This is a genomic window from Psychromonas marina, assembly GCF_030161115.1.
GTDB classification, from domain to species: domain Bacteria; phylum Pseudomonadota; class Gammaproteobacteria; order Enterobacterales; family Psychromonadaceae; genus Psychromonas; species Psychromonas marina.
In genome coordinates, this window is record NZ_BSPQ01000005.1 from 173015 (window position 1) to 230685 (window position 57671).

The 57671-nt window shown below is 41.6% G+C and carries 50 protein-coding genes (2 of these 50 running past the window's edge); 32 read left to right on the forward strand and 18 right to left on the reverse strand.

Annotation, left to right across the window (positions count from 1 at the left end; genetic code table 11):
• Positions 1–2599 carry the 3' portion of a DNA polymerase I gene (gene polA / locus QQK09_RS09315; protein ID WP_284203859.1) on the forward strand. The gene continues 230 nt to the left of window position 1, outside the view, so only the last 2599 of its 2829 coding nucleotides appear in the window; the start codon falls outside the window, past its left edge; its stop codon occupies positions 2597–2599.
• A gap of 79 nt (positions 2600–2678) precedes the next feature.
• Here the strand turns inward: polA and QQK09_RS09320 are convergent, their stop codons facing one another.
• The gene (locus QQK09_RS09320; RefSeq protein WP_284203860.1) at positions 2679–3155 is read right to left on the reverse strand and encodes an Lrp/AsnC family transcriptional regulator; all 477 of its coding nucleotides are present in this window, start codon (positions 3153–3155) and stop codon (positions 2679–2681) included.
• A 671-nt stretch (positions 3156–3826) separates the two neighbouring features.
• Between QQK09_RS09320 and pdxY the strand changes: the two genes are divergently transcribed.
• From pdxY to QQK09_RS09395, 15 genes are all read left to right on the forward strand, one after another.
• Complete coding sequence (gene pdxY, locus QQK09_RS09325) at positions 3827–4684, forward strand: pyridoxal kinase PdxY (protein ID WP_284203861.1); 858 nt, start codon at positions 3827–3829, stop codon at positions 4682–4684.
• 216 nt (positions 4685–4900) lie between these two features.
• Positions 4901–5668: an SDR family NAD(P)-dependent oxidoreductase gene (locus QQK09_RS09330; protein ID WP_284203862.1), complete on the forward strand. Its 768-nt coding sequence runs from the start codon at positions 4901–4903 to the stop codon at positions 5666–5668.
• A gap of 165 nt (positions 5669–5833) precedes the next feature.
• On the forward strand, positions 5834–6823 hold the full coding sequence (locus QQK09_RS09335; RefSeq protein WP_284203863.1) for a bile acid:sodium symporter family protein: 990 nt from the start codon (positions 5834–5836) through the stop codon (positions 6821–6823).
• A 141-nt stretch (positions 6824–6964) separates the two neighbouring features.
• Entirely contained in the window at positions 6965–7411 is a 447-nt protein-coding gene (locus QQK09_RS09340) for a YgjV family protein (RefSeq protein ID WP_431312589.1), read from the forward strand.
• A gap of 233 nt (positions 7412–7644) precedes the next feature.
• Positions 7645–8436, forward strand: a complete 792-nt coding sequence (locus QQK09_RS09345; RefSeq protein WP_284203864.1) for a transporter substrate-binding domain-containing protein — start codon at positions 7645–7647, stop codon at positions 8434–8436.
• A 15-nt stretch (positions 8437–8451) separates the two neighbouring features.
• A complete protein-coding gene (locus QQK09_RS09350) occupies positions 8452–9120 on the forward strand; it encodes an amino acid ABC transporter permease (protein WP_284203865.1) in 669 nt (222 codons plus the stop codon).
• A gap of 12 nt (positions 9121–9132) precedes the next feature.
• Positions 9133–9783, forward strand: a complete 651-nt coding sequence (locus tag QQK09_RS09355; RefSeq protein WP_284203866.1) for an amino acid ABC transporter permease — start codon at positions 9133–9135, stop codon at positions 9781–9783.
• A complete protein-coding gene (locus tag QQK09_RS09360) occupies positions 9770–10498 on the forward strand; it encodes an amino acid ABC transporter ATP-binding protein (RefSeq protein ID WP_284203867.1) in 729 nt (242 codons plus the stop codon). Before QQK09_RS09355 ends, QQK09_RS09360 begins: the two co-directional genes overlap by 14 nt.
• Positions 10499–10527: 29 nt before the next feature.
• A complete protein-coding gene (locus QQK09_RS09365; RefSeq protein WP_284203868.1) occupies positions 10528–11343 on the forward strand; it encodes a MurR/RpiR family transcriptional regulator in 816 nt (271 codons plus the stop codon).
• 37 nt (positions 11344–11380) lie between these two features.
• Entirely contained in the window at positions 11381–12382 is a 1002-nt protein-coding gene (locus QQK09_RS09370; protein WP_284203869.1) for a bile acid:sodium symporter family protein, read from the forward strand.
• Between the two features lie 19 nt (positions 12383–12401).
• On the forward strand, positions 12402–13598 hold the full coding sequence (locus QQK09_RS09375) for an amidase (RefSeq protein WP_284203870.1): 1197 nt from the start codon (positions 12402–12404) through the stop codon (positions 13596–13598).
• On the forward strand, positions 13598–15220 hold the full coding sequence (locus QQK09_RS09380) for a gamma-glutamyltransferase family protein (RefSeq protein ID WP_284203871.1): 1623 nt from the start codon (positions 13598–13600) through the stop codon (positions 15218–15220). Before QQK09_RS09375 ends, QQK09_RS09380 begins: the two co-directional genes overlap by 1 nt.
• Positions 15210–16442 (forward strand): pyridoxal-phosphate-dependent aminotransferase family protein, encoded by a 1233-nt coding sequence (locus tag QQK09_RS09385; protein WP_284203872.1) that lies wholly within the window; start codon positions 15210–15212, stop codon positions 16440–16442. The genes QQK09_RS09380 and QQK09_RS09385 overlap by 11 nt, the downstream gene beginning before the upstream one ends.
• A 52-nt stretch (positions 16443–16494) precedes the next feature.
• A complete protein-coding gene (locus tag QQK09_RS09390; RefSeq protein ID WP_284203873.1) occupies positions 16495–17736 on the forward strand; it encodes an allantoate amidohydrolase in 1242 nt (413 codons plus the stop codon).
• 12 nt (positions 17737–17748) lie between these two features.
• On the forward strand, positions 17749–18594 hold the full coding sequence (locus tag QQK09_RS09395) for a DUF5718 family protein (protein ID WP_284203874.1): 846 nt from the start codon (positions 17749–17751) through the stop codon (positions 18592–18594).
• A gap of 64 nt (positions 18595–18658) precedes the next feature.
• Here QQK09_RS09395 and QQK09_RS09400 read toward each other — a convergent pair whose 3' ends face one another.
• The 7 genes from QQK09_RS09400 to QQK09_RS09430 form a co-directional block, all read right to left on the reverse strand.
• Entirely contained in the window at positions 18659–20359 is a 1701-nt protein-coding gene (locus QQK09_RS09400; RefSeq protein WP_284203875.1) for a methyl-accepting chemotaxis protein, read from the reverse strand.
• A 187-nt stretch (positions 20360–20546) separates the two neighbouring features.
• Positions 20547–21383: an ABC transporter ATP-binding protein gene (locus tag QQK09_RS09405; RefSeq protein ID WP_284203876.1), complete on the reverse strand. Its 837-nt coding sequence runs from the start codon at positions 21381–21383 to the stop codon at positions 20547–20549.
• Between the two features lie 33 nt (positions 21384–21416).
• Positions 21417–22406 carry an ABC transporter permease gene (locus tag QQK09_RS09410; protein WP_284203877.1) on the reverse strand — a complete coding sequence of 330 codons (990 nt, stop codon included), beginning with the start codon at positions 22404–22406 and terminating at the stop codon, positions 21417–21419.
• Between the two features lie 96 nt (positions 22407–22502).
• A complete protein-coding gene (locus tag QQK09_RS09415) occupies positions 22503–23888 on the reverse strand; it encodes a CmpA/NrtA family ABC transporter substrate-binding protein (RefSeq protein ID WP_284203878.1) in 1386 nt (461 codons plus the stop codon).
• 185 nt (positions 23889–24073) lie between these two features.
• Positions 24074–24691, reverse strand: a complete 618-nt coding sequence (locus tag QQK09_RS09420; protein WP_284203879.1) for an ANTAR domain-containing response regulator — start codon at positions 24689–24691, stop codon at positions 24074–24076.
• Between the two features lie 292 nt (positions 24692–24983).
• Positions 24984–25874, reverse strand: a complete 891-nt coding sequence (locus tag QQK09_RS09425; RefSeq protein WP_284203880.1) for a response regulator — start codon at positions 25872–25874, stop codon at positions 24984–24986.
• Positions 25867–29256 carry an ATP-binding protein gene (locus QQK09_RS09430; RefSeq protein WP_284203881.1) on the reverse strand — a complete coding sequence of 1130 codons (3390 nt, stop codon included), beginning with the start codon at positions 29254–29256 and terminating at the stop codon, positions 25867–25869. The genes QQK09_RS09425 and QQK09_RS09430 overlap by 8 nt, the downstream gene beginning before the upstream one ends.
• A gap of 257 nt (positions 29257–29513) precedes the next feature.
• Between QQK09_RS09430 and urtA the strand changes: the two genes are divergently transcribed.
• From urtA to QQK09_RS09495, 13 genes are all read left to right on the forward strand, one after another.
• Positions 29514–30797, forward strand: coding sequence for an urea ABC transporter substrate-binding protein (gene urtA, locus QQK09_RS09435; RefSeq protein WP_284204119.1), 1284 nt, complete (start codon positions 29514–29516; stop codon positions 30795–30797).
• An 89-nt stretch (positions 30798–30886) separates the two neighbouring features.
• Complete coding sequence (urtB, locus tag QQK09_RS09440) at positions 30887–32509, forward strand: urea ABC transporter permease subunit UrtB (protein WP_284203882.1); 1623 nt, start codon at positions 30887–30889, stop codon at positions 32507–32509.
• Positions 32509–33672, forward strand: a complete 1164-nt coding sequence (urtC, locus tag QQK09_RS09445; protein ID WP_284203883.1) for an urea ABC transporter permease subunit UrtC — start codon at positions 32509–32511, stop codon at positions 33670–33672. The genes urtB and urtC overlap by 1 nt, the downstream gene beginning before the upstream one ends.
• Complete coding sequence (gene urtD, locus QQK09_RS09450; protein WP_284203884.1) at positions 33672–34481, forward strand: urea ABC transporter ATP-binding protein UrtD; 810 nt, start codon at positions 33672–33674, stop codon at positions 34479–34481. The genes urtC and urtD overlap by 1 nt, the downstream gene beginning before the upstream one ends.
• A 2-nt stretch (positions 34482–34483) precedes the next feature.
• Positions 34484–35179, forward strand: a complete 696-nt coding sequence (gene urtE, locus QQK09_RS09455; protein ID WP_284203885.1) for an urea ABC transporter ATP-binding subunit UrtE — start codon at positions 34484–34486, stop codon at positions 35177–35179.
• A 79-nt stretch (positions 35180–35258) separates the two neighbouring features.
• A complete protein-coding gene (locus QQK09_RS09460; protein ID WP_284203886.1) occupies positions 35259–36167 on the forward strand; it encodes an urease accessory protein UreD in 909 nt (302 codons plus the stop codon).
• A 12-nt stretch (positions 36168–36179) separates the two neighbouring features.
• Positions 36180–36482, forward strand: coding sequence for an urease subunit gamma (locus QQK09_RS09465; protein WP_284203887.1), 303 nt, complete (start codon positions 36180–36182; stop codon positions 36480–36482).
• Between the two features lie 11 nt (positions 36483–36493).
• Entirely contained in the window at positions 36494–36823 is a 330-nt protein-coding gene (locus tag QQK09_RS09470) for an urease subunit beta (RefSeq protein WP_284203888.1), read from the forward strand.
• A 2-nt stretch (positions 36824–36825) separates the two neighbouring features.
• The gene (gene ureC, locus QQK09_RS09475) at positions 36826–38529 is read left to right on the forward strand and encodes an urease subunit alpha (protein ID WP_284203889.1); all 1704 of its coding nucleotides are present in this window, start codon (positions 36826–36828) and stop codon (positions 38527–38529) included.
• 202 nt (positions 38530–38731) lie between these two features.
• Complete coding sequence (ureE, locus tag QQK09_RS09480) at positions 38732–39232, forward strand: urease accessory protein UreE (RefSeq protein WP_284203890.1); 501 nt, start codon at positions 38732–38734, stop codon at positions 39230–39232.
• Positions 39222–39917, forward strand: coding sequence for an urease accessory protein UreF (locus tag QQK09_RS09485; RefSeq protein WP_284203891.1), 696 nt, complete (start codon positions 39222–39224; stop codon positions 39915–39917). The genes ureE and QQK09_RS09485 overlap by 11 nt, the downstream gene beginning before the upstream one ends.
• A 40-nt stretch (positions 39918–39957) precedes the next feature.
• Positions 39958–40569, forward strand: a complete 612-nt coding sequence (gene ureG, locus QQK09_RS09490) for an urease accessory protein UreG (RefSeq protein ID WP_284203892.1) — start codon at positions 39958–39960, stop codon at positions 40567–40569.
• 55 nt (positions 40570–40624) lie between these two features.
• Positions 40625–40804, forward strand: coding sequence for a hypothetical protein (locus QQK09_RS09495; RefSeq protein WP_284203893.1), 180 nt, complete (start codon positions 40625–40627; stop codon positions 40802–40804).
• A 146-nt stretch (positions 40805–40950) separates the two neighbouring features.
• Here the strand turns inward: QQK09_RS09495 and QQK09_RS09500 are convergent, their stop codons facing one another.
• The 5 genes from QQK09_RS09500 to QQK09_RS09520 all read right to left on the reverse strand — a co-directional run bounded on the left by QQK09_RS09500 (position 40951) and on the right by QQK09_RS09520 (position 47196).
• The gene (locus tag QQK09_RS09500) at positions 40951–42819 is read right to left on the reverse strand and encodes a monovalent cation:proton antiporter-2 (CPA2) family protein (protein ID WP_284203894.1); all 1869 of its coding nucleotides are present in this window, start codon (positions 42817–42819) and stop codon (positions 40951–40953) included.
• A 284-nt stretch (positions 42820–43103) separates the two neighbouring features.
• Positions 43104–43595, reverse strand: a complete 492-nt coding sequence (locus QQK09_RS09505; RefSeq protein WP_284203895.1) for a phosphatase domain-containing protein — start codon at positions 43593–43595, stop codon at positions 43104–43106.
• 44 nt (positions 43596–43639) lie between these two features.
• Positions 43640–44653 (reverse strand): ACR3 family arsenite efflux transporter, encoded by a 1014-nt coding sequence (gene arsB / locus QQK09_RS09510; protein ID WP_284203896.1) that lies wholly within the window; start codon positions 44651–44653, stop codon positions 43640–43642.
• A gap of 297 nt (positions 44654–44950) precedes the next feature.
• Entirely contained in the window at positions 44951–45982 is a 1032-nt protein-coding gene (gene tdh / locus QQK09_RS09515; protein ID WP_284203897.1) for an L-threonine 3-dehydrogenase, read from the reverse strand.
• Entirely contained in the window at positions 45982–47196 is a 1215-nt protein-coding gene (locus QQK09_RS09520; RefSeq protein WP_284204120.1) for a glycine C-acetyltransferase, read from the reverse strand. Before QQK09_RS09520 ends, tdh begins: the two co-directional genes overlap by 1 nt.
• A gap of 222 nt (positions 47197–47418) precedes the next feature.
• On the opposite strand from QQK09_RS09520, the gene QQK09_RS09525 reads away from it, so the two are divergent.
• The 3 genes from QQK09_RS09525 to QQK09_RS09535 all read left to right on the forward strand — a co-directional run bounded on the left by QQK09_RS09525 (position 47419) and on the right by QQK09_RS09535 (position 51161).
• On the forward strand, positions 47419–48348 hold the full coding sequence (locus QQK09_RS09525; RefSeq protein WP_284203898.1) for a LysR family transcriptional regulator: 930 nt from the start codon (positions 47419–47421) through the stop codon (positions 48346–48348).
• Positions 48349–48702: 354 nt separating this feature from the next.
• Complete coding sequence (locus tag QQK09_RS09530) at positions 48703–50073, forward strand: L-serine ammonia-lyase (RefSeq protein WP_284203899.1); 1371 nt, start codon at positions 48703–48705, stop codon at positions 50071–50073.
• 254 nt (positions 50074–50327) lie between these two features.
• On the forward strand, positions 50328–51161 hold the full coding sequence (locus QQK09_RS09535; protein WP_284203900.1) for a mechanosensitive ion channel family protein: 834 nt from the start codon (positions 50328–50330) through the stop codon (positions 51159–51161).
• 91 nt (positions 51162–51252) lie between these two features.
• On the opposite strand, the gene QQK09_RS09540 is transcribed toward QQK09_RS09535, so the two are convergent.
• The 5 genes from QQK09_RS09540 to aspT form a co-directional block, all read right to left on the reverse strand.
• The gene (locus QQK09_RS09540; RefSeq protein ID WP_284203901.1) at positions 51253–51975 is read right to left on the reverse strand and encodes a dienelactone hydrolase family protein; all 723 of its coding nucleotides are present in this window, start codon (positions 51973–51975) and stop codon (positions 51253–51255) included.
• Positions 51976–52270: 295 nt separating this feature from the next.
• Complete coding sequence (locus tag QQK09_RS09545; RefSeq protein ID WP_284203902.1) at positions 52271–53449, reverse strand: BamA/TamA family outer membrane protein; 1179 nt, start codon at positions 53447–53449, stop codon at positions 52271–52273.
• 366 nt (positions 53450–53815) lie between these two features.
• On the reverse strand, positions 53816–54733 hold the full coding sequence (locus QQK09_RS09550) for a LysR family transcriptional regulator (RefSeq protein ID WP_284203903.1): 918 nt from the start codon (positions 54731–54733) through the stop codon (positions 53816–53818).
• Positions 54734–54846: 113 nt separating this feature from the next.
• Positions 54847–56019 (reverse strand): patatin-like phospholipase family protein, encoded by a 1173-nt coding sequence (locus tag QQK09_RS09555; RefSeq protein ID WP_284203904.1) that lies wholly within the window; start codon positions 56017–56019, stop codon positions 54847–54849.
• 409 nt (positions 56020–56428) lie between these two features.
• Positions 56429–57671 carry the 3' portion of an aspartate-alanine antiporter gene (gene aspT / locus QQK09_RS09560; protein ID WP_284203905.1) on the reverse strand. 473 nt of this gene lie beyond the right edge of the window, so only the last 1243 of its 1716 coding nucleotides appear in the window; its start codon lies beyond the right edge, outside the window — the gene reads right to left on this strand; the stop codon is at positions 56429–56431.

Genomic DNA, 57671 nt, shown 5'->3' on the forward strand with positions numbered 1-57671 from the left:
CAAAGCTAACCGCCCGAGTATGCCCGATGATCTACGTATTCAAATAGAGCCGCTTCACGCTGTGATTAAAGCGATGGGCTTACCGATATTAATTGTTGATGGTGTTGAAGCAGATGATGTTATCGGTACGTTATCTAAAAAAGCGAGCGAAAAGGGCATTAAAACCCTGATTAGTACTGGCGATAAAGATATGGCGCAACTGGTTGATGAGCATACTCTGCTAATTAACACCATGACTGATACCGTGATGGATGTGCAGGGCGTGAACGATAAGTTTGGTATTCCACCAGAGCTGATTATCGATTACCTTGCGCTAATGGGCGATAAAGTAGATAACATACCTGGTGTACCTGGTGTCGGTGAAAAAACCGCACTCGCTATGTTACAGGGCATCGGTTCAATGGATGCTATCTATGAAAATCTCGATAAATTAGCACCGCTTGGCTTCCGTGGTAGTAAAACCATGGCGAAGAAGATGGCTGATAATGAAGAGATGGCACGCCTTTCTTATCTGTTAGCAACCATTAAGCTAGATGTTGAACTAGATGTTGCTTATGAAGACTTTAAACATGGCGAGCAAGACAGCGATGAGCTAGTTAAACTGTTTGGCAAGTTAGAGTTTAGACGTTGGTTATCTGCATTGCTTGATGGCGGCACAGTTGTTGACTCACCATCAGATAGCGCAGCTAATAGTGCTGTGAATGGCGCAACAAATAACAACTCGTCTGCGAATATAGCACCTGCTAATAAAGCGTTAGTAGATAGAAACAGCTATAAAACAATTTATACTCTAGGGCAGTTAAAACAGCTTATTAAAAAGCTTGAAGCAAGTGAGCTATTTGCCTTTGATACAGAAACAACCAGTCTCGATTACATGCAGGCAGAGGTTGTCGGGCTTTCATTTGCAATTCAGACCAATGTTGGCAGTAATGATGCACCTGAAATCGAAGCTGTTTACCTACCACTTGCACATGATTATATCGATGCACCAACGCAGTTAGATTTTGCTGAAACAATGGCGACACTAAAACCATTGCTTGAAGATGATGCCCATAAAAAAGTGGGGCAAAACCTTAAATACGATCGCAGTGTATTACTCAATCATGGCATCGAATTAAAAGGTATTCAGTTTGATACGATGCTGGAATCTTACATTGTAGATAGTACGGGTAAGCACGATATGGATACCCTTGCTGTTAAATACTTAGATCATAAATGCATCTCTTTTGAAGAGATCGCTGGTAAAGGTAAAAAACAGTTAACCTTCAATCAAATAAGCATTAAAGAAGCTGCGCCATATGCCGCTGAAGATGCTGATATTACGTTACGTTTACACCTTGAGTTATATAGTCGCCTGAAAGAATCTGAAGCACTGTTAACGCTGTTTAATGAAATTGAATTGCCGCTATTAACCGTGCTGTCTGATGTTGAGCGTGGTGGTGTCGCGATCGATAGTGAACTATTAGCGGTGCAAAGCACTGAAATTGCTAAACGTTTATTAGAGATTGAAGAGTTAGCTTATGAAGAAGCAGGTAAGCCATTCAACTTAAGCTCACCAAAGCAATTACAAACGATTCTTTTTGAAGAGTTAGAGCTGCCTATTTTGAAGAAAACACCAAAGGGTGCTCCTTCAACAGCCGAAGAGGTCTTGGTTGAATTAGCGCAAACTTATCCACTGCCAAAATTGATTATTGAGCATCGTGGTTTGAGTAAGCTAAAATCGACTTATACCGACAAGCTACCAAAAATGGTTAATGAAAAAACTGGCCGTGTGCATACCTCTTATCATCAAGCGGTGACTGTCACCGGGCGTTTATCATCAAGCGATCCAAACTTACAAAATATTCCTATCAGAAGTGCAGAAGGGCGTCGTATTCGCCAAGCCTTTATTGCACCAACGGGGTATAAAATTGTCGCTGCCGATTATAGTCAAATCGAGTTACGTATCATGGCGCATTTGTCACAGGATAAAGGCCTGTTAGATGCGTTCTCAAACGGTGTAGATATTCATAAAGCTACCGCTGCAGAAGTCTTCTCAGTAAGCTTAGAAGAGGTTACCGTTGACCAACGTCGCAGTGCAAAAGCGATTAACTTTGGTCTTATTTACGGTATGAGTGCCTTTGGTTTAGCAAAACAATTAAACATTGGTCGTAATGAAGCACAGCAGTATATGGATAGATATTTCCATCGCTACCCTGGTGTATTAACCTATATGGAAGATACGCGCACCGTTGCTAAAGAGCAGGGTTATGTTGAAACAATTCTAGGTCGTCGTTTACAACTGCCAAATATCAATGCACGGAATGGGATGCTTAAAAAAGCTTCTGAGCGTGCTGCAATCAATGCACCAATGCAAGGTACGGCAGCGGATATCATCAAAAAAGCGATGATCGATGTAGCGAGTTGGGTTGCTGAACAGCCACAGGATACTGTGCAACTGTTAATGCAAGTACACGATGAATTAGTGTTTAGTATTAAAGAGGATTGTGTTGAGGCTTATACGCAACAGATTCAGGATATTATGGCTAATGCAGGGCAATTAGATGTACCACTGATTGCTGATGCTGATATGGGTAATAACTGGGATGAAGCGCATTAATCTTCATTAACCGAATAAAGGCTTTCTTTTAGAAAGCCTTTTTTTTGGATTTTTATTGGTAAGTACGATGCTTATAGCCTTAGTCTAGCGGTAGCTCGGTCTTTTTTATCATCTCTCTTAATACAAAACTAGAATGCACACCGGTTACTCCTTCCAACTTAGTCAGTTGACCCAGTAAAAATTTTTCATAGTGTTCCATATCTCGCACGATCACTTTCAATAAAAAATCGGCTGATTGTCCAGTGACAATTAAACACTCTAATACTTCAGGTAGCTCAGAGATAGCACGCTCAAAGTTATCAAAGCGCTCTGGTGTGTGGCGATCCATCGTGATACCAATCATTGCGGTCAATTTAAGTCCTAGTACTGCTGGTTTCAAAAGGGTGACATGTTTGTCAATAATGCCCGACTCTTCGAGTCGTTTTACGCGACGTGAACAGGGGGTCGGTGATAAGCCAACTTTATCAGCTAACTCCAAATTACTGATACGTGCATTGCTCTGCATTAAGGTAAGAATTTTTTTATCAATACGGTCTAATTTAATGAGTTCTTGCATGTCATCTCTTCCTTTTGATGGTTTTCACTAATAATATCTTATTATAGGGTTAAATGTTGTGCAAATGGTGATAATTTAGAGCTACTTTGCAACCACTCCCTACGCTATCTGTTTTATAGTTAGTTCATGGATAGCGAGCGAAGTTTCTTACCAGAAACGGGTGGTTATACCCTTACAAAGGTGCGCCAACTCGCTAATTCTTCTTCCTATATCGACCTTCCCAACAATATTTCTCTCGTGAACTTGTTATCTAACCATTGCTACAATTGATAAATTATTAGTACTTATTCTGTGTTTTAACAGCAAAATAAACGCAGGTTGACTGATATTATTTATAAAAACTGAGTGTAACTAGATCAAAATGCGTACTAAGCTAACTATCAATCATATTTATATAACGCATTGAGAGTGGGGATAGCATCCTGCATAAGTGATTAAAGTAGTTGTTTATAAGTTGTTAAACTATTTAAAATAGAATCAGAAATAATCATTAATTTACACTGTTTTTGTTGTTAGTCTTATGATTTATAATAAAATTATTTGGCGTTATTCAATGTTCTTAATATTAACCGTTCGCTAACTTAAGTCCGTATTCATCGTTAACAATTCTATATTAGTAGAAAAGGCATAATTGTCTTTTTACTTTTAACTTCTAAAAAATGGTAGGCATCATGAAAGGTATTATCTCTATTCAGTCACACGTTGTATTTGGTCATGCGGGCAATAGCTCTGCAGTATTTCCCTTACAGCGTATGGGTTTTGAAGTTTGGCCGATTCACACAGTTCAATTTTCTAACCATACTCAATATGCACAAGGGTGGACGGGGAAAGCTTTTCCTGCCAGTGAGATTACCGATTTAGTGGCGGGTATTGATGCGATTGGTGAATTAGGTAATTGCGACGCGCTATTATCGGGATATCTAGGTAGTGCTGAGCAGGGTATTGCATTAACCGAAGTGGTTAGCCGAGTAAAAAAAGCCAATCCGAATGCCCTTTACGTCTGTGATCCGGTGATGGGCGATCCGGAAAAGGGCTGTATTTTGGCTGAGGGGGTTAGTGAATATATCGTGGATAGCGTTATGCCTATCGCGGATGTGATTGTGCCTAACCAATTTGAGCTTAGCCGTTTTGTGAAGATGCCAATAAATAATTTAGAGGATGCAATTAAAGCCTGTCAGAAAGCCTTAACGCTTGGGCCTAAAATAGTGCTTGTTAAGCATCTACATAGCTTGTCAGAAGAGAAATTCAGTATGATGCTTGCTGACCAAAGCGGTTGTTACTTGGTAACAAGGCCACATCTTGAGTTTGCTAAAGCACCTGTGGGTGTTGGTGATCTTATTTCTGCGCTATTTACTGCAGGGTTAATGAAAGGTTGGTCTCCTATTGCAGCGTTCGAGCATGCTAATAATGCCAGTTACGATGTATTAGCAGCAACGCAAAAAAGTGGTGAGTGGGAGTTACAAACCATTTTAGCGCAGCAGCAGATTGCACACCCCAATTCAACATTTGGCGCACGCAAAGTCGATTAATTGATTGCGCAGTCAACCTGAAAAATAAACTCGCTTTACGAATATAAGCGAGTTTTATTTTTTAAATAGTCATTCCTCATTTTATTCTCCCTTAATTCAAATTTATTGATTTCCTCCAGCATCTATTTTGTACAGCGCTGTTTATCACTTCTACACTCTATTTTAGCTAAGTTATATTGATAGCATTAACCATGACTCTCTAGAAAGGAATGTAAAATGACAGCGAATAAAAGACCCATAGTATTAATCACCGGTGCTACCTCTGGATTTGGATTGGCGACGGCAAAAAAGTTTGCACAGCAGGGGTATCCGATAATTATTACCGGGCGAAGAGCGGATCGTTTACAAGCGTTAAGCACAGAGTTAAAGCCACTTACCGACGTGTTTTCTGCAGTGTTAGACGTCAGAGATAATGATGCGGTTATAGCGTTTAATAAACAACTGCCAGAAGCGTTTAAGCAGGTCGCGATACTTATCAACAATGCAGGGCTAGCATTAGGCGCAGAACCCGCAGATCAAGCCAGTTTAGCGAATTGGCATACCATGATTGATACCAATGTAACGGGTTTAGTGAATGTTACGCATAGCTTTTTAACAACGCTGCGTGCACAACCGTCAGCAACGATTATTAACCTAGCAAGCATTGCCGCTAACTGGCCTTACCCAGGCAGTAGTGTGTATGGTGCAAGCAAAGCCTTTGTTGCACAATTTTCAAGAAACTTACGCAGTGATTTTGCTGGTACCGGGGTGCGTGTGACGAGTTTAGAGCCGGGATTAGCTGAAAGTGAATTTAGCTTAGTCAGGTTTAAGGGCGATCAAGAAAAATATAAGCAAATTTATGATAATGCAAATGCCTTACAGCCGGAAGATATTGCGAATATTATATTGTGGATTACAGAGCAACCGGCACATATAAATATCAACAGTTTAGAGGTAATGCCAACCTCTCAGGCATGGGATAACTTTAAAATAGTTAAACAGTAAACATCTCATCTTTATGCCTCTATTTAATAACTATATTAAATGGGGGTCTTGGCCTTTCCCGTGTGTTTTTTTAAATGACAGCCAACTATCCTGTATGATGCGGTTCAAAATTATTTTGCGTGTTAATAGATCGTCAATAAACATATCAAAGAGTAAATAGTAACGATGAAGATAATAAACAAACTAAAAAAAGAGTGGTTTTTAGTGGGGATGGTGCTCGCGATTGGGTTAGCGGCACTGAGTGCAGATGTCGGTCGTACTGGTGGTTTGATTCACCTCGATAAGTTGACCGGTATTGGCGTTGCTCTGGTGTTTTTTTTGCACGGGTTAGGGCTTTCACCCTCTGCGATTAAAGCAGGTATTAGTAATTGGCGTTTACATATCTATATCCAGCTAGCGACTTTTTTAGCTTATCCACTGCTGTGGGTAGTTTTTGGAGATCTTCTACTCGCTTATATGCCCTCTGCGTTAGCCTTTGGTTTTTGTTATCTGTTTGTTTTACCAAGTACTATCTCCTCCTCTGTTGCGATGACCAGTGTCGGTAAAGGTAATGTTCCCGGTGCTATCTTTAACGCCTCGTTATCGAGCATCTTGGGTATTTTAATCACGCCACTACTTATTCAGTTGTTTATGGGTTTTGAGGGGGCGAAGTTAGATCTCATGGAGTCTGTTATCTCTATTGGTAAGCTATTGCTGTTACCGATGATAGTGGGGCAATTAGCACGCCCATTGTTATTAAGCTTTGCCGAAAAACATAAAGCAGTGGTTAATAAAGTCGATAAATATGTGATTCTATTAATCGTGTATAACGCTTTTTGTGATTCGGTTGCGAACGGTATTTGGCACTCTTTTTCACTACAATTATTACTCTCCTCAATCGTCATTTGTAGCGTGGTATTATTAGTGATGGTACATTTAGTGCAGTGGGGCGCACGTCGATGCCAGTTTATATTAGCGGATGAAGTCGCTGCTGTTTTCTGTGGTACTAAAAAAACCTTAGCAGCAGGTATTCCAATGGCAACGGTTATCTTTGGCTCAGATCCTAATTTAGGCATGTTATTACTGCCAATCATGCTTTACCACCCGATTCAGATTTTTTACTGCGCGATATTAGCCAGTCGTTATGCTGAGCAAAGTGAGCAGTTAGCAAGATAATGTTGCAGTAGTTAATGCATGAAATAGTGTTGATAAATTAATATTAGGGGATTTATATTGTCGTTTTTTGAAGGTGAATTGGGCTCCTATTTTGCTCAGTTTGTTGGTCTATTAGCTTATGCTATTGGGTGCTAGGAACTCATAGATAGGCAAGGGCAGGGCTTTAGAAATAAGCTAACTCTGTTTAGTATTGTGATGATGGTACATTTTCTATTATTGGGGGCATTGACCTCTGCCAGTGTGGTCGCATTAGGTGCGCTACGTACCTTTATCTCGACCAAAACCAAATCGACACCAGTGATGTTGTTATTTGTGGCCGCTATTATTGGTGTAGGTTTAATGACTTTAACTAGCCAGGCCGAGTTGTTAACTATAATAGGAACTTCAGTCGCGACGATTGCACTGTTTAAGCTAGAGGGCATTGCTATGCGTGCCTGCATATTATTGAACTCATTGTGTTGGTTAATAAATAATTTTTACTTAGGCTCGATTGGCGGCACTGCTGTTGAGTTTACTTTTGTTATTATTAATTTATATAGCATCTACAAGCTCTATTCAGCGTCCCCTAAAAAGTCGACTGCAATTTAATGTGATTCATTACTAATCTTTTGCTCTGTTAAGCTCTTTCCCCCGCTCTTTTTTGGTGCGTATTACGCACCAAAAAAGGCTAAATATCTTATTTCTACCTCTCTGTTTATTTTCACAAATCGATTAACCACTTGCTTTAAAGGGTTTTATAGATTTTTTCTCTGTTGGCACGTTCGTTGCAATAATTAATTTAGTTGTTCCAATTGTTTCGTTGTTTAATATGGAGATACAAGATGAAATTTTTTAAAGTCCTATCTAGTTTACTTTTGTCAGCCTCGTTGCTGTTTTCTGTGCAATCTGTGCATGCTGATAAACTTTCACAAATCAAAGAGCGCTCAGTACTTAAAGTCGCTGTGCCGCAAGATTTTCCTCCTTTTGGTTCAGTGGGTCTCGACCTTAAACCACAAGGTTACGATATCGATATGGCAAAATACCTTGCTGAACAGTTAAATGTGAAGTTGGAACTGGTACCTGTGACTAGTGCTAACCGCATCCCTTATCTACAGACAGGTAAGGTGGATCTAGTGATTTCTAGCATGGGTAAAAATCCAACACGTGAAAAAGCGATCGATTTTAGTGACGCTTACGCTCCTTTCTTCTTGGGTGTATTTGGTACCGAAGATGAGCAAGTCAGTTCTGCAGCTGATCTAAGTGGTAAAACAATCGGGGTAACACGTGGTTCAGTAGAAGATCTTGAGTTAAGTAAAGAAGCGCCTAAAGACACTATTATTAAGCGTTTTGAAGATAATAACAGTACGTTATCAGCCTTTTTATCGGGACAAGTATCGCTGATTGCAACGGGTAATCTAGTGGTTGCAGAGTTAGCGACGCGTTACCCAAATAAGGCGCCAAAAACTAAGTATATGATTGAAAATTCACCTTGTTATGTTGGTGTGATGAAGAGACAGGAAGCATTATTAACTGAAGTGAATCGTCTCATTAAACTTGCGAAGAAAGAGGATGTATTAGAGAAATTTTCTCAGAAGTGGTTAAAAGCACCATTCCCTGCAGACCTTGATTCATAAGCGGAAGCAGACACGATGAGTTATCAACTTGATTTCGCAAGTCTAGTTCCCTACCTGCCGGAGTTTGCGGCAGGTGTGTGGACAACGATTGAGCTTACTATTATATCTACGCTAGGTGGATTAGCACTTGGCACTTTTTGTGCTCAAGGTCGAATCAGTAATGAGGCGTGGTTACGAAGAACTTGCGCCTGTTATATTGAAGCAGTAAGAAATACCCCTTTTATTGTGCAACTATTTTTTATCTTTTTTGGTCTACCTGCATTGGGCCTGAAAATGACGGCTTGGCAGGCGGGCATGATCGCAATGATCATCAACCTCGGTGCTTATAGCGCAGAGATTATCCGAGCTGGTATTGAAGCTGCGCCTAAAGGGCAGTGGGAAGCAGGGAAAACATTAGGATTAACCCGTCGCCAAATTTTTATGCATATTATTCTTCCGCCAGCTTATCAACGCGTTTATCCCGCACTGGTTAGCCAAAGTATTATCGTTATGCTTGGCTCTGCGGTGGTCTCGCAAATTTCCGTTGAGGAACTGACCTTTGCGGCTAACTTTGTGCAGTCACGTAGCTTCTTAAGTTTTGAGTCATATATGTTAGCAGCAGTTATTTATTTAGTGCTGGCTATCTTGATGCGTCAGGCTTTTGGTCTGTTAAAGTGCATTGCATTCAAAAACCCATCTCTGTAGAAGGATTTAAAAATGGTACAGTTTACCGATTGGGATATTCTAAAAAATCTGCTACTGGCAGCACGTTGGACTATCCTACTCTCTTTATTAGCGTTTGCTGGTGGCGGTCTATTTGGTCTGATATTGACCCTGTTACGCAGCATGCGTAATACCTTTATCACTCGTGTTATTCAGTGTTATGTTGAAGTTTTTCAAGGGGTTCCGCTATTAATGCAACTCTTTCTGACCTTTTTCGGCCTGTCATTATTAGGCATCGAAGTTGATGCTTGGACGGCTGCAATATTGTCATTAACTCTATTTAGTAGCGCATTTTTCCACGATATATGGCGTGGTTGTATTGAAGCCTTACCAAAGGGGCAGTGGGAAGCTTGTCGCACCTTAGGTTTCACTTACATGCAGACGATGCGTTATATCATCGTACCGCAAGCGATGCGCATGTCGATTGCACCGACGGTTGGTTTCTCGGTGCAAATTGTGAAAGGTACGGCATTAGCCTCGGTGATTGGATTTGTGGAGCTAACCAAAGCAGGCACCATGATCAATAATGCGGTTTTTGAACCCTTTAAAGTGTTTGCTTTAGTTGCTTTGTTGTATTTTGTTATCTGTTTTCCCCTATCTGTTTTAGCACGCTATCTGGAGAGTAAAAATCATGTCACTCGTTAGTTTAGATGAAGTCCATAAATACTATGGCGAAAATCATGTTTTAAAAGGTGTTGATCTTAGAGTCAATGCTGGTGAAGTTGTATCAATTATTGGTCGTAGTGGTTCAGGTAAAAGTACGCTATTACGTTGTCTGAATGGGCTAGAAGAGTACCAACAAGGCGCGGTGATTGTCGATAATCAATCCGTTGAGAATGATGATTATAAGCTACGTTTACTGAGCCGCAGTGTGGGCATGGTATTTCAAAACTTTAATCTTTTCCCGCATATGACCGTGGGCGAAAACGTGATGTTAGCGACTAAGCTAGTATTGAAAAAATCGGTAACAGAAAGCCGTCAGTTAGCAGAAGAGTTATTAGCAAAAGTGGGTTTAGCGGATAAGTTTGATGCATATCCAGGTAACCTATCGGGTGGTCAGCAACAGCGTGTTGCCATTGCTCGTTCATTAGCGATGTCACCTAAAGTATTGTTATGTGATGAAATTACCTCTGCACTGGATCCTGAATTAGTGGGCGAAGTGCTAAAAGTTCTAGAGCAGCTAAAAGAGGAGGGCATGACCCTGATTCTTGTGACTCACGAAATGAATTTTGCACGTGATGTCGGTGACCGAGTTGTATTTATGAATCAAGGTAAGGTGTGGGAAACAGGCCCGAGTGATGAGGTTTTTGCTAACCCACAAACTGACGAGCTGAAAAGCTTCCTAGCCGCAGTAAGGTAAACATAAAGGCCATTATTAAGGAATAGAAGATGACCAACAATTGTAATCCATTGATTGAACGTATAACTCATCACTATGCAGAGTTGACTGAAGGCAGTCGGCGCCTTGCTGATTACCTGCAGCTCAATCCAGAAAAGATTCTGATCCTTTCAACTAATGAGATTGCCGAAGCCTGCTCGGTTTCTAAAACCAGTGTTAGTCGTTTTATTCGTAAGCTAGGTTATGAGGACTATGCCGCACTACGTAATGAGTTGTTGGAGCTACGCGACAGTGGCGAGCCTATTCAAACCGGTGTCGTTACGGGGGATTTTCAGCAAGATATCGCTGCCTTACAGCAATTACAGGAACAGCTAAGTAATGCCAACCTAGATCCATTAATCATTGCTATGGCTAACGCGCCGCGCATTAAAATTATTGGTTATCGTAATAGTTATCCACTGGCAATTCATTTTCGTCAACAGTTGATGCAGTGTCGTGGTGCTGTGGAACTATTGCCTCTGCCCGGACAAACCATCGGTGAAGACCTCGCGGCGATTGAGCCAGATGACTTTGTGATTGTAATTGGCATTCGTCGTCGAGTCAGTCACTTCCCGCAAATTATTGAGCAGCTTAAAGGGCAGCAGTGTCTATTGATCACGGATCAGTCGGGACAGAAATATGCACAGCATGTTACTCATCTTTTGGTTTCTCATATGAATAATCAAACACCACTCGATAGTTATGCCGTGCCAATGAGTTTGATTGCACATTTGGTAAATAGCACCTATCGATTGTTAAAAGAAAAAGCCACACAAAACAGCAGTAAAATCAGCAGGAATTACACAAAACTTAACGAGTTAGAGTAGTTATCACCATTATTAAATAGAGGTAGGCGATTAAACGATGAATATTATCAGTAAGCTTAAAAAAGAGTGGTTTTTAGTGGGTATGGTGGTCGCCATTGCTTTGGCGATGATCAGTGCCGATGTCGGCCGCAGCGGTGGTTTGATCCATCTCGATAAACTAACTGGTATTGGTGTTGCGATTGTTTTTTTCTTACATGGCTTAGGTTTATCGCCTGCTGCGATTAAAGCGGGCATTACTAACTGGCGTCTACATATTTATATACAGCTTGCGACGTTCCTTGCTTACCCACTGCTTTGGGTTCTATTTGGGGATCTCTTTTTAGCTTACATGCCTGCCGCGTTAGCCTTTGGTTTTTGTTATCTATTTGTTTTACCAAGCACCATCTCCTCTTCGGTTGCGATGACCAGTGTTGGTAAAGGCAATGTGCCGGGGGCTATTTTTAACGCCTCGCTATCGAGCATTCTTGGTATTGTTATCACACCACTGTTAATTCAACTGTTTATGGGTTTTGAAGGGGTGCAGTTGGATCTGATGGCGTCGGTGATCTCGATTGCTAAATTACTCTTACTGCCGATGATTCTAGGTCAGTTGGCACGTCCTCTGTTATTAAGTTTTGCTGAAAAACATAAAGCGGTGGTTAATAAAGTCGATAAATATGTCATTTTGTTAATCGTTTACAACGCTTTCTGTGACTCGGTTGCTAATCGTATTTGGCAGTCATTTTCGATTGAGATGTTAGTCACTGCGATCGTGATCTGTACGCTGGTACTGTTATTTATGGTGCATCTGTTTCAATGGGGGGCGCGTCGTAGCAAATTTGAATTAGCCGATGAGGTCGCTGCGGTATTTTGTGGCACTAAAAAAACATTAGCGGCGGGTATTCCGATGGCAACGGTGATCTTTGGTAGCGATCCAAACTTAGGCATGATTTTACTACCGATCATGCTTTATCACCCTATTCAGATATTTTATTGCGCGATATTAGCCAGTCGTTATGCAGCGCAAAGTGAACAGACACAGACCGTATCAGCTAGTTAATTTCCAAGGAGGTGTAACCGTGCAGGAAGTAACCGTTAAAGATGCAAGCGTTTATTGCGCTCAAGGACCTGAGCATTTAGGCGCGACAGCAGTCGGAGAGTTGTCTGGGAAAAGCTTTGTTTTTAAAGATCTCTTTGATGTTAAGGGCTATGTGACCGGTGCTGGCAATCCAGCATGGCTGAGTAGTCATGATAAAGCGATACACAGTTCGTCATTGATTAATACGTTGTTAGCTCATGGGGCAAACTGTGTTGGCCGAGTACAAACCGATGAGTTGGCCTACAGCTTAAATGGTCAGAATATCCATTATGGCACACCGGTAAATCCGCAAGCGCCAGACTGTTTACCAGGTGGCTCTTCAAGTGGTAGTGCGGTGGCAGTCGCACGTGGCGATGCTGATTTTGCGATTGGCACCGATACCGGTGGTTCAGTGCGTGTACCTGCCAGTTATTGTGGCTTGTTTGGCTTGCGTCCAACCCTCGGTAAGTTAGACCTGCAGCACTGTTTTCAACTCTCAAAAAGCTTTGATACGGCGGGGGTTTTTAGCCGTGATTTGAAGTTAATGGGGGATCTGTTTTCAGTATTAACAGGCTCGCCAATCAATCCCTGTGGTGCTAAAAAACTTTATATCGATAATAGCTTAGTGAAGCAACTTACAGGCGAACGAATAGCTGCGCTTGAGCAGTGCTGTAAAAGTGCAGATATCACCCTACTAAGAAGCGATATTATCACTCACAGTGGTCACACTCTTGATTCTTTGAGTCTACTATTTCGTACTATCCAAGGCTTTGAGATTATTGAGTTGCATGATCAGTGGTTACAGCAACATGGTCATACACTTGATACTGCAATTATGGAACGTGTTATTTGGGCACGCACTATTAGCGAGTCGCAATACCAACAGGCGAAACAGCAACAACAGCGTTTTAAGTTATATCTAGACGCGGCATTTAAACAATTAGATGGTTTATGGATATTGCCAACAACCCCCTCTGGCGCTCCTAAGTTAACCCTTTCTGGCGAGCCTTTGGCTTTGTATCGTTCACAGTTAATGGGATTAACTAGTATCGCGGGGTTAAGTGGTTTTCCACAACTACACCTACCGATGCAAGGGTTAGCAGAGGGGCCTTGCGGTTTTTCTGTGATGGCAGCTGAAAATAGTGAAGCAGAGCTGATCGCGACGGGTCTGTGTTTATCTCAGGGAGAGAAAAAATAATGATATCTCAAGCAAAAACTCAATCTACACCTCAGAATCAGAGCGCATTTACAGCACCACATTACAAAGCGGCACAAGCAGGTCAAGCGATACTCGATGCAGGCGGCACTGCAAGTGAAGCGATGGTGGCTGCGGCGGCGATGATCGCAGTGCAATATCCACATATGAACAGTATCGGTGGTGATGGTTTCTGGCTTATCTGTAAACCCGATGAAAAACCGATCGCCATTGATGCCTGTGGGGCGGCGGGATTAAATATCGATGTTGATGGCTATCGCCAAAAAGGTAGTGAACTGCCTGAAAGTGGTGGTGAAGCGGCGATCACCATGGCAGGCACGATCTCTGGCTGGGATAAAGCATTGCAGCTAAATGGTGGTAAACACACATTAACAGAACTGCTGCAACCCGCTATCGATGCAGCGCAGCAGGGCATAGAGGTGACGCAAAGCTTAGTTGATGCGAGCGAAAAAACCTTTAACCGTTTAGCATCATTAGCTCCTTTTGCTGCGACCTACCTTAACCAAGGCAAAGCGTTACAGCTTGGTGATGCTGTTGTTAATCAACCTTTAGCTGAGACCTTTGAGCATCTTGCAGAGCATGGTCTGGATGATTTTTATCGTGGTCAGCTTGCTTTGCAGATGTCGCAAGAATTAGCGCTTGCGGGAAGCCCGATCAGTATTGATGATTTTCATAACCATCAAGCAAAAGTGCTTGAGCCGTTAACGGTTGAAATATCTAAGGGTAATTTATACAACTTCGATGCACCTACGCAGGGGCTAGCTTCATTATTGATTTTAGCTATCTATGATCAGCTCGCTGAGCAAGCAGAGTCGGAGTGTGACCATATTCATCTGCTGGTGGAAGCGACTAAGCAGGCGTTTATTATTCGTGATCAACAGATAACCGATGCCAACCATTTAACTGCACCCCTGCAGGAGTGGTTAAGTGAAGAGGTGATTAAAGATTGTGTTGCTAAAATATCACTTAAAAAATCACAGCCTTGGCCGCATGTCGCCAAACCGGGAGATACGGTGTGGATGGGCGCTTGTGATCAATATGGCACTATGGTCAGTTTTATTCAGAGCATCTACTGGGAGTTTGGTTCGGGTGTAGTATTGCCAAGTAGCGGTATTACTTGGAATATTCGCGCGAAAAGCTTCACCCTCGATGAAAATCACCACAATGTATTAGCACCAGGTAAAAAACCGTTCCATACCCTTAACCCTGCATATGTCGAACTCAATGATGGTCGTCGTATGGTATACGGCACCATGGGTGGAGAGGGGCAACCACAAACACAAGCGTGTCTGTTTAGTCGCTACCTTTATCAGAATATGAGCTTAACCGATGCGCTTGCTAAACCTCGTTGGTTATTAGGGCGTACGTGGGGTGATGACGCCAATAATTTGCGTTTAGAAAATCAGCTTTATCAAACCCACGGCTCCAAGCTGCAAGCGCTTGGACACGATGTTACCTGCGTTGCAAATAATAATGAATTAATGGGCCATGCTGGTGCCATTATGCTTGAGAAACAGGGCACTGTGATTGCAGCGAGTGATCCTCGCAGTGACGGACAAAGCCTCGTTGGAGAAAATTTTTTTGGAGAACAGAATGACTGCTAAATCCCTATTTGAAACCCTTAACCCGCCAGTACGCCTATTGATGGGGCCGGGGCCGATTAATGCTTACCCGCGTGTACATCAGGCAATCTCATCTGCATTAATTGGTCAGTATGACCCCGTCATGACAGGTTACATGAACCAAGTGCAATCCTTATATCGTGATCTGCTTGAGACCGATAATCAGCAAACCATGCTGGTGGACGGGACTGCACGTGCAGGTATTGAAGCGGTATTGGTATCGGTATTACAGCCGGGCGATAAAGTATTAATCCCTGTAATTGGACGTTTTGGGCACCTGCTTTGCGAAATTGCACAACGTGTAGGCGCAGTGGTGAAAACCATCGATATTGAGTGGGGAGAGGTGTGTCCGCCAGAATTGGTCGAGCAAGCGATTAAAGAGTTCCAACCAAAAATGTTAGCCACAGTACAGGGCGATACCTCAACTACCATGAACCAACCCTTAGCAGAATTTGGTGAAATTTGTCAGCGTCATGGGGTGCTGTTTTACTGTGATGCGACGGCGTCGATTGCAGGTAATGACTTGAAAGTGGATGAGTGGCATCTTGATGCGGTCTCTGCTGGCCTACAAAAATGTTTGGGTGGTCCCTCTGGCAGCGCACCTATTACTTTGAGTGATCACTGCGCCGATGTGATTAACCGCCGCAAGCATATTGAAGCGGGTATTCGTGCAGATCATCATACCTCGGGGTCTGATGCGATTATTCAATCGAACTATTTTGATTTAGCGATGATCATGGATTACTGGGGGCCTGAGCGACTTAATCACCATACCGAAGCAACCAGTATGTTATATGCCGCACGTGAATGCGCACGCATCTTTTTAGAGGAGGGTGGCGATAATGTGATTAGCCGTCATAAACAAGCGGGAGATGCGATGGCATCGGGTCTGCAAGCGATGGGGTTAACACTGTTTGGTAATCAAAGTTACAAGATGAATAACGTCGTCGGTGTCTATATTCCTGAGGGGATTGATGGCGAGAAAGTGCGTCAGGAGCTGTTACTCTGTTTTGGTATTGAGATCGGTACTTCATTTGGTCCGTTACATGGAAAAATTTGGCGTGTTGGTACTATGGGGTTTAACGCACGGCAGGAGTGTGTGCTCACTACGTTAGCGGCGCTTGAATCTGTGTTGTTAAAATATAAAGCCAAAATTCAACCGGGGCAGGCTGTTAGCACAGCAATGTCGTTTTATGCCAATTAATAGCTCGCTAGATAAAGTGCAACAACAAATTAAACCCAGTTCAGGAGAGTTTATGACCAACCTCAAAGGCGCCTCAAAAATTATGTACTGGGCAGATAAGCTCGCAACGTATAGTTCAATGCAGGGCGGCTTAACCCGTGCTTATTTAACCTCTGAACATAAACAAGCGCATCAGCAACTTGCTGACTGGATGCAGCAAGCGGGATTACAGAGCTGGCAAGATAGTGTTGGTAATCAATGGGGCAGAAAAGTTTCCACGAACCCGACACAGCCTACGTTAATTATCGGTTCACACAGTGATACGGTCGCTAATGCAGGTCAATACGATGGTAACCTCGGCATTCTATTAGCGATTGAAGCGCTGCAGCAGTTACAGGGGACTGAGTTACCTTTTCACGTTGATGTGGTTGCTTTTGCCGATGAAGAGGGCACCCGTTTTAATACTACCTTGATTGGTTCGAGTGCTGTTGCCGGTTGTTTTCAGGAGGATTGGTTAGCGGTCACTGACGTGCAGGGTACGAGCATGGCAGAGGCGATGCTTGATTTTGGTTTAGACCCAAATTTAAATAGCGCTGCTAAGCGTAAAAGTGAGGAAACGCTCGCTTACCTAGAGGTGCATATTGAGCAAGGGCCAGTATTAGAGTCTCATGATCTCGCTGTTGGTGTGGTAACCGGTATTGCCGGGGCTAAGCGCTATCAGTTTAAGTTATCTGGTATGGCTGGACATGCAGGCACGGTGCCACTGGCTTTGCGCCGTGATGCAATGTGTGGTGCCGCGCAGATGATTTGTGCGATTGAAAGCTTTGCTTTTGAAAAACAAATTGTCGCGACCGTTGGTAAATGTGATCTGTTTCCTGATGCGGTGAATGTTATTCCTGGTGAGGTGCATTTTACCTTGGATATTCGTAGCCAAGACCAGTCAACTTTGGATAACTGTTGTACCGCTTTATTGGCTGAATTAAGCATTATTGCAGAGCAGCGTAAGTTGCAACTACAGAGTGAGATCATCTATCAAGCAGAAGCGGTGTTATGCAGTGATCGCTTACAACAACAGTGGGCTGAAGTAGTTGAATCACAGACCGCTTTACCTGCTTGTTTTTTATCAAGTGGTGCCGGGCATGATGCGATGGTGATGACTAATATTACTGATATCGGCATGCTATTTGTGCGTTGTGAAAAGGGGATTAGTCATAACCCCAGAGAGAGTGTGTTAGAGGGAGATGTAGCAGTGGCGCTGAACTGTTTAGTTGGCATGATTAAAAAACTTGCCCTAGAAAGCCCGATGTTAAAATAGAAAGGAGTAAAAATGATCAATCGTAATAAAGGTGTGCTGTTTGGTTTAGGGGTTGCAGGAAACTCAGCGGGTCACCTACAGCAGACGGGGGAAAGCCAGGCATTCAATGAGTTGGATGATCCCAACAAACCACAGGCGCTGTTTCCTTTTTATGTGCCGCAAGCGGAAGACGCTTATTTGGCTGAGAACCCCTATTCGAGTGATATCTTACAACTCCCCGATTGTGAACAAGCTCTGGTTCAGATGGAGCCTGAGGTTGCATTAAAGTTAAGCGCATTCTATGCCGCAGACGGGCGATTGACTCACCTCAAACCGATTGCGATGACCTTAGTAAACGATGTCACCTATCGCAATGCAAAGATCAATAAACTAGCGCAGAAAAAAAACTGGGGCAGCGCCTCTAAAGGCCTCGCGGAGCATGAGATTAATATTATCGATTTCACTGCCGGCCCGCAGCTGGAGGCATTGCGCTTATGTGGCTTTCATCAGCGTGATGGTCAATGGCAACTGTGCGGAGAAGATGTTGCATTAACGCAATATAGCTATTTTTATGATCAGTTAGTGCAGTGGTTATTAGATCAGATTCAACAGCAGCAGGAGACGGGATTGTTTCATAATATTCAAGCCTTGCTTGCGCAGGCTGATTACCCCGATACGCTTCTTATTGCGATTGGTGCGACTCGTTACAGTGATTATGGGCTGCAGCATCAGTTATTATCAGGCGATCAAAGCGCGGTGGTTTTATATGATAGCCGAGTTTATGACTTTGATGAGGTGCAGTTTTTGCTTGAACAGCAGTTGGATACTCCCCCGCAGAGTGACGATGCAATTATCTTTTTACGGCAACGGGTTGTTTAAGGAGTGGATAAATATAGCGCCGAATTCAACGCTATATTTTTAAACTCTCTATAAATAAATTACATTAATGCGGGCTGATATAGACTGGCTTTTCCAAAGAGTCAGTTGCTCTCCCTTGCTGATTTTTAGTTATTTTATGCTCTGATAGATCATTGCTTTCAATTGAAAACTCTTGCAGTAGAGCGCTAATGTTACTTGAAACCTCAGAGAGTTGCTCTGCGACCAATGCTGACGTTTCAGATTTCTTATGGCTCTCTTGAATAATTCTTTGTAGATCTTGTTGTGTCTCTTTGAGGGTCGAAAGCTGTTCATTTTGGCGCTCTACCTGCTCATCAATATTTTGCTGAGCTTGTGCGACCAACTGAATCTTTTCAGTCACCTTGTTAATACCTTGCTCAGTTTGTTCCGAGGTTTCACGGCTCTGTTCGACGCGGTTAGTTACCTCTTGCATACTGTGTACAACTTGTTGCACGCCTTCAGTTAATTGATTGATTAATTTAGAAATTTCATCTGTTGAACTACCAGTTCGTCCCGCTAGGCTACGTACTTCATCCGCAACAACCGCAAATCCTCGCCCTTGTTCGCCGGCACGTGCTGCTTCAATCGCTGCATTTAATGCCAATAAATTAGTTTGTTCAGAGATAGCGCGAATAGCATCTACGATGCCATATACTTTTTCAGCGGTATTGCTCAACTCTTGTATAAAGCTACTCGCTTTGATGGTCTCTTCAGAAGTGGTACTCATCATAGTGATATTATCATTGACCAAGGTCGAGGCGTTGGTTGATAACTGATTACACTCGGTCACCATGGTGAGCGTTTCAGCTGCAATTTCACTTAATCGTAGTGTCGACTCTTCTAAGATAATTGAGTTGTCATTCATATCGCTAAAGCGTTGTTGTTCACTTTGGTTAGCCTGACTTATTTGTGAAGAAAGGTCTGACACTTGCTGAGAAGAAGAGCTAATGCTGCTTGATGCACTGTGAATCTCACTCAATGCTTCTTGTAATGATTCACGCATCAACTCGATATGGTGAGCAAGTAAACCTAACTCATTTTTACTGATAATATCGTGTAGCTCAGTATCTATGCGTAAGTCTCCGCGGCTAATTTTACGACTGATCTTAACCAGTTTATTAATCGGTTTAGTGGTATCTCGAATAACTAACCAGGCGATCAACGAGCTCAACAGCACCATAATAATCGCTAACACAATACTGCTATTAACTAATTTATTAAGCTTCTCTTCAGCATAATCGGCATAAATTAATACTGCTTTGTTCATCGCTGCCATGCTTTTATGGTTTGCGGTTAAAAAGGCATTTGCATTGGCTTCAGAGGGATTATTTTGCAGTTGTGTCGCAGCCGTTAATTGCAGTTTCCAGAGTGACTCAACCTTATTTAGTTGATCAATAAATGGCAGGTGTAGCGGCGTAGGTAACTGTATCGCTTTTTGCATCCCTAAATCTGCATAGGTTTCTCCACCCTGTTTTAATGCGTTGAGAGACTGTGTATAAAGTTGTACCGTTTTATCTGCACTTAATATAGTGGGAATATTTTGCTGTTCATTATTTGTTTTGTAGAGCTCTTCAGCTGAATACTTTTTAGTTAACATGCGCTGGCGACCAGCAACATTAACAATTAATGCATCTGCCTGATTTTGCTGTAATGAAGTGGTGACTAATGCGACTTCACCAAGCATTGCGATGGCGAGTAACAGGGGTAATATAAACAGTTTGTGACGAATAGAGACAGAGCTAAACATGGGTGATAATCCTTGTCGATTAAAATTATAAAGCATGGCGGTCAAGGGGCTAATTGTAGGGGTTTAAGTGGCAGGGGGGAATGAAAGTTGTTATGTTATTTGTGAGCAATTTCAAAGTATTAGGTAAGTTTTTGTGATTAGAGGCATTTGTGAGGAAGAAACGCGGATTGGTCTTCCTCACTGATGCTTAAGCTGTGGCTTTTTTTGCTGTCGTTGCGGTTTTTTTACTACTGATGTTTTCAACTTTACGCTGTTTCTCATATAAGAAAGTTAATACTTCAGCGCGTAGGCGGTTATATTCGATATCTTTAGCTAAACTCAGGCGATCACGTGGACGTTCAAGTTCTACGTCTAATATCTCACCTATTGTCGCAGACGGTCCGTTGGTCATCATCACGATACGGTCCGACAGTAATACCGCTTCATCAACATCATGGGTGATCATAATAACGGTGTTATTGAGTTCGTTTTGAATCTCCATTAGTGAATCTTGCATATGTGCACGGGTTAATGCATCCAATGCACCAAAGGGTTCATCCATCAATAATACTTCCGGTTGCATCGCCAGTGCACGTGCAATACCGACACGTTGTTTCATCCCGCCAGAGATCTCGTTAGGGCGTTTATGCATCGCATGGTCCATGTGCACCAGTTTTAAATTATGCTCAATCCACTCTTTAGTTTCAGCTTTATTCATCTTATTACCAAATACCTGCTTAACTGCAAGCTCCACATTTTGGTAAGAGGTTAACCAAGGCAATAATGAGTGGTTTTGAAAAACCACCGCACGTTCAGGGCCGGGTTCGCGTACTTCGCGATTATTCAAAATAACCCCGCCCGTTGTTGCTTGATATAAACCAGCCACTACATTTAAGACGGTTGATTTACCGCAACCAGAGTGACCGATCAGTGAGACGAATTCGCCTTTTTTAATTTGTAAATCAACACCTTTTAGTGCTGTGAAATCGCCCGTTGGGGTTGGGAATACCATATCAATATGGCTAATATCTAAAAATGCACTCATAATTTTATTCCTTAATTCGCTGTTTGATGATGTTTAAACGGTTGTTGCTGACTTATCCCACGAGGCCATACGTTGCAGTTGCAACATGCCGCGGTCTAACAAGAAACCGATAAAACCGATCACGATTACAGCAGCCATAATGCGCGCTAATGAATCTGAGCTACCATTTTGGAACTCATCCCAAACAAACTTACCTAACCCCGGGTTTTGCGCCAACATTTCAGCGGCAATCAATACCATCCATGCAACACCAAAGGATAAACGCATACCGGTGAAAATCATTGGAATAGAAGCTGGTAATACAATTTTTTGAATGTGTTTTAGCATCGGTAAACGTAAAACACGGCTTACGTTTTTAAGATCTTGGTCCAATGAAGAAACACCGATCGACGTATTAATCACCATTGGCCATAAACTACATAGCGTTACGGTTAACAGTGAATTTAAGAAAGATTTAGACACCATTGGGTCATCAGATACATATAATGCACTCACCACCATCGTGATAAGGGGTAACCAAGCCAATGGAGAAACGGGTTTGAATATTTGTACTATCGGGTTAACCGCTGCATTGAGGTGGCGATTTAGACCCATGGCGATACCAAGAGGAATCGCGATCATCGCTGCTAGCAGAAAACCACTGGTTACGGTGACTAAACTGGTTAGAATTTGGTCGAAAAAGGTCTCTTTACCGGTGTAGTTTCTGACCTTAGCATTGTATGTTGGGTCGGCCTCTAAGCGCGCTGCATTACGTACTTCTTGACGCTCATAAAATTTTTCCGCTTTAGCGCGTTCAGCGGTATGCTCGCCATATAACGAGTGAAATTGTTCATATACCGCTTGTGGACCAGGAAATTTACCCAGTGAAGTATTGATGTTTTGCGCAGCAACAGTCCAAAACATAAGAAACAGTGTGATGCCGATGAAAGGCAATATAAGCACCTTGCTTATGCTGCTAATAAAGTTTTTCAAACTAACCACTGACGGCGTTGTAATGGGCAGTTTGTTTATGATTGTTGTCATCGTGTAAATCCTTTTCAACTCTTTCTTAAATAATGGTTGGCAACGTTGCCTATTGTTAACTGAAAGCTGTCAGCTGATAGCCGACAGCTTATTTTTTTAAAGTTTATCTTCCTTTTTTAGACCGATTTTGAATGAATCGATGTACGCATTTGGTTTTGTTCCGTCATACATAATGTTATCGATGAAGTCACTCTGTGGTGCACGGAAACCTGTTTCAGTTGCAAAGTCAGGGAAATCTTTTGCATCAACAATCTTTTCATCAATCAGAGATTGCGCTGCTTTTTCATAGATATCTGGACGGTAAACTTTCTTCGCTAAATCTTTGTACCAATCGTCTGATTTATGCTCTGAAATTTGTCCCCAGCGACGCATCTGTGTTAAATACCAGATCGCATCTGAGTAGTACGGGTAAGTCGCGTTGTAACGGAAGAATACGTTGAAATCAGGGATTGCACGTTTATCACCTTTTTCATATTCAAAGGTACCTGTCATGCTGTTCGCAATAACATCGTAATCTGCACCAACGTAGTTTGGTTGAGAAAGTATTTTCACTGCTGCTGGGCGGTTTGCATTGTCATTTTCATCTAACCACATTGCCGCACGAATAAGGGCACGTGTTAAACGAATCGTTGTGTTTGGATATTTTTCTGCGAAATCTGCTGTTAGGCCAAATACTTTTTCTGGGTTATTTTTCCAAATTTCATAATCGGTAATAACCGGTACACCAATACCTTTAAATACTGCCTGTTGGTTCCAAGGTTCACCGACACAGTAACCGTAGATAGTGCCCGCTTCTAATGTTGAAGGCATTTGTGGTGGTGGCACTGTCGATAGCATCGCTTGTGCTTCTAATTGACCACTTGAATCCCCTTTATGCGGTGCATAAAAACCCGGGTGAATACCGCCGGCAGCTAACCAGTAACGTAATTCATAGTTATGCGTAGAAACAGGGAATACCATACCCATATTGAACGGTTTACCTTTAGCGATATAGCTATCAACAACCGGTTTTAGTGAGTCAGCTTTAATTGGGTGAACTGGTTTGCCATCGGCTTGTTTTGGCACATGCGGTTTCATTTGTTCCCAAATGTCATTAGAAACGGTAATCGCATTACCGTTAAGGTCCATCGAAATTGGCGTGATGATATGTGCTTTAGTACCAAAACCCATGGTTGCTGCGATTGGTTGGCCAGCTAACATATGTGCGCCATCTAAGGTGCCATCAATCACGCCGTTTAATAGAACTTTCCAGTTTGCTTGTGCTTCAATAGTGACGTACAAGCCTTCATCTTCGAAGTAACCCTGCTCATAGGCGATAGCGATCGGTGCCATATCCGTTAGTTTAATGAAACCAAACTTGAGTTCCTCTTTCTCTGGGAAGCCAATTTTTTCCGCTTGTGCGAAAGACACAACGGTGGCCGATATGACCACGCTTAATGCCAATTTCTTAGCGATAAACTTAACGGGTTTAATCCAACTCATGGGCAAGTTCCTTTTGTAGTAATAAAAATAGTGATAAATTTTTTCAAAAAAAAACGCCCATTAACCCACCTTTATTTAAAGGTAGTTAATGAGCGTCGTTGCTCTGTTTCCCTCCTTAAACGCCATTGCTTAAGGATGAAATGTAAACTTGCTATCGCCATTGATAGCAAGTTGGTATTAATTATTTATTCGTGTAACAGTTCTGAAACTTCAATGACATTTTTAGCAACCGTTGCGAGTGAATGTCCGTTGTTCATTGCTATTTTTCTCAGCATATTAAATGCTTCTTGTTCGCTAATATTCTTCTGTTGCATAACAAAACCTTTAGCTCGTTCAACAATTTTACGATTTGCTAGCTGTATTTTGGTTTGTTGAAGCTCGTTACGCAGTAACTGACGATCTTTAAATCTTTCCTGAGCCACTGTTATTACAGAGGCTAAGCGTTGTGTTTCAAAACCGTTAATAATATAAGTGCTGACACCAACTTTAACTGCACTTTGAATCAGTGACGGTGTCTCTTGTGTGGCAAATATAATTACCGGTAAAGGCGAGAGCTGGTCAATTTTTGCTAGTTCTTTTAATAAATAGCTGTCTACCGAATTAGTATGGATAATCAAAATTTTTGGCATGATTTGCGCACATTTTTTTGCTAATTTTTCGCCACAATTAAGCGTATCGCTAATATGGTGATTCAACTTTAAAATCGCCATTTTTAACTCAGAATATTTATCAATCACATCTTCGACGAGCAATACCGACAACGCTTGTTGAGGCTTTAATCGCATTATTTTTTTTGTTGTCATTGCAGAAGCCTCCTTTAAACTTAAACTTGTCATTAACATTTATTTAACAATGAGGTTCTTTGCAGGAAGGATGCCAAAATTTTATTATTCTTTAATATCAGTTGCTTGTTGTTTTTTGTTGATGTTGTTTGTGTTTTTTCGATGGATGTTGCGCACCATTGGTGTGATCTGTGCACTATCTGAGGGCATTTTTGTGCAGGTTGTTTTTAAGAGGGGAGGGGAACGATTAGCGGTATGTTAATAATTGCTCATCTGATGCTGCCACACTTATTGGCAACAACATCACTCAAAACTACCCTTCTAATATGCGCAGCGAGATAGCTGCTGCTGAAGTACGGTTATCAACGCCGAGTTTTTTATAAATTTGCTCTAGATGTTTATTTACCGTGCGCGGGCTCATGGTGAGTATTTGTGAAATCTCCCAACTGGTTTTACCGTAGGAAACCCAATATAAAACCTCTGATTCACGTTTGGTGATCGGCAGGTTGTTTTTTAGATCGGCAGGCTCTCTTTTACATTGTGCTTGTACAATACGTAATAGGTGCATCTCCTGCTGCTGGCGCTCATAGGCGATAACCATCGGCTCTGAAAAACAGTTCACCTGTAGATCGCTGCGCGTATCGGTTGTAAGCCATTTTTCAATTAAGGTTGCGAGGCTTGCCCAGGGGCTATCATTGTTAGAGGAAATTTTTTCGATCAATTCATGCACGTGTGGCGTTGCCCAAGAGAGCCTGCCGAGATCGCTGACACAAAATACATTCTTGCCCGCATGGTCCAAGGCATCCTGTGCGCTTAATGCTTGTTTAGCGGTTGCTACGTGGCGTTTTATGCGCACAATCACTTCATCGGGAGAGATTGGCTTGGTGACATAATCAACGCCTCCTGCTTCGATCCCTTTCACGATATCTTCAACGTCGGTTAACCCGGTCATAAAGATAATGGGGGTATTCGGTAATAATTTTTTCATGCGACGGCAGGTCTCAAAACCGTCTATTTCGGGCATCATCGCATCTAATAAAACCACATCGGGTGGCATTTTTTCTGCGATCGATAATGCCTGTAAACCACTTAATGCAACCAAGGCGGTATAACCTTCGCTATTCAGGGCGACATTAAGCATACCTAAAGATTCTGGAGAATCATCGACCACTAAAACGACTTCACTGCTTTTATTATTATTCATTAATTAGCTCAATATTTAATTCATGACTTAATTCATTTAAGTATTCGATGATTTTTGGAAAATTACACACCTCAACATATTCCAATATTTGTGAGGCGCTATCTTCAGGATAACTATGCGTTGATTCTATCTCTGAAAACTTATCTTTAAAACCCGATAAATAACCTATTTCAGCGAGTGAGATTAATTCGTTATATTGCTCGCGGGTAGCAGTGGGCTTGTGTACGGCCGCTGTTATTGCCGGAGGAAGTGGATCCACCTCGTTATACTGCCAGTGTAGATTTAAGAATTGTGCTATTTTTCCTAATAGATCATCCAAATTAATCGGTTTCGCGATATAACCATTATGATAACCCTCTGCCTGTAGATTATATTCAGCATCGCGGGCATTTGCGGAAACCATTAATACCGGCATCATATGATGTAATTCACGCATACGTTTGACCATCTGCCAACCATTCATCTCTGGCATTTGAACATCCATTAACAGCAGGTCTACACTGTTTTCTTTTAATCGTTCAAAGCCTTGCTTAGCGCTCTCTGCACCTAACACATCAAAACCGATAGGTGCTAATAGGTTAAACATCAATTCACGTTGATGGTGATTATCATCAACGACCAATATTGTTTGTATTTTCCCTTCATAACCGCTCGGTTCAGAGCGATTGAGTTCAGGTTCTTTCGGGTCTTTATGCAGTTTAGAGAGCATTAATCGGAAGTTAAATATTGATCCTTGGCCAACCTTGCTTGTTAAGTTTATCTCTCCTCCCATTAGTTCAGCAAGAGAGCGAGATATGGTTAATCCAAGTCCGGTGCCACCAATTGATTGTGTATGGGCATTACGAATCTGCTCAAAGGGTTTGAAGATCACTTCCTGGTCACTTTTAGCGATGCCAACACCGGTATCGATAATACTAAAATTAGCAACTTCGCTACGATAGGTGACCTTGAAAGTCACCGATCCTGTTTTCGTGTATTTAATGGCATTGGAGATTAAGTTGATCAGAATTTGTCGGAAACGTTGTTTGTCGGTGGCCACATAGTCAGGGAGGTTCGCGCTGGCTTGATAATGAAATTTAATCCCTTTTTTGGAAGCTTGCATCTGAAACATCTCAACCAACTGTTGCAAAATTACCTTGAGGCTAATTTCATCACGCTGCAGAGTCATGCGTCCTGCTTCAATTTTAGAAACCTCTAGCAAGCTTTCTATTAGATCCGCTAAATGTTCACCATTGCGTCTAATAATAGCGATCGTTTCACGTTGTTTCGGTGGTAAAACTTGGTCGCGCATCAGCAGTTGTGCATAACCTAATAAGACATTAAGTGGAGTACGCAGTTCATGGCTGAGGCTAGCTAGATAACGGCTTTTGGCTTCATTGGCGGATTCCGCTGCTGTTTTGGCAACTTGTAATGCAGAGTAGGTTTCTTTATGGGCGTCGATCTCTTGTGCTAATGCTTGTGTTTGTGAGCGTAGTTCTTTGAGCGCGGTTTGGCTTGCGCTTCGAGCGAGAATAAATAACCAACTGATAATGCCAATGATGATCAGCAGCAGAAAGAATATCTTAAACAGAGTTCCGGCAAACACGGCTTTGTTATCTAAGGGAATTTGTAGGTACACTAGAAATAGAATACCAGCACCGATAAAACTCATACCAAAGGTTAATGCGAGAAACTGCATCAAAGGGGTAGTGAACATATTCAGTGTGTTAATACTAAAAAATCGACTAAAAAAATCATGGGACTGTTTCGCTAACGTTGCATCAGGGCGACACTTATCTCCACAACGAACATCTAAGCTACAGCATAATGAACAGATCGATTTCCCATAGGCTGGGCAGAATGTCGTATCTTGCTGATCAAAACTATTCTCACAAATATGGCATTGCGTCAGCGTATTAACTTTCTGCTGCTTATTCTCGTCTACATGCTTGACCAAGTAATATTTCCCTTTGGTTAACCAACCAATTAGCGGCACGGTAATGAAAGGCAGAAAAAAAGTGATAAATGAAGCTAATGCTTCAATCGTTTCGCCATAAAAACCGAAGTGTGCACTAAAACCAACAATGGAAGCGAAAAGCATTGAGCCTACTCCCACAGGGTTAATATCATATAGGTGTGAGCGCTTAAATTCGATATGTTTAGGACTAATTCCTAGTGGTTTATTAATAATCAGGTCGGCAACCACCGAGCTTAACCAGGCTAAAACCAGTACTGAATACACCGAGAGCATGCTCGCGATGGTCTGATATATCCCTAATTCCATTAATAAAAGTGCAATGGAGACGTTAAATAACATCCATACAACCCGGCCTGGATGGTTGTGAGTAACACGTGAAAAAAAGTTTGACCAAGCGAGTGAACCCGCATAGGCATTGGCAACGTTTATTTTTAATTGCGAAATAATCACAAAGATACAGGCAAATAAAATACTAATAGTAGGGTTATCGAAGACGTAACTGTATGCGAGTTGATACATATGCGCTGGATCGCTAGCAAGATCTAATGCCATTCCCTGTTGCAATGCAAAATAGGCGAGAAAGGAACCTAGAAAAAGTTTTAAGACGCCAAAAATAATCCAACCCGGGCCGCCAGCAATCAGCGCCAACCACCAACGCCATGGCGATTTTTTAGGTTTTTCAGGTAAGAAACGTAGGAAGTCGACCTGCTCACCAATTTGAGCGACTAAAGAAAGCAACACTGCTGAAGCACTGCCAAACAGCAATAGGTTAAATGAACTCCCAGATTCTCCTGCATTACCTGTGAAGCTTTGCCAGCCATCCCATTGACTGTCTGGATGAGTAAAAACAAAAAATAATGGCAGCAGTTGTAATGCAATCCATATTGGTTGTGTCCATACCTGAAAACGACTGATATAGGTAATGCCATGTGTTACCAGTGGAATAACCGCTACAGCACTGATGATATAACTAATAGACAGTGGCAGATCAAAAAGAATCTGTAGTGCCATCGCCATGATGGCGGCTTCTAGGGCAAAAAAGATAAAGGTAAAGGAAGCATAAATAAGCGACGCGATGGTGGAACCGATATAACCAAAACCCGAACCGCGGCTAAGCAGGTCGATATCAACGCCGTATTTAGCAGCGTAATAGCTAATCGGTAAGCCAGTAAAAAAGACAATAAAAGTGACTGCAAGAATCGCCCAGGCACTATTCACAAAACCAAAGTTGAGGGTAATCGCACCGCCAATCGCTTCTAAAACAAGAAATGAAATAATGCCCAATGCGGTCACGGAAACGCGACCCATCGACCATTTTCGCGCTCTTTTTGCAGTAAAGCGCAACGCAAAGTCTTCCATCATTTCGTTGGCAACCAACTTATTATAGGTACGCCGAGTTTTAATTATGTGCTGATTTGATTGCATAAAGGGTGCTTGCGTAATGAAAGTTAATTGATTTTTTGCTCAGTGAGTGGCGCCAAACTAGTCTAACTAGCTAAATATGTCATTGATATGGGTAGAATTACGTAGTTAATTGCGTGCTTTTACTCATTTAAAGCTTGCGCTAATTCACTGATACTTAGCATCGTTGGAATAAGGTTGTGATTGAGGCTTTTTGAGTAAACGAAAGCAACAATCACGTGATAAAGATGAAAAGGGACGTATCTATGAAACTTGAAAAGCTGAAACTGAAAAAACTGATTGTAGCAAGCTCAATTGTTGCTACAGGATTAATGACTAACTTTGCTTACGCGGCAGATAATATCAAAGTGGGTGTATTGCACTCTTTATCTGGCACCATGGCGATCAGTGAAACAACACTGAAAGACACCGTGTTAATGATGATTGCCGATCAAAATGCGAAAGGCGGTTTATTAGGTAAGCAGATAGAACCTGTTGTTGTAGATCCTGCATCAAACTGGCCACTTTTCGCAGAGAAAGGGCGTGAGCTTTTAGCGAAAGAGAAAGTAGATGTTATTTTCGGTAGCTGGACGTCGGTATCACGTAAATCGGTATTACCTGTTTTAGAAGAGCTTAATGGCTTAATGTTTTACCCAGTACAATATGAAGGTGAAGAATCATCTAAAAATGTTTTCTATACCGGTGCTGCGCCAAACCAACAAGCGATTCCTGCTGTTGACTACCTCATGAATGATATCGGCGCTGAGCGTTTTGTACTGTTAGGTACAGATTACGTTTACCCACGAACAACCAATAAAATTCTTGAAGCTTACCTGATGGCGAAGGGCGTTAAAGCTGAAGATATCATGGTGAACTACACGCCATTTGGTCACTCAGATTGGCAAGGTATCGTTGCTGACGTGAAAAAATTCGGCTCAACAGGCAAGCAAACTGCAGTTATTTCAACGGTAAATGGTGATGCAAATATCCCATTCTACAAAGAGTTAGGTAACCAAGGTATCTCCGCTGAAGATATTCCTGTTATTGCATTCTCTGTTGGCGAAGAGGAACTATCTGGTTTTGATACGAAACCTTTAGTGGGTCACTTAGCTGCATGGAACTACTTCCAAAGCGTTGAAACAGAAGCGAATGAAGCATTCATTGCGAACTGGAAAAAATACATTGGTGATGACAAACGTGTTACCAATGACCCAATGGAAGCAACTTACATCGGTTTCAAAATGTGGGTAAAAGCAGTTGAGAAAGCGGGCACGACAGATGTAGACGCTGTTGAACAAGCGATGATCGGTATTGCAGTACCTAACTTAACGGGCGGTATTGCGGTAATGAACCCGAACCATCATTTATCTAAGCCTGTTCTAATTGGTGAAATCCAAGAAGATGGTCAATTTGAAGTGGTATGGGAAACACCTGATACAGTAATTGGTGATGCATGGTCTGACTTTTTACCAAGCTCTAAAAACCTAGTTTCTGATTGGACTGCGCCTATCAAGTGTGGCAACTTCGACGTAACAACGGCTAAATGTTCTGGTCAAAAATTCTAATCATAATGTTTAAATAAACGATTTAATGGGAGGTGAATTCACCTCCCATTTTTTATGAAAACGAATGAATAAATATTAAGGAACAGCTAATGTTGCGTCTATTCTCCCTGTTATTTTTCTGTGTCATCTCATTCAACGCCTCAGCCGCTGTAAGTGAAACGCAAGATAATTCAGCTCTGGTAGCCCTTGTTGAGCAATTACCATCCACTAAATTAAATAAGATGGCGCCGCTGATTAAAGCAATTGCTGCGACATCAACTCCCCAAGTGCAAGATATTCTTCAACCTCTAATGACAGGTGATCTATATTACCTAAAATCAAATAAGCAAGTGGTTGCCGCACACAAAAATGAGCAAAATCAGTATCAATTAACCGATGTATTAACTGCTGAAGTCTTGCCTGCTGTTGCAAAATCTGCGATTAAGAAAGTGCGTACCAATAATCGCCTGCGCGGACAGATTCGTGATCTGTTAGCTAACTTAGATCTCACTCATCAAGATAAAACAGTGCGCCTTGAGGCTGTTAAACAGCTATTACAAAACCCTAATCAAACCGGTATTACCTCTGTCACCAACCTTATTAAAGGTGAGCAAGATGAGCAGGTGCGTGAGTTGATGTTAGTTATTTTATTAATTGATCAATTAGACACGGGTTCAACAGCGGAGAAGTTATCGGCTGCTCAACAGCTTTCAGGTCGGTTAGAGTCGAAGGTTAAAAACGAATTAGTGAAACAACTAGACCTGTTACCTGAACAACCAGAAAACGAAGAATTAAGAGCGGTATTAAGTCAATCAATTGATGATATCGAGCAACAAGCAACGGTTTATGGCTTGGTTGAAAATCTATTTTTTGGTTTAAGTTTAGGTTCGGTATTACTGCTTGCTGCGATTGGTCTTGCTATCACCTTTGGTGTGATGGGCGTGATTAATATGGCACACGGCGAGATGATGATGCTCGGTGCTTATACCACCTACGTTATTCAACAAATGTTCCCCAATTTAATTGAGTATTCACTGTTGATGGCGGTACCTGCTGCCTTTTTAGTGTCTGGTTTTGTTGGTGTATTGATTGAGCGCGGCGTGATTCGATTCTTGAAAGGCCGCCCATTAGAAACATTGTTAGCAACATTTGGTATCAGCCTGATTTTACAACAGTTAGTAAGAAGCGTTTTCTCACCACTTAACCGTCAAGTACAAGCACCACAGTGGATGACCGGGTCACTTGAGATTAATCCGATGTTATCGCTTACTTATAACCGTTTATACATTATTTTATTTGCATTGATGGTGTTCTTTTCACTGTTGATGATCCTTAAAAAATCTTCATTAGGATTGCATGTGCGTGCTGTTTCGCAAAACCGTGATATGGCAAGAGCACTGAGTATTAAAAGCTCATGGGTTGATGCGATCACCTTTGGTTTAGGTTCAGGTATTGCTGGTATTGCGGGTGTTGCATTGAGTCAATTAACCAATGTGGGTCCAAACCTCGGGCAAGCTTATATTATCGATTCATTCTTGGTAGTGGTATTTGGTGGTGTGGGTAACCTATGGGGAACCTTAGTGGCAGCAATGACCATGGGCACATTTAACAAATTCCTAGAACCATCGATGGGGCCGGTATTATCAAATATTATCGTCTTGGTAGGACTTGTATTGTTTATCCAAAAACGACCTAAGGGACTATTTCCGCAGAAAGGGAGATCAGCAGACTAATGAAACATTTACTTAATTCACCGATGGTTAAAAAGATGAGTAGCTTGCACTTTGTGATCGCTATTCTGTTTATCTCAACATTTTATGTGACGCTATGTAATTTAGTGTTTCCAGAAGGCTCATTACTTCACGTGAGTGATTACACAGTGAGCCTGTTAGGCAAATACCTATGTTATGCGTTGCTCGCTTTAGCGGTTGATCTGGTGTGGGGATACTGTGGCATTTTGAGTCTCGGTCACGGTGCATTCTTTGCACTAGGTGGCTACGCAATGGGCATGTATCTGATGCGTCAGATCGGAGATCGTGGCGTGTATGGTAACCCTGAATTGCCTGACTTTATGGTGTTCCTGAACTGGACTGAACTGCCTTGGTATTGGGCGGGATCCGATAACGCCTTTGTGATGATCCTCTTGGTATTTGCAGGCCCTGGTTTATTGGCTTACATCTTTGGTAGCTTGGCGTTCCGCTCACGTGTGAGTGGTGTATATCTATCGATTATGACCCAAGCGATGACCTATGCGCTGTTACTTTCGTTTTTCCGAAACGAGATGGGCTTTGGTGGTAACAATGGTTTAACTGACTTTAAAGAGATCTTTGGTTTCTCACTACAGTCACCAAATACCAAACTAGCGCTATTTATCGCAACCGCAGTGGCACTCGCCATCGGTTATGCGATTAGCCACTTTATTGTTAACTCAAAAATGGGACGTGTAGTCACTGCGATTCGTGATGCAGAAGATCGTGTCCGTTTTGTAGGATACAAACCGCAACATTATAAAGTGTGGATCTTCGTCGTATCGGCAATGCTTGCAGGTGTTGCGGGTGCGTTATATGTACCGCAAGTGGGTATTATTAATCCCGGAGAATTCTCTCCTTTAAACTCTATTGAGATTGTCATTTGGGTTGCAATTGGTGGTCGTGGCACCTTATACGGTGCATTGGTTGGCGCGGTGGTCGTGAGTTACGCGAAAACACGTTTTACCGCGATTATGCCAGAAGCTTGGTTATTTGGCCTAGGTGGTTTGTTTGTATTAGTGACACTGTTATTACCAAAAGGATTAGCAGGTTTAGTGTCAAACTTAATGGATAAAGTCGATCCACCAAGTAAAGCCAAACAGTCTGAAGATCCTGCGTTACAAGCAACTACTGCGGAGAACAAATAATGATAGTAGATAAACATGGTTCGCCGCTTTCTACCTTAAAAAGCGATAGCCCAGATACTAAACATGGGATGATCCTATACGTTGAGGATGTCAGCGTTAGTTTTGATGGTTTTAAAGCCCTGAACGATCTTAATTTATATATTGGCGATGGTGAATTACGCTGTCTAATTGGCGCTAATGGTGCGGGTAAAACGACCTTAATGGATGTTATTACCGGTAAAACGCGTCCTGATACGGGCAAAGTTAGTTTTGGTCAGCAAATTGATCTATTGCAACTTGATGAATCAGAGATCGCCCGTGCAGGTATTGGCCGTAAGTTTCAAAAACCAACTGTATTTGAAGCACTGAGTGTATTTGAAAACCTTGAATTGAGCCTTGCTGGTGACAAAGGTATTTGGAACGCGCTTTTTCATAAATTGAGTGGCGAACAAAAAGATAAGATCGATGAAGTACTCACCACCATCGGTTTAACGGCTGAGCAGCATTACCCTGCGGGTCGTTTGTCTCATGGTCAAAAGCAGTGGTTAGAGATTGGTATGTTATTAGCAGCAGAGCCGCGTATGTTGTTAGTGGATGAACCCGTTGCTGGTATGACTGCGCAAGAAACAGAGCGTACAGCGGAGTTATTAACCTCCTTAGCAGGAAAGCATTCTGTGGTAGTGGTTGAACATGATATGGCTTTTGTTCGCTCTATTGCGCGTAAGGTAACGGTATTACATCAAGGCTCGGTATTAGCGGAAGGGTCGATGGATGAGATTCAAGAGAACAAAGATGTTCGTGAAGTTTATTTAGGCGAGGAGCAAGCGTAACCATGATCGAATTAACAGCTGTAAATCAAAAGTATGGTGGCACGCAGATCCTATGGGATCTTGACCTGAAAATTAAAAAAGGATCACGTACCTGTATTATGGGCCGTAACGGTGTGGGCAAAACAACACTGTTAAAAACCATCATGGGGCTGTTACCGATCAGCTCCGGCAGTCTTATGATTAATGATTTGGATATGAGTAAGGGCAGCGTTGAAAAACGCCCTGAGATTGGTGTTGGTTATGTACCACAGGGGCGTCATATATTTCCGCAATTGACGGTTGAAGAAAACCTAAAAATCAGTTTAAATTGTAAAAGACAAACGAGTAAAACCATTCCGAATCATATATTTAAACTTTTTCCTGTGTTGAAAGAGATGTTACATCGTCGTGGTGGTGATTTATCGGGTGGGCAGCAACAACAGTTAGCAATTGGGCGTGCGTTAGTGCTCAATCCTGATATATTGATATTAGATGAGCCCAATGAAGGGATTCAACCTAACATTGTGCAACTAATACGTGATGTATTATTAAAACTAAACAAAGAAAATGGCATGACCATTATCTTGGTAGAGCAGAAATTACCTTTTGCACGCGCTGTAGGGGAGAATTTCCACTTAATGGAAAAGGGGCAGGTGATTGCCTCGGGCGAGATGAGCGAACTAGACGATGAGTTAGTGAGTAAATATCTCGCCGTATAACGCTGTCACTTTAATGGCGAAGTCCATAGCATTGACAGGTTATCGCGTAATCATGTAGTTACGTAATTTTAGGGAAAAAATGATAACAACAGAAGCTCCGAGAGCAGTACTTAATAAGCCAGTGAAAAATCACTGGTTTGCGCATTTAATGCTTGAATTTAGTGATACCCCCGTGGGTACACAGCTAACACGTACCCAGCGTAAAGGCCCGCTTTCCGTACAAAAAGCGTTTTATCCCGAAGGGCGCGACTGCGCGCATATCTATCTATTACATCCACCTGCTGGCATTGTGTCTGGCGACGAACTGCGTATCAGTGTCAATATAAAAAACAATGCGCATCTTCTGTTTACGACGCCCGGTGCAGGGCGTTTCTATCGTGCGCGTACTAACTTAGAGATTGGTGATGCTAAGCAAGCACAAATTACCAAACTGATTCTTGAAGCGGATGCAAAGTGTGAAAACTTTCCGCAAGAAACCATTGTTTATGAAGGCGCAGATGGTTTTAATACCGTTGATATCGAACTGACTTCAAGCAGCGTTTATTTAGGTTGGGATATCACTTGTTTAGGTTTACCCGATTCTGACCAACCCTTTATTGAGGGTAAATACTGTCAGTTAAACCGTCTATTTTGCGACGGTAAACTTATCTACCATGATCGCATCGCATTATCCCCTGAGAATAGCTTATTAACTCACCCCGCTGGCTTAGCTAATAACAGCGTCTTTGCTACCTTTTTAGCTTATGCGTCTGCAATACTCACGGATCAGTATCAGCGTAAAGATCTGCTGGATCTGATGCGTGACAAGATCACTGAGCAAGGTGCGCAGACAAATATCAGCATCACCGATATTGATGGATTATTAGTTATCCGTTATTTAGGTGCGCACGCACAGCAGTGTAAACAATTGTTTATTAGCCTATGGGAAATATTACGCCCGTTACTGGTTGATAAAGCCGCGTTACAACCTCGAATTTGGCATACATAAAAAGAGATCATTATGGATTTATTACCAAGAGAAAAAGACAAGTTACTGATTTTTACTGCAGCATTATTGGCTGAACGCCGTCTAAATCGTGGCTTAAAACTTAATTATCCAGAAGCGATGGCGTATATCTCAATGGAGATTATTGAAGGCGCGCGAGATGGTAAAAGCGTTGCCGAGATGATGGATTATGGTCGAACATTATTAACCCGTGATCAGGTAATGGATGGCATTGCAGAGATGATCTCTGATGTGCAAGTTGAAGCAACATTTGTTGATGGTACAAAACTAGTGACAGTGCATAACCCAATTATTTAATGGAGTAAATAATGATTCCAGGTGAAATAAAAACCGATAGCGGTAATCGAGAACTCAATGTAGGTCGTGAACAATTAACAGTCACGGTTGCAAACTCTGGCGACAGACCCATTCAAGTTGGCTCGCATTATCACTTTTACGAAGTTAACAGTGCGTTGATCTTTGATCGCGAAATCACCAAGGGTTATCGTTTAGATATTACCTCAAGTACCGCGGTTCGTTTTGAACCAGGACAACAACGACAAGTTACCCTTATTCCCTATCGCGGTAAGCGCCGTGTATTCGGTTTTCGTGGTGATATTCAAGGTGATCTTGTAGGTAATACAGAGGGAGATAAATAACCATGGCAACGATTGATAAGCATTCTTACGCACATATGTTTGGACCAACGGTAGGGGATCGTGTTCGTTTAGCAGATACCGACTTATGGTTAGAAGTTGAAAAAGATTTCACTGAGTATGGTGAAGAGGTCACCTTTGGCGGCGGTAAAGTGATTCGTGATGGCATGGGGCAGAGCCAAGCCTCTTGTTTGGAAACCGTCGATGTGGTGATTACTAACGCATTGATTGTTGACCATTGGGGCATTGTTAAAGCCGACGTTGGTATTAAAGACGGACGTATTGCGATTATTGGTAAAGCAGGTAACCCAGACATTCAAGATAATATCGATATTGAGATCGGGGCGGGTACTGAAGTGATTGCCGGTGAAGGTCAAATATTAACCGCTGGTGGCATAGACGCACATATCCATTTTATCTGCCCACAGCAGGTTGAAGAAGCACAAATGTCAGGTGTTACTACTATGATTGGTGGCGGTACAGGTCCTGCAACAGGGACTAAAGCCACGACCTGTACACCGGGACCTTGGAATATTCATAAAATGTTGCAAGCAACCAACGATTTTGCGATGAATTTTGGCTTTTTAGGAAAAGGTAACGTGAGTTTACCGCAAGCCATTGAAGAGCAAATTGAAGCGGGAGTGTGTGGTTTAAAACTGCATGAAGATTGGGGTACAACACCTGCAGCTATTGATAACTGTTTATCGGTTGCTGAGCGCTACGATGTACAAGTTGCGATTCATACAGATACGCTGAATGAATCGGGCTTTTTAGAAGATACATTAGGCGCATTTAAAGGCCGTACCATTCATACCTACCACACTGAAGGTGCGGGTGGTGGTCACTCTCCAGATATTATTCGTGCCTGTGGCGAGCCCAATGTTTTACCCTCTTCAACAAACCCAACAAGACCCTATACGGTTAATACTATTGATGAGCATTTAGATATGTTGATGGTATGCCATCATCTAAATCCATCTATTCCAGAAGATGTTGCCTTTGCTGATTCGCGTATTCGTAAAGAGAGTATCGCAGCAGAAGATATCATGCATGACTTAGGCGCAATCAGTATGATTTCCTCTGATTCACAAGCGATGGGGCGTGTTGGTGAGATGATCACTCGTACCTGGCAGACAGCACACAAAATGAAACAACAACGTGGACCGTTAGCACCAGATACTGAACGTAATGACAATTTCCGTATTAAACGTTATATCGCTAAATACACGATTAACCCTGCAATCAGTCACGGGGTTAGCCATGAAGTTGGCTCGATTGAAGTAGGTAAATTAGCCGATTTAGTATTATGGAAACCGGCGTTCTTTGGCATTAAGCCTGCGATGATCATGAAATCTGGCTTTATTGCAGCTGCGCCAATGGGTGATGCCAATGCATCAATCCCAACACCACAGCCTGTTTATTATCGTCCGATGTTTGGTTCATTTGGTAGTGCTGCGGCAAAGACCTCAATGACCTTTCTATCGCAAGCTGCCATTGATAAAAATGTACCTGAAATTGTGGGCATGACACGCATGGTTGGTGTGTGTAAAAACACCCGTAATATCGGTAAAAAAGACATGATTCATAATGATTGGATGCCAAAGATTGAAGTGGATCCACAAACCTATGAAGTACGTGCAAATGGTGAATTACTGACTTGTGAGCCTGCAACAGAGTTGCCGTTGGCACAGCGTTACACCCTGTTCTAATTTTTACTGCGTAGGAGAACTTTAGTCGGCATTGTCTGCACTTTTATTTTAATCACATATGGAACATATGCTCATAAAATAAAAGTTTGACGGCTTTGCCTAAAGCCCTCCTACTGTGTAAAAAAGTAGATGTTTTGTGAACCTTAAAAATAAAGAATAAAGAATAAAGAATAAAAACAAGAAAATAGGAAACAGATAAACAATGTTAAAAGCTTTTGAAAGACTGGATCATACCCATGATGAAATAAGTGATTCGATCACCTTAGATCAAGATACGCGTAAAAAATCACGTATTAAAGGGATCACCGATAAAGGTGCGGATATCGGCATCTTCGTTGAACGTGGTCACCCGTTATTGGTTGGTGAAATATTAAAAACAGAATGTGGTTTATTAATTGAAGTGAAAGGCCAAGCAGAAGACGTTTCAACGGCGATTGGCACTGACTGGCTAACGTTTAGTAAAGTTTGTTACCACCTGGGCAATCGCCACACCACGCTGCAAGTGGGCGAGTTGTGGGTACGTTTTAAGCCAGACCATGTGTTAGAAGAGCTCGCTGAAAAGTACGGCTTAACGATTGATAAAACCCCTGCGGTCTTTGAACCTGAAAATGGGGCTTACGCTAAACGTGCAGGTGGACACAGTCATAGCCATTCACATGATGAAAGTCACGGGCATAGCCACGGTAATGGCCATGCACATTAATAGCGCTGATCCAACCAAGCTTAATCGCTTACTGCAACTATGCAGTGCTAACTTACCCGTGGGCGGATTTTCATTTTCGCAGGGGTTGGAATATGCGATCGAGATGGAGTGGGTTAGTTGTCAAAAAAGCACATTTGATTGGATCGAACTGAACTTAAATGAGTCGATTGCGCGTACCGATTTAGCGCTGATAAAGCGTCTTTATCAAGCGCTACAAGATAATGATTTTGAGCGCTTTAAGCGCTACAGCGAGTTATTGATCGCTTGCCGAGAAAGTAGCGAGCTACGCCTTGCAGATGTTGCGATGGGGAAAGCGTTCGTTCGCCTTTTGAAGAATCTCGATAGTGTTGATAGTACGCCTTATCATCCGTTATTTGCTAAGCAGGAGGTCAGCTTTGTCGCTGTTTTTGCAGTTGCTGCTTACCTCTGCAAACTCGATTTAGTCTCTGCGCAAAGTGGTTACTGTTGGACCTACCTTGATAATCAAGTCGCTGCTGCGACCAAGTTGGTGCCATTAGGGCAAACCCAAGCGCAAAATCTATTGTTTGAGTTAAGTGAAAAAGTAAGCTCGGCCATTCAAATAGCAAACAGTATAGAAACTGCAGATATCGGCGCGAGTCTGCCACGACTTGCGATGGCAAGCGCTTGGCATGAGACTCAGTACACACGTTTATTTAGATCCTAAAAACTAAATTATTCTATTACAGAAAAAATGAGAGAAAAACATGAGAAAGAAACAGTTATTACGTATCGGTGTAGGTGGTCCAGTCGGTTCAGGTAAAACCGCATTATTAAGCCAATTATGTTTAGCGCTACGCGATAAGTATTCGATGGCTGTCGTGACAAACGATATCTACACCTATGAAGATGCGCAGTTTTTAACGCGTAACGATGCATTGAGTGCAGATCGTATTATGGGTGTTGAAACAGGTGGTTGTCCGCATACTGCGATTCGTGAAGATGCATCAATGAACCTTGCTGCGATTGATGAGTTACATGAACGTCATCCAGATCTTGATTTTGTATTGGTTGAGAGTGGCGGTGATAACCTCAGTGCAACCTTCAGCCCAGAGCTATCTGACTTAACTTTGTATGTTATCGATGTTTCTGCGGGTGATAAAATTCCACGTAAAGGCGGCCCAGGTATTACTAAATCTGACCTGTTGATCATCAACAAAATCGATGTTGCAGACTTAGTTGGCGCTTCATTAGATGTAATGGACAGAGATGCGAAGAAGATGCGTGGCGACAAACCTTTTGTATTTAGTAATATGAAAACACAGCAAGGTTTAGCAGAGATCATCGAATTCATCGAAACACAGGGCATGTTGAAGTAAGCGTTTTTGCTTCTCGCTAGCCACTAAAAATTAATAACTATTACTAGGAAATACTATGAAATTTTTTACCCTTATTTTTGCTTTATTACTCTCTTCACAGGCTTTTGCACATCACCCTCATCTGATGTCTAGTGATGCAATGCACTCAATTTACCACGCTATTTTTTGGATATTATGTGGCGTTGTTGTAGTGAAAGCAGTGAGTTACTTTAAAGCGAAAAGAAAACAAAAATAACATATTGCTTAGGTATAAGTAGTTCAGAGAACTGGACGCAGGCTCTTGTTATATATATCTTAATCGTAAAATAGAACAGCAAGCTCACCTGAAAGGTTGAGCTTGCTGTTGAAGTGCGTAACTTACTTGTTTGGTACGCAGGGCTTTTAAGTGTTTTTAATGCCTACCTTATCAGTTTCACTCGGCCCGCAATCACCCCCTTTACACGTATTTAATCTTTTTTGCTCCTCTCTATCCTTGCTCAATACCTGTTGTAAATCATCGACGCGTTGTTTAACAGCGATGCCGTAGCTATGATCGTCTCCCCATAATTCTGCTAATTCATGTAGGGATTCATCATCATGCTTAGTAAACAGTCTTCCTGCTCGTTCTGCATCTGCGCGGCTATTACCAAGTAAGGTTAATGCCTCGACGCCTAAGTTAAGCGATGAGTCGAAAAGCTCGCGTTTAAAGGTGGTGATACCTGCATTTAATAGTTCATAAGCATGGCGGCGATCCACGGCGCGTGCCACAATTTTTATTTGCGGATAATGCTTTTTCGCAATTGCAGCAATCTCTAAAATTTTATCTGGTTCATCGACGGCAATAACCAATAGTTGTGCTTCATTTGCCCCGGCTGCGGCGAGTAAATCTCGGCTAGCGGCATCACCATAAAACACTTTATTGCCAAAGCGGCGTAACATCTCTATCTGGCTCGGGCTGTGGTCAAGAATCGACAAGTGATAACCCTGTGCGCTGAGTAAGCGACCAATAATTTGCCCAAAGCGGCCGTAACCAGCAATAATAACGCTCTTGGTTGCTTCTAGATCTTCAACTTGGTCAAACGCTTTGTTGGTTTGCTTTTCTGCATTGAGTGATTTTTCATAAATGATAAGCAATAACGGTGCAAGCAACATCGAGATGGTAACCACTAACGTGGTGAGTTTATTTTGCTCTGGCGTGAGTATTTGTAATGAAGAGGTCAGTGATAATAGTACAAATGCAAATTCTCCCCCTTGCGCTAAAGCGAGGGTAAATAGCAGTTTCTGTTTGCCTTTTATCTTGAAGATAAGTGCCAGTAAATACAGCACTAGCGCTTTTACAGCGATCAGAATAGCTACCAACATGATCACCAAAGCAAGTTTTTCCGTTAACAATGGGAAATCGATTGATGCGCCAACGGTGATAAAAAAAAGACCTAATAACAATCCCTTAAAGGGCTCTATATCCACTTCTAACTCATGTCTAAACTCACTCTCTGCTAATACCACCCCTGCTAAAAAAGTACCTAACGCAGGTGATAAGCCAATTTTTTGCATTACGAGTGCAATGGCAATCACCAGAAATAGCGCAGAGATAGTAAACAGTTCGCGTAAGCGGGTTTCGGCAATAAATCGAAACAGTGGGCTAGAGATATATTTCCCTGCTAATACAATCGCGACAATTACCATCACCGAGATAAGCACTTGTACCGCCATTGAAAAATCTTCAATCAAGTTGTGATGCTCAGAGGTCAGTGATTGTGCATCACTAAACGCGAGCAGAGGTAATAGCGCTAAGATTGGGATAACTGCGATATCTTGAAACAGTAATACTGAGAATGCATTTTGCCCTGCATCCTGCTTTATCCAACCCTTTTCAGTGAGGGTTTGTAAAACAATAGCGGTGGAGGAGAGGGCGAGCATTAGTCCGATAGCTAAGGCGGCTTCCCATCTCAGTTGTAACGCATAATGAGCAATAATATAAAAGAGCAGGGTGGTTAATGTCACTTGTAGTCCGCCCAGACCAACGATAGAGTGCCTTAGCTTCCATAGGCGTGAGGGTTGCAGCTCAAGTCCGACAAGAAATAACATCATCACCACACCAAATTCGGCAAAATGCATGACGTCGGTTTGATCGCCCACCATGGCTAACGCATAGGGCCCAATCAGGATACCTGCGAGTAGATAACCAAGTACCGATCCTAATCCTACTCGCTTGGCGATAGGTACGGAAATAATGGCCGCTGCCAAATAAATTACTGCAATCTCAAGCATGTTCTTCCCTGTTTTTATATCGACTAAGTTAGGTTGGTATTAGAATTATCTATTTTATTAATGTTGTAACAATCATAGAGGCAGTTACTCAATAGATAAAGCATAACCTATGGATGTAATTGATAAATAGAGGATAGTTTTTAAATGGGAATAACAGCGTAAATGGGAGTATTTACGCTGAAAAAAGTAGCTGTTAGTTATATGCGCGGGCGAGGGTGCCACTGTCGTTATACAAGTTTATTGTGGTTACAAAACGTCACCGTTAATGCTTTTCAAAACAAACATTATAAATAACGATTGAAATAATCTAATTGTAATGGGTATTTTAATGCTTTAGGACGTAATTTCTGAACCTCTGCAATTATCTTATCTGCAGGCCAGCCATAAGCCAATAACACTAAACCAATCACAAGTCCTGTTCGTCCTGAGCCACCTTTACAATGTACCGCAATTGTTCCTTTGTTATTCAGTACTTCAAGGATTGCCGTTTGATGCTGTTGCCATGGTGTTTCGAACTCAGAATTGGGTGCTTTATCGTCTGAGATAGGTAACTGGATCCATTTGATATCCTGATCTTTACAGGCTTGTGGCAATTGTTGTGCGTTATTTTGTGCCATCTCTTCATCAAACATTAATGTCAGTAACATGTTTGTACCAACTTCTTTTAGTGTTGTTAGTGATGATTCTAGTGAAGCATCTTTAGTGCCTGGACAAGGGGTAAAAATAAGCTGTGCACCATTTGCTAAAGCTAAAATATCGTAAGGATGTGTTTTCATTTTATGATTAATCTCTTCTTATTATTTATATAACAGGGGTAAATTTATTTAAACCAATGCTGAGTGCGGTTAACAAAAGCAACCAATGACAGCATCACCGGTACTTCAACCAATACGCCAACAACGGTGGCTAGGGCTGCACCAGAGTGTAAACCAAACAGCGAAATAGCGACGGCAACGGCGAGTTCAAAAAAGTTTGAGGTGCCGATTAAACTTGCTGGGCCTGCGATGTTATGTGCTAATTTCATTTTTTTAGCGGCTAGGTAAGCGATAATAAAAATAGCGTAGGTCTGAATCATCAGTGGAATCGCAATTAAACCAATGGTTTTAGGATCGGCAATAATTGTTTCAGCCTGAAAGCCAAACAGTAAAATGACCGTTGCTAATAACCCTACCATTGACCATGGTTTCAGTTTAGCGAGTAATTGTGACAAACCTATTTCATTTTTATTATTGAGTATTTTACGTGTAAAAACAGCGGCAACTAATGGCAGTAATACGTATAGCAGCACGGAGAGTAATAATGTTTCCCATGGCACAACAATATCGCTTACTCCCAATAAAAAAGCGCTAATAGGTGCAAAGGCGAAAATCATAATCACATCGTTAACTGATACCTGTACGAGGGTATAATTAGGATCCCCTTTAGTGAGTTGTGACCATACAAAAACCATTGCGGTACAAGGTGCAACACCAAGTAAAATCATACCGGCTATATATTCTTGCGCCGTTGCTGGGTCAACTAAATCGACAAAGAAAACACGAAAGAATAACCAACCCAAGGCTGCCATGGTAAAAGGTTTAATTAACCAATTGATGACTACGGTTAAGGCTAATCCTTTAGGGTTTTTACCGACATCTTGAATTGATGAAAAATCAATTTGTAGCATTATCGGAAAGATCATCACCCAAATGAAAGCGGCAATAACAACATTCACATGTGCAATTTCAAAGGTTGCTATCTGTGCAAATATGGCTGGTTGCCATAAACCGAGCAGTACGCCAGTTACGATGCTTATCGCTACCCAAACAGATAGATAGCGTTCAAATATGCCCATTTGTCTTCCTTACTTTAGGTGAATTTATATTGAGTTGGCTCTATAAAAATTAACATGTGAATATTCATATATATGTTTAAGTGTATATTTGCTTTGTTAGAGATGCAATATTAATAAGATGAATATTTTTGCAATAGGGTAATCGTTTTTGTTGTGAGCATCATGGCGCCCTTAGCTATCTGTATTTTAATTAATCCTAGAATGTCAGACTTAGAGAGGGGGGGAAGTGAACACTAAAAAAAAGGCTAAACAATGTTGTTCAGCCTTTTTATCTGTAACGAATAACCTAAATAAGGGCTATTCCCAATCTAAAATTACTTTACCTGACATACCTGAGCGCATCATGTCGAAACCTGCTTGGAAGTCATCGATCTTGTAGTGGTGAGTAATAATTGGTGTTAGGTCTAAGCCAGATTGAATCAAACTTGCCATTTTGTACCAGGTTTCAAACATCTCACGTCCGTAGATACCTTTGATCACCAAACCTTTAAAGATAACTTGGTTCCAATCAACCGCCATATCTGATGGAGGAATACCTAGCAGTGAAATTTTACCGCCGTGGTTCATGTTAGTGAGCATGCTGTTAAATGCCGATGGGTTACCTGACATCTCTAAACCAACGTCAAAACCTTCAGTCATGCCAAGTTCGCTCATCACATCTTCAAGCTTTTCGCTCATTACGTTAACAGCGCGTGTCACACCCATTTTCTTCGCAAGGTCTAAACGGTATTCGTTTACGTCTGTAATGACAACGTGGCGTGCGCCTGCGTGTTTAGCAACGGCAGCAGCCATAATACCAATCGGACCTGCACCAGTAATTAGGACATCTTCACCCACTAAATCAAATGATAGCGCAGTGTGTACCGCGTTACCAAAGGGGTCAAAAATAGCAGCAACATCATCACTGATTTCAGCTGGAATTTTAAAGGCATTAAATGCAGGAATGACTAAGAATTCCGAGAATGCACCAGTACGATTTACACCAACACCCGTCGTGTTACGACAAAGGTGGGTACGACCGCCACGACAGTTACGACAGTGACCACAGGTAATATGTCCTTCACCAGAAACACGATCGCCGATTTCAAAACCACGAACTTCCTGGCCAATACCAACCACTTCACCTACGTATTCATGACCCACTACCATAGGTACAGGAATGGTTTTTTGCGACCATTCGTCCCAGTTGTAGATATGTACATCGGTACCACAGATAGCTGTTTTCTTGATGCGGATAAGTAAGTCGTTGCAACCCATTTCAGGTTTATCAACTTCGGTCATCCAGATGCCAACTTCTGGTTTTAGTTTAGAAAGTGCTTTGATCTTCATTACTTAATTTTCTCGCTGTTTAATAAGCCCATCTCTTTGCCGACTTCGATAAAGGCATCGATAGCGGTATCTAGCTGTTCACGAGTATGTGCTGCTGACATTTGTGTACGGATACGCGCTTTACCTTTTGGTACTACAGGGAAAGAGAAACCAACAACGTAGATGCCTTTTTCAAGCGCACGTTCAGCAAACTCTGCCGCTACTTTTGCATCACCTAGCATGATTGGAATGATCGCGTGATCCGCGCCACCCATGGTGAAACCTGCGCCTTCCATACGTGTACGGAAGTGCGCAGAATTTTCCCAAAGTTGCGTGCGTAGGTTGCCTGACTCTGCTAATAAATCTAATACTCGAATTGAAGCTGATACGATTGCAGGTGCAACAGAGTTAGAGAATAGGTACGGACGAGAACGTTGACGTAACCAATCGATCACCTCTTTTTTACCCGCTGTGTAACCGCCTGAAGCGCCACCCATTGCTTTACCTAATGTACCGGTAATAATATCAATACGATCCATTACGTTATGGAACTCATGTGTTCCTGCACCGTTTTCACCCATGAAACCTACCGCGTGAGAATCATCAATCATCACTAGTGCACCGTACTTATCTGCAAGGTCACAAATAGCAGGAAGGTTTGCAACCACACCATCCATTGAGAACACACCATCAGTTACGATTAGTGTATTACGTGCACCGGCTTCTTTTGCGGCAATTAATTGTGCTTCTAACTCTTGCATATTGTTGTTTGCGTAACGAAAACGCATCGCTTTACAAAGACGCACGCCATCAATGATTGAAGCGTGGTTTAATGCATCAGAGATAATTGCATCTTCTTTACCAAGAATGGTTTCAAAAAGGCCGGTATTCGCGTCAAAACATGAAGTATAAAGAATGGTATCTTCTTGACCTAAAAAGGTTGATAGTTTTTGCTCTAGTTCTTTATGTGAGTCCTGTGTACCACAGATGAAACGCACTGAAGCCATACCAAAGCCATGCTCATCCATGCCTGATTTTGCTGCTTCGATAAGTGCCGGGTGGTTAGCAAGCCCTAAGTAGTTGTTTGCACAGAAGTTAAGAACTTCCTGACCGGTTGAGATAGAAACTGCCGCTTTTTGCGCTGATGTAATAATACGTTCAGATTTGTAAAGGCCTTCGGCTTTTACTTCTTCTATTTGATTTTGAATTTGTTGATAGAATGCATTAGACATGATTCAGTTCCTTTTTTAATTATTATTGTCGGTTTACTAACACCGATCATTGCGCACAGATAAGATCTTTTTACGCTCAGTTTATGCCTTGTAGTTTAGTTGATATTAATAGATAGCATTATCCTGCTAGGTGGAAAAACATTAATGAATTTGAGGCACCAATAAGGTTGTGAGGCTATAATACTGTCAGTTGTCGCTCTTCTTTGTTAATCATCTGGATTCATCATGACCCCATCAAAACTGATCGCTTTACTGCCAGATCTTGCTTCTTTTATCTCTGTGATTAATGAAGGTAGTTTTACAGCTGCCTCAAAGAAACTAGGAGTGACTCCCTCCGCGTTAAGCAAGTTGATTACGCGCCTAGAAAAAGCGTTGTCGGTTAAACTTATTGAGAGAACCACACGTAAGTTAATCATCACTCAAACGGGTAAGAAGGTGTATGACCAAGCGGTGATTATGCTCAATGCTGCCGAGCAAGCGGTTGAGGTCTCAACTTCAGATCACTTAGCACCATCGGGTGCATTAACGGTTGCCGCACCAGAAGCTTTTTTGAACTCGGTATTAGCGCCATTGGTGATCCCTTTTTTGGATGCTTATCCTGAGATTCAACTCAAGTTACGTGTGATTGATGGTGAGATAGATCTGTTTAAGCATGGTATTGATGTCGCGTTTAAACTCACCGATAAACCAGATGAGAACTTGGTATTAAAAGAGATAGGAAAAACTAACTTGGTACTTTGTGCGAGTCCTGAATACCTTGCTAATCATGGATTACCACAGCATCCTACCGAGTTAGTGGGCCATGATTGTCTGTATCTTGCAGAAACACCAAAAGATAATATTTGGGACTTTTTGAAGGATGATCAGTTTCATACGGTTGCGGTTACTGGGCGTTATGCAGTTAATCACTCACAGATGCGTCTTAAGGCGGTAAAAGATGGGTTGGGGATTGGCATTTTTCATGATTTTGTTATTCAGCAAGCACTGCAAGCTAATGAAGTGATGCCGGTGCTTGAGGATTGGACGATTAAAAGTAATTATCATGGCGCGATTGCAATGCAATTTGCTCAGACCAAATATATGCCAGCTCGGTTACGTGTGTTTATCGATTATGCGATCTCGAGGTTAAGTAATCGTTTAGTTGGCGACGAATAATTTGACCATTAAATTAATGACGTTAATATAATATCAATCTAACTAAATAACTGACTATTATTGCTTGTTAAATTCTTTTCTAACTTCGTTCTCAATTTTGTAATTAGAATTACTAGTTAACTGCAATTGATGTCTTGTTACAAATGAATTTTTATATGCAGCTTTTCTATGCAATTTTACTACGCATTTTACGACCAGTTACATATTCAGGTTGCTACAAGCCATTTTTATTAATGCTAATTCAGCATAATAGATTATATTTATTCAACACTAAAACACTTCTTTGCTCGCTCAACTGAACCACACAACATTTATTGTGGTGACTTACTTTTCTCTCCTACTTAGGTAATTATTATGCTGTCCATCTTTGATATCTACAAAATTGGCGTTGGTCCCTCAAGTTCTCATACCAATGGGCCAATGATCGCGGGGTTTAATTTCACACAACTGATCAAAGACTGTCTAAAGGATGTGGATAGGATTCAAATAGATCTTTATGGATCTTTATCATTAACCGGCATTGGTCACCATACCGACAGGGCGTCTCTTCTTGGTTTGTTGGGTAATAAACCGGACGATATTAATATTGTTGAAGCGAATAAGTTAATCGCTAAAAGTATTGAAGAGAAACGTTTACCACTGGCTGGCGTGCGCAATATTAATTTTGAGAGTAAACGCGATATGCTTTTTCATCAACAGGAGTTGCCGTTACACGAAAATGGTATGTCTATTTCCGCCTTTGATGCCCAAGGTAAGCGTCTAGCGATGGAAACTTACTACTCTATTGGTGGTGGCTTTATCGTGACCGCAGATGAATTAGAGCATGGTAGTAAAGTTAAAAAAGTTGTTTTAGATTTCCCATTCAAAAGTGCTGAGCAGCTGCTTGAGATGGCAGAGGTGAATGGCTTAAGTTTAGGGGCGTTAATTCAGCAAAATGAGATGGCGTATCGCAGCAAGGATGAGCTATCTGCAAAAGCTGACAAGATCTGGCAGGTGATGTCTAGTTGTATGGATCGAGGTTTTGAAACCGAAGGTATTCTGGATGGTGGATTAAATGTAACACGTCGTGCGCCTGCGCTACTTAAAAAACTGGAGGCGAATGGTAGTCTTGAAAATGATCCGATGGAGATCATGGACTGGGTAAACCTTTTTGCATTTTCGGTGAGTGAAGAGAATGCTGCTGGTGGACAAGTAGTGACCTCCCCGACTAATGGTGCCGCTGGTGTTATTCCTGCGGTACTGATGTATTACCATCGCTTTATTCGACCATTAGATACTAAGCAACTGCGAGACTTTTTAGCGGTATCTGGCGCGATTGGTATGCTCTATAAAGTGAACGCGTCTATCTCTGGTGCTGAAGTGGGTTGCCAAGGCGAAATTGGCGTTTCTTCATCCATGGCGGCGGCGGGGCTAACATCACTGCGTGGTGGTAGTAACGAGCAAATATGTATTGCGGCTGAAATCGCGATGGAGCATTCGTTAGGCATGACCTGTGATCCGATTGGTGGATTAGTACAAGTACCTTGTATTGAGCGTAATGCGATGGGCGCGATGAAAGCGATTAATGCCTCGCGTATGGCGCTTAAGCGTACTAGTAAGTCTCTGATATCATTAGATAGAGTGATTGCCACCATGTATCAAACAGGTAAAGATATGAATAAGAAGTATCGCGAAACCTCACTCGGTGGCCTTGCGATTATTCATCTTGCACCACCTTGTGAATAGCTAGCTTAAGCGTTTTCAAAAAAGCATTTATCACGAAGAACACTGAGCATGTTTCGCACTAATACAAAGAAAAGCAAAACTATAATTTAGGGTTTCTTTGTATTCTTGTTGTAGTACGGCGGCTTCGTGGTTAACTTTTTCCTTGTGCCATCTGCTTTTTAGGTGATGTTTCATAGCGATTGAATTTATATTGATTGAATTTTTTTAAAACTACCCTAGAATTCAATCATCTATATTCAAAAAAAGGGAATTACATGGAAAGCTTAGATTTTTCTACAGACCAACTTGAAACATTATCAACCAAAGCATATGAGTTAGGGATAGAGTATGCGCCAAAATTAATGTTAGCGATTGTTACTTTACTGATAGGCCTCTGGATCATTGGCGGCATAACCAAGGTTGTTAAGCTATCGATGCAGCGATCTAAAGCGGATCCAACATTGATTCCATTTATGGGTAGCCTAGTCTCTTGGATTCTTAAAGCGCTATTATTTATCTCTGTCGCGTCAATGATAGGCATTGCAACAACGTCGTTTGTTGCTGTTTTAGGTGCTGCTGGTTTAGCGGTTGGTTTAGCATTACAGGGGAGTTTAGCTAACTTCGCGGGTGGTGTTTTATTGATGATGTTTAAGCCATACAAAGTAGGCGATTTAATTGAGTCTCAAGGACATTTAGGTGTCGTTAAAGAAGTGCAAATCTTTAATACTATTTTAATCGCACCACAATCTAAGCAAATTATTTTGCCTAATGGTGCAACATCTAATGGTTCAATTGTGAATTATACGGTGGAAGGAAAAATACGTGTCGACCTTACTGCAGGCGTTTCCTATGACTCTGATATTGATACAGTAAAATCGGTATTGATGGATGTGCTTGTTAAGCATGATAAAGTAATGCAAGATCCTGCACCTTTTGTTGGTGTATTAGAGATGGCCGATAGTTCTGTCAATTTTGCTGTAAGACCACATTGTTTACCACAAGATTATTGGGATGTTTATTTTAGTGTTAATGAAGAGATTAAAAAGGCACTGGACAAGAATGCTATCAGTATTCCGTTCCCACAACGCGATATACATTTAATTAAATAGTAAAAAAAATCAGAGACAGGTAAAGCCTGTCTCTGATTTAATTAATATGCCACTCAACTAATGCTAAACGCCATACCTCTAAAATAATCAGCTATAAATTCTGTTCAAGAAACCCCATAAAGGTATTCCACGATTTTTTATCTGCGACTTCTTGGTAACGCGGTGAGCCCATTACTGTAAAGGCGTGTGGTGCACCTGAATAGATCTGAATCTCGTAGTTCGCTTTAACAGCTTCAAGTTGCACCCCTAGATCAGCTACCTGTGTGAGTGGTATTGCACTATCTGCTCCGCCGTGAGCGACAAAAATAGGCGCGGTTAATTTATTATAATTTTGTCCCTCTGGTGTAGCTAGACCACCATGAAACGTAGCATAACCTTTTACATCAGCCGCTTCTCCTGAACGAGCAAGCTCTAGTACCGCCGCACCACCAAAGCAGTAACCCATTACGACCATCTCATCTTGGCTTAGTTTTTTAGACTCATTAATACCTGCTAAAATCAGACGACGCATCTTTTCACGATCTTTGTATAACTTACTGGTTTCCTCTTTTTTAGCTTGGGTTTCAATAGGGCGGTTACCCTTACCGTAGAGGTCTGCAGCAAAGGTGTTATAACCCTGTTCTGCAAGCATATCGGCACGTTTTACTTCGTAGTCTGTTAATCCATCCCAGTCATGAATCAACAGCACGCTACCTTTTGCTGTGCCTTGGGCTTTGGCAAAATAACCTTGGTAATCTTGGCCATCTACTTGATAAGTAACCTGTTGTGCTGCAACGGGTAAACTAATTAATAACGCTAATGCTAGTGCTTTCATTGCTAGTAACTCCATTTAGTTGTGTGAAATTTTGTTTAGCAGTATTGTGTTATATTCTTCTTAATGTTGACCGAACTGCCTGATATATAGTCATTACGTTATCCATCAGATAAAGATCATTTATCAGGGTAAAAACATATCATAGACGCTTATTGCTATTTGATCGTTGTTTGTTGCTTGGTAGGAGTGAGCTTGTCTGTTTTAGGTGTATGTTCCATAAAATCAAATCTACTCTTATTTGAAGAGCAGATTTGATTTTGCAATGAATGGCCTTTGATATGTTGATAGCTGTTTATTAAAATCCACTACCCACATTAAAATAGAGCGCATTGTCATCACCACTCGATGCGATATCAGCGCCTAAATATAACCCATAACGACGTGCTATTTGGTAGCGAAAGCCAACACCGTAAGCATCAATAGAATCGGTTACATCATCGAGTTGGATTAAATCATTTTCTCTGGATGTTGTCGTAAACCCCTTTCCGTAGAAAGCGGAAACTAACCAGCGGGGAGTTATTTTATAGGTTATTTGTGATTGAATAGCTGCAACTTCATCACCTTGATAACGATAAGATGGGACGCCTCGAAGGTCTACATAAGGGCGCACGGTAGGCGGTAAAAAGGTTTCATCGCTACTGAAATATTGGTAATTACCTGCAAAAGCTAATATCCACTTTTCCGCTAATGGAATATAACCCTCACCACTAAGATCGAAATTATGATAGTTCCAATCACTGCCAATTGCGTCGTCATAAATCATATATTCTGCGCCAACGCTATAGCCGTTGGTAGGGAAAAAGATATTGTTGCGGGTATCGTAGACCGCAGTCACCCCTAAACCAGAGGTGAAAGAGTCTTCACCGAGAAAGAGTTTTAAAAAGCCATCAACTATCTCGCTGTCTGAACTTACAGAGGATTTTGCTATAATTTGTTTCATGCCAAGCATCAACGGGGTTTGTGCAATTCTAAATTGTAATTTTTGAAAGCCGAAAATCCCCTCTGTTTCGGTATTGAATTTTAATGTTTTACCAGAGGAAAAATCATAATAGATATCTAAATTGGCTTTACCAACACCACCGCCACCGATATAGCGAATAGAATCTTTTAACCATGAGTGTTGGTGCCCCGCAAAAGCAAACCAAGTGCCGTTTGCAGTGCCGGCCGCGCCTGCTAATGTAATGGCAGCCGGCATCAATTGTGCACCGCCGTCGAGCGAGGTTTCAGCTAATGCTTTACGCTTATCTTTATCTTCTTGGCTTTCATGCAAAAATAATCCCATTACCCCACCGCCATATCCAACAGCGGGTTCAGTAATAAGAATGGGGATGGGTAAAAAACCATAGGCATTTTCGGCAAGATGTTGGCCAATGTCGAACTGCCCATCAATGGGGTCAAAAAATGAGGCATGACTCTGCTGAATAAAGAGCGATTGCAATAAGATGGTGGAATATAAAAATTTATTTTTTTTCATTGTTTAACCTTTGATAATGAAAAGCTAATCATCTTATATCAAAGGAGCTAAAAAGATGATTATCCTTGCTACTTATACCGATTACAGTAAATAGCTGATCTATTTTACTGGTTAAAATAACTTACTTCTTCGTTGTAAATTTCGCAAAGGGAACAACCATTTACGTCAACTTACGCCTTGAATTAAGCTGTTTTTCCTGCGCAAAATTCAGATCACATAATTAATGTAATCGGTATTCAATTTATTGCGAACATGGTTGCAGGATTTATGGCGTATTTTTTCCTTTACGGCGTTCTGCTATCTAAGTGCCCCTGCTCACGACTTGGCCTATTTTTATTGTATTAATTTATTATCTTCGTTGCTATTTTAGGTGACTTCCGAAAGCTGTTGTTTAATATCTTTAACATATTCATCCACCGCGACTATAATCGACTTTCTTATTGTAAGTGTCTGTTTTGAATGTTGAGACCATAAAGAGATAGGGAATTTAAAGCCCTCTTTCATCTCATCGCAATAGACAGACTCAATATTATTGGTGCTATATTCTGATTCAGAAAGTAGTTTTGGCAATAATGCCCAGCCTAGTCCTTTTTGTACAAATTTGATGATCACCGCAAGTTCATCTATCTCTTCATGTTTTGCTGACACGAGTACTTTATCTTTCATTCCCTCATCAACAAGGGATTTAAGAACAAATTGTCTCGTGGTGCGAAAGGCTATCAGCCTCTTATCGCTTGGTAACTTCGCTATTTCACTATCTTTTTGCACAAAGGGAATAAACTCAATATGGCCAATCAGGCTTGTAGAAAGACTTTGTATCGCAGTGCTGTCGTGAATGTTGACTAAACCAAAGTGAAAATCGCCATTCTGTAGTCCTTCTTTAATTTCTGCTTTGCCACGCTCTACAAAATTCACTCGCATCATTGGAAAGTCTTTTGCCAACTGAATCCGGATCGCTGCAAGAATTTGGTGGGGGACCATACTTGGATATGCGAAAGTGATACTTTCAAGAACACCATAAGACAAGCTCAATGCTACATTATCAAATACACGAGCTTGTTCTAATGCTTGCTTAGCATAATGAAAAAGTAAATTACCCTCTTCAGTTGGCGCAACAGAACGGCCCAATCGCTCAAAAAGCGTGACTGCTAATTGGTCTTCTAAATTGGTAATTACTTGACCAATCGTTGTTCGATGTTTGTTTAAAGTAAGCGCTGCTTTACTAAAGGATAGTTGCTCGTAAACTGCCACGAAGGCTTGAAGTTGCTCTAGGCTAAAATGCATATTTTCTCTTCATTTTGTTGTTATCTAGTTGTTGTTATCTTGTAGATATCAATAGCATATCATCAACAGAGTTCAATTGCAGCGCGTCGGTTTGCATCTTTTCATTGATAATACTATGGCATTTCTTTACTCCACAGCATTCCCTGTGCTGCTTTGTTGTAACCAAATCGATATAAATGTTCCATATATTCTATTTCAAACATCTGTTTCGTTTTCTTTTTTCCGTCAAAGGAGTCATCAACATAAGTAAATGAAAGGTCTAAATCGTTAAGTTCGCTAAAGTAGAGCATGCGGTATAGATCTCCGCGGGTTTGTTGCACAATCATGCCGCTTATACTTCTTGATAGTAGTGGTACGCCCTTGTCTGGTAACGTCTCATAAGGGGCTTTTAATGCGCCGTTACGCACGACATCAACCCTTGGTGGTTGTGATAAACCTAAGGCTTTATTGAGCTTGCTGTAATCCAGATTGTTGGGTTTGAAAAACATTTGGGCCGCCATACCTCCGTCGACATGCAACTCCTCGTACTGTTTTCCTTGGTAATTAACATTGATGAACTGTGGCGGGAATACGCCAGGGATTGATGAGCTTGCCGCTAGAATTTGGTGAATTAAACTGTGTTTATTTGGCAGATCACTTTGTGCTATCTGTCCAAGGTTCCAGATCACTAACTCTTCAGAATCGAAGTGAGTGGTACCAATCAGCAATCGTCGGCCAGATTGATGCTGTTGTGCAATTTGCTCTATCATTTCAGGCGTATAAACCTGACTAATAAATTCTAATAATTCCTCTCCGCTAGTAAATGCATCTTTAATAAGCGCGTTTAAAAAATTGCGATTACCTAGCACCATCTCATCGTTGATACCCAGCATAACTCTTTTAAGTTGTGGAATATTATCACCGCCAGCAAAGACAAAAGGCGCAATTAAAGAGCCTGCGCTAATGCCGGTTATAATGGTGTATTGCTCCAGTTGTCCACTGTCGTATAAACCATTTATGACGCCTGCACCAAATGCTCCATTAGCACCACCACCAGATAACGCTAAAATATTTAATCGTTCACCGCTTACTCGTAGTGGTGTTGTGCCATCTTTTTCTGAGAGTAAAAATTCAAATTTTTGTTCTGGCCAAAATCGAAATGGTTCCGCATCACTATCTAAAGGCTCTGCTGCTATTGATACCTTTTTATAATTATCCTGGGTGACGCGCTTTTCTATTGTATGGGTACTGCTGCACGCGGTTAGAAACAGTGTAAAAAGTATGATTAAGTGTTGCTTGTTATTCATCGCTATCTCTTTGTGTTTTTCACCAAACGTGCACAGTGAAGTTTGCTGTTAAAATGATGGTATTAATGTATCAGTGTTAATCTCGAACATTCCAAAGAACTCTTTTTTGAAAACGTCAAAGGACCATGTTGATCATTCTAAAGATGATCTTAAATACAGGCTGTATTATTCATTAGGTCACATGTTTAATGGCGAATATTTTTGAGCTGACGAATTTAATCATTCGCAGCATCATATTTAGCGCATTAAAAGCGATCCTGTTATTTTTAAGCTACTGACAAATAAAATAATAGCACCAGTTTCATATGCAGCACGAAATAGGCTTAATTTTTTTTTATCCCCCTATTTATTCATAAATAGGGGGATCGTATTAATGCAATATTTGAATGTTATTAAAATAAACCTTTGGTTACATACCACCATGAAGGGTCATAATGACGACGATGATAGGACCGCATAGCGTTAATAATATACTGGATACCGCATAGGTAACGGTAAAGGAAAATACAGGAGCTGCATTACCGCTTTTTTCTATTAACGCCGCAAAAGCTGGTTTTGCATTACGTCCGCCAGCCAAGCTTCCTAGTGCTTCAATCGGGTTCTTAATTTTTAATACGTAATAGGAGAAGAGGAAAGCAATCACTTGTGGGATAAGTGTTACTGCGGCACCTAAAAACAGTAGTGATGTACCATGTTCTTTGATTGCATGCACAGCGTGAGGGCCTGCCTCAAGACCTATAATTGCAATGAAAACAGCAAGTCCCAGATCACGAATAAAACTTGAAGCTGCAATCGGAAGTGTCGCGATACTTGGTTTACGATGACGTAACCAGCCGATAATTAAACCAGAGGTTAAACAGCCCGCACCTGAGCCGATGTGAACCGGAACACCAGCCACTTTAAAGCCAATAAGGCCGATAAAAAGACCTAATACAATCCCTAATCCAAAAATAGCAAAGTCGACGGCATATGAATACCCTATAGGTTTACCAATGTTATTTTCAACTTGACTGATATCGTGTGTGGACCCCGTTATCTCGATGATATCGTTCTTTTCTACGTTCAACTCTGGTGTGATTTCAATCGCACAACCTTCACGCATATAATGAGTCACATAGATGCCTCTATCGGTCATTTTATTGGCAAGTTCAGTCAGTTCTTGTAACGTTTTTCCAATTAATTTTTTGTTGTTTACCAATAGTTGGCGACTTTCTTCGATAACATTAAGACCTTCAGGTATAGCAACTTCAAGGCCAATGACATTGTCTTGTAACTGATAAATAACGTCACTACGACCAGTAATGATAACCACATCATGCTCTTGAATCATTGTTGATTGGTCGCTCATAAAGGGGTGACCATCTCGCTCAACCAATTCAATACAAGCATCAATAAAAGTAATATTTACTTCACTCAGTATCATTCCGTTTAGCGTGCTGTTGGTATCTACTTTAAAAGCGCGCGTGACAAGTGCAGTGACGGAGTTAAATTCTCCAGAAGTAAGCGCGCTTGTATTATCTGATTTTTTTTCAAAATGTAGGATCGCTTCTTTACGGATATCCCATTTCATAAATGCAGGAATAATCCATGTAATCATGATAATAGGGCCTAGCAAGCCAAATATGTAGGTAACTGCATAACCGACCGCAAGG

Coding starts and splice junctions, on each gene's coding strand:
- QQK09_RS09320 (WP_284203860.1), bottom strand. CDS start 3,155: ATGCAAGAACTCATTAAATTAGACCGTATTGATAAAAAAATTCTTACC.
- pdxY (WP_284203861.1), top strand. CDS start 3,827: ATGAAAGGTATTATCTCTATTCAGTCACACGTTGTATTTGGTCATGCG.
- QQK09_RS09330 (WP_284203862.1), top strand. CDS start 4,901: ATGACAGCGAATAAAAGACCCATAGTATTAATCACCGGTGCTACCTCT.
- QQK09_RS09335 (WP_284203863.1), top strand. CDS start 5,834: ATGAAGATAATAAACAAACTAAAAAAAGAGTGGTTTTTAGTGGGGATG.
- QQK09_RS09345 (WP_284203864.1), top strand. CDS start 7,645: ATGAAATTTTTTAAAGTCCTATCTAGTTTACTTTTGTCAGCCTCGTTG.
- QQK09_RS09350 (WP_284203865.1), top strand. CDS start 8,452: ATGAGTTATCAACTTGATTTCGCAAGTCTAGTTCCCTACCTGCCGGAG.
- QQK09_RS09355 (WP_284203866.1), top strand. CDS start 9,133: ATGGTACAGTTTACCGATTGGGATATTCTAAAAAATCTGCTACTGGCA.
- QQK09_RS09360 (WP_284203867.1), top strand. CDS start 9,770: ATGTCACTCGTTAGTTTAGATGAAGTCCATAAATACTATGGCGAAAAT.
- QQK09_RS09365 (WP_284203868.1), top strand. CDS start 10,528: ATGACCAACAATTGTAATCCATTGATTGAACGTATAACTCATCACTAT.
- QQK09_RS09370 (WP_284203869.1), top strand. CDS start 11,381: ATGAATATTATCAGTAAGCTTAAAAAAGAGTGGTTTTTAGTGGGTATG.
- QQK09_RS09380 (WP_284203871.1), top strand. CDS start 13,598: ATGATATCTCAAGCAAAAACTCAATCTACACCTCAGAATCAGAGCGCA.
- QQK09_RS09385 (WP_284203872.1), top strand. CDS start 15,210: ATGACTGCTAAATCCCTATTTGAAACCCTTAACCCGCCAGTACGCCTA.
- QQK09_RS09390 (WP_284203873.1), top strand. CDS start 16,495: ATGACCAACCTCAAAGGCGCCTCAAAAATTATGTACTGGGCAGATAAG.
- QQK09_RS09395 (WP_284203874.1), top strand. CDS start 17,749: ATGATCAATCGTAATAAAGGTGTGCTGTTTGGTTTAGGGGTTGCAGGA.
- QQK09_RS09400 (WP_284203875.1), bottom strand. CDS start 20,359: ATGTTTAGCTCTGTCTCTATTCGTCACAAACTGTTTATATTACCCCTG.
- QQK09_RS09405 (WP_284203876.1), bottom strand. CDS start 21,383: ATGAGTGCATTTTTAGATATTAGCCATATTGATATGGTATTCCCAACC.
- QQK09_RS09410 (WP_284203877.1), bottom strand. CDS start 22,406: ATGACAACAATCATAAACAAACTGCCCATTACAACGCCGTCAGTGGTT.
- QQK09_RS09415 (WP_284203878.1), bottom strand. CDS start 23,888: ATGAGTTGGATTAAACCCGTTAAGTTTATCGCTAAGAAATTGGCATTA.
- QQK09_RS09420 (WP_284203879.1), bottom strand. CDS start 24,691: ATGACAACAAAAAAAATAATGCGATTAAAGCCTCAACAAGCGTTGTCG.
- QQK09_RS09425 (WP_284203880.1), bottom strand. CDS start 25,874: ATGAATAATAATAAAAGCAGTGAAGTCGTTTTAGTGGTCGATGATTCT.
- QQK09_RS09430 (WP_284203881.1), bottom strand. CDS start 29,256: ATGCAATCAAATCAGCACATAATTAAAACTCGGCGTACCTATAATAAG.
- urtB (WP_284203882.1), top strand. CDS start 30,887: ATGTTGCGTCTATTCTCCCTGTTATTTTTCTGTGTCATCTCATTCAAC.
- urtC (WP_284203883.1), top strand. CDS start 32,509: ATGAAACATTTACTTAATTCACCGATGGTTAAAAAGATGAGTAGCTTG.
- urtD (WP_284203884.1), top strand. CDS start 33,672: ATGATAGTAGATAAACATGGTTCGCCGCTTTCTACCTTAAAAAGCGAT.
- urtE (WP_284203885.1), top strand. CDS start 34,484: ATGATCGAATTAACAGCTGTAAATCAAAAGTATGGTGGCACGCAGATC.
- QQK09_RS09460 (WP_284203886.1), top strand. CDS start 35,259: ATGATAACAACAGAAGCTCCGAGAGCAGTACTTAATAAGCCAGTGAAA.
- QQK09_RS09465 (WP_284203887.1), top strand. CDS start 36,180: ATGGATTTATTACCAAGAGAAAAAGACAAGTTACTGATTTTTACTGCA.
- QQK09_RS09470 (WP_284203888.1), top strand. CDS start 36,494: ATGATTCCAGGTGAAATAAAAACCGATAGCGGTAATCGAGAACTCAAT.
- ureC (WP_284203889.1), top strand. CDS start 36,826: ATGGCAACGATTGATAAGCATTCTTACGCACATATGTTTGGACCAACG.
- ureE (WP_284203890.1), top strand. CDS start 38,732: ATGTTAAAAGCTTTTGAAAGACTGGATCATACCCATGATGAAATAAGT.
- QQK09_RS09485 (WP_284203891.1), top strand. CDS start 39,222: ATGCACATTAATAGCGCTGATCCAACCAAGCTTAATCGCTTACTGCAA.
- ureG (WP_284203892.1), top strand. CDS start 39,958: ATGAGAAAGAAACAGTTATTACGTATCGGTGTAGGTGGTCCAGTCGGT.
- QQK09_RS09495 (WP_284203893.1), top strand. CDS start 40,625: ATGAAATTTTTTACCCTTATTTTTGCTTTATTACTCTCTTCACAGGCT.
- QQK09_RS09500 (WP_284203894.1), bottom strand. CDS start 42,819: ATGCTTGAGATTGCAGTAATTTATTTGGCAGCGGCCATTATTTCCGTA.
- QQK09_RS09505 (WP_284203895.1), bottom strand. CDS start 43,595: ATGAAAACACATCCTTACGATATTTTAGCTTTAGCAAATGGTGCACAG.
- arsB (WP_284203896.1), bottom strand. CDS start 44,653: ATGGGCATATTTGAACGCTATCTATCTGTTTGGGTAGCGATAAGCATC.
- tdh (WP_284203897.1), bottom strand. CDS start 45,982: ATGAAGATCAAAGCACTTTCTAAACTAAAACCAGAAGTTGGCATCTGG.
- QQK09_RS09525 (WP_284203898.1), top strand. CDS start 47,419: ATGACCCCATCAAAACTGATCGCTTTACTGCCAGATCTTGCTTCTTTT.
- QQK09_RS09530 (WP_284203899.1), top strand. CDS start 48,703: ATGCTGTCCATCTTTGATATCTACAAAATTGGCGTTGGTCCCTCAAGT.
- QQK09_RS09535 (WP_284203900.1), top strand. CDS start 50,328: ATGGAAAGCTTAGATTTTTCTACAGACCAACTTGAAACATTATCAACC.
- QQK09_RS09540 (WP_284203901.1), bottom strand. CDS start 51,975: ATGAAAGCACTAGCATTAGCGTTATTAATTAGTTTACCCGTTGCAGCA.
- QQK09_RS09545 (WP_284203902.1), bottom strand. CDS start 53,449: ATGAAAAAAAATAAATTTTTATATTCCACCATCTTATTGCAATCGCTC.
- QQK09_RS09550 (WP_284203903.1), bottom strand. CDS start 54,733: ATGCATTTTAGCCTAGAGCAACTTCAAGCCTTCGTGGCAGTTTACGAG.
- QQK09_RS09555 (WP_284203904.1), bottom strand. CDS start 56,019: ATGAATAACAAGCAACACTTAATCATACTTTTTACACTGTTTCTAACC.